63 protein-coding genes, 1 tRNA gene and 1 pseudogene (1 of these 65 running past the window's edge) are annotated in these 55,469 nt (G+C 54.1%); 33 read left to right on the forward strand and 32 right to left on the reverse strand.

Annotated elements, in window-relative coordinates; genetic code table 11:
• The 3 genes from PHF39_RS08675 to PHF39_RS08685 all read left to right on the forward strand — a co-directional run.
• On the forward strand, positions 1–1,056 hold a 1,056-nt coding region (locus tag PHF39_RS08675; RefSeq protein WP_300223035.1), incomplete at its 5' end, for a hypothetical protein.
• Between the two features lie 75 nt (positions 1,057–1,131).
• The gene (locus PHF39_RS08680; RefSeq protein WP_300223037.1) at positions 1,132–2,667 is read left to right on the forward strand and encodes a site-specific DNA-methyltransferase; all 1,536 of its coding nucleotides are present in this window, start codon (positions 1,132–1,134) and stop codon (positions 2,665–2,667) included.
• A 210-nt stretch (positions 2,668–2,877) separates the two neighbouring features.
• The gene (locus PHF39_RS08685; RefSeq protein WP_300223039.1) at positions 2,878–3,174 is read left to right on the forward strand and encodes a helix-turn-helix transcriptional regulator; all 297 of its coding nucleotides are present in this window, start codon (positions 2,878–2,880) and stop codon (positions 3,172–3,174) included.
• A 1,129-nt stretch (positions 3,175–4,303) separates the two neighbouring features.
• Here the strand turns inward: PHF39_RS08685 and PHF39_RS08690 are convergent.
• Positions 4,304–4,438 carry a hypothetical protein gene (locus PHF39_RS08690; RefSeq protein WP_300223041.1) on the reverse strand — a complete coding sequence of 45 codons (135 nt, stop codon included), beginning with the start codon at positions 4,436–4,438 and terminating at the stop codon, positions 4,304–4,306.
• A gap of 111 nt (positions 4,439–4,549) precedes the next feature.
• Here PHF39_RS08690 and PHF39_RS08695 point away from each other — a divergent pair, with 111 nt between their 5' ends.
• Positions 4,550–4,921, forward strand: a complete 372-nt coding sequence (locus tag PHF39_RS08695; RefSeq protein WP_300223043.1) for a hypothetical protein — start codon at positions 4,550–4,552, stop codon at positions 4,919–4,921.
• Positions 4,922–5,075: 154 nt separating this feature from the next.
• Here PHF39_RS08695 and PHF39_RS08700 read toward each other — a convergent pair whose 3' ends face one another.
• The 3 genes from PHF39_RS08700 to PHF39_RS08710 form a co-directional block, all read right to left on the reverse strand.
• Positions 5,076–5,330, reverse strand: coding sequence for a helix-turn-helix transcriptional regulator (locus PHF39_RS08700; protein ID WP_015286349.1), 255 nt, complete (start codon positions 5,328–5,330; stop codon positions 5,076–5,078).
• A 717-nt stretch (positions 5,331–6,047) separates the two neighbouring features.
• Complete coding sequence (locus PHF39_RS08705) at positions 6,048–6,389, reverse strand: hypothetical protein (RefSeq protein ID WP_300223046.1); 342 nt, start codon at positions 6,387–6,389, stop codon at positions 6,048–6,050.
• Positions 6,390–6,616: 227 nt separating this feature from the next.
• A complete protein-coding gene (locus PHF39_RS08710; protein ID WP_300223048.1) occupies positions 6,617–7,513 on the reverse strand; it encodes a hypothetical protein in 897 nt (298 codons plus the stop codon).
• A 441-nt stretch (positions 7,514–7,954) separates the two neighbouring features.
• Here PHF39_RS08710 and PHF39_RS08715 point away from each other — a divergent pair, with 441 nt between their 5' ends.
• The gene (locus PHF39_RS08715) at positions 7,955–8,353 is read left to right on the forward strand and encodes a hypothetical protein (RefSeq protein ID WP_300223050.1); all 399 of its coding nucleotides are present in this window, start codon (positions 7,955–7,957) and stop codon (positions 8,351–8,353) included.
• Between the two features lie 220 nt (positions 8,354–8,573).
• Positions 8,574–8,708 carry a hypothetical protein gene (locus PHF39_RS08720; RefSeq protein WP_300223052.1) on the forward strand — a complete coding sequence of 45 codons (135 nt, stop codon included), beginning with the start codon at positions 8,574–8,576 and terminating at the stop codon, positions 8,706–8,708.
• Positions 8,709–8,757: 49 nt separating this feature from the next.
• Here PHF39_RS08720 and PHF39_RS08725 read toward each other — a convergent pair whose 3' ends face one another.
• A complete protein-coding gene (locus PHF39_RS08725; protein ID WP_300223054.1) occupies positions 8,758–9,231 on the reverse strand; it encodes a PDDEXK nuclease domain-containing protein in 474 nt (157 codons plus the stop codon).
• A gap of 73 nt (positions 9,232–9,304) precedes the next feature.
• The gene (locus tag PHF39_RS08730; RefSeq protein WP_300223056.1) at positions 9,305–9,811 is read right to left on the reverse strand and encodes a DUF1016 N-terminal domain-containing protein; all 507 of its coding nucleotides are present in this window, start codon (positions 9,809–9,811) and stop codon (positions 9,305–9,307) included.
• Positions 9,812–10,379: 568 nt separating this feature from the next.
• Here PHF39_RS08730 and PHF39_RS08735 point away from each other — a divergent pair.
• From PHF39_RS08735 to PHF39_RS08745, 3 genes are all read left to right on the forward strand, one after another.
• Positions 10,380–11,531, forward strand: coding sequence for a Fic/DOC family N-terminal domain-containing protein (locus PHF39_RS08735; protein ID WP_300223058.1), 1,152 nt, complete (start codon positions 10,380–10,382; stop codon positions 11,529–11,531).
• A gap of 213 nt (positions 11,532–11,744) precedes the next feature.
• On the forward strand, positions 11,745–11,909 hold the full coding sequence (locus PHF39_RS08740; RefSeq protein ID WP_300223060.1) for a nucleotidyltransferase domain-containing protein: 165 nt from the start codon (positions 11,745–11,747) through the stop codon (positions 11,907–11,909).
• Positions 11,910–12,128: 219 nt separating this feature from the next.
• Positions 12,129–12,389 carry a HepT-like ribonuclease domain-containing protein gene (locus PHF39_RS08745; RefSeq protein WP_300223187.1) on the forward strand — a complete coding sequence of 87 codons (261 nt, stop codon included), beginning with the start codon at positions 12,129–12,131 and terminating at the stop codon, positions 12,387–12,389.
• 210 nt (positions 12,390–12,599) lie between these two features.
• Here the strand turns inward: PHF39_RS08745 and PHF39_RS08750 are convergent, their stop codons facing one another.
• Complete coding sequence (locus PHF39_RS08750; RefSeq protein WP_300223062.1) at positions 12,600–13,913, reverse strand: PAS domain S-box protein; 1,314 nt, start codon at positions 13,911–13,913, stop codon at positions 12,600–12,602.
• A gap of 189 nt (positions 13,914–14,102) precedes the next feature.
• Here PHF39_RS08750 and PHF39_RS08755 point away from each other — a divergent pair, with 189 nt between their 5' ends.
• Positions 14,103–15,038: a hypothetical protein gene (locus PHF39_RS08755; RefSeq protein ID WP_300223064.1), complete on the forward strand. Its 936-nt coding sequence runs from the start codon at positions 14,103–14,105 to the stop codon at positions 15,036–15,038.
• A 78-nt stretch (positions 15,039–15,116) separates the two neighbouring features.
• Here the strand turns inward: PHF39_RS08755 and PHF39_RS08760 are convergent, their stop codons facing one another.
• Positions 15,117–15,308, reverse strand: a complete 192-nt coding sequence (locus PHF39_RS08760; protein WP_300223066.1) for a hypothetical protein — start codon at positions 15,306–15,308, stop codon at positions 15,117–15,119.
• Positions 15,309–15,802: 494 nt separating this feature from the next.
• On the opposite strand from PHF39_RS08760, the gene PHF39_RS08765 reads away from it, so the two are divergent.
• On the forward strand, positions 15,803–16,354 hold the full coding sequence (locus tag PHF39_RS08765) for a DUF5698 domain-containing protein (protein WP_300223068.1): 552 nt from the start codon (positions 15,803–15,805) through the stop codon (positions 16,352–16,354).
• 143 nt (positions 16,355–16,497) lie between these two features.
• Here the strand turns inward: PHF39_RS08765 and PHF39_RS08770 are convergent, their stop codons facing one another.
• The 4 genes from PHF39_RS08770 to PHF39_RS08785 all read right to left on the reverse strand — a co-directional run bounded on the left by PHF39_RS08770 (position 16,498) and on the right by PHF39_RS08785 (position 19,977).
• Positions 16,498–17,226 (reverse strand): 50S ribosomal protein L16, encoded by a 729-nt coding sequence (locus PHF39_RS08770; protein ID WP_366144216.1) that lies wholly within the window; start codon positions 17,224–17,226, stop codon positions 16,498–16,500.
• 125 nt (positions 17,227–17,351) lie between these two features.
• The gene (locus tag PHF39_RS08775; RefSeq protein ID WP_300223070.1) at positions 17,352–18,113 is read right to left on the reverse strand and encodes an ABC transporter ATP-binding protein; all 762 of its coding nucleotides are present in this window, start codon (positions 18,111–18,113) and stop codon (positions 17,352–17,354) included.
• Between the two features lies 1 nt (position 18,114).
• On the reverse strand, positions 18,115–18,900 hold the full coding sequence (locus tag PHF39_RS08780; protein WP_300223072.1) for an ABC transporter permease: 786 nt from the start codon (positions 18,898–18,900) through the stop codon (positions 18,115–18,117).
• A gap of 69 nt (positions 18,901–18,969) precedes the next feature.
• Positions 18,970–19,977: an aliphatic sulfonate ABC transporter substrate-binding protein gene (locus tag PHF39_RS08785; RefSeq protein ID WP_300223074.1), complete on the reverse strand. Its 1,008-nt coding sequence runs from the start codon at positions 19,975–19,977 to the stop codon at positions 18,970–18,972.
• Between the two features lie 197 nt (positions 19,978–20,174).
• Between PHF39_RS08785 and PHF39_RS08790 the strand changes: the two genes are divergently transcribed.
• The 14 genes from PHF39_RS08790 (at position 20,175) to PHF39_RS08855 (ending at position 32,814) form a co-directional block, all read left to right on the forward strand.
• A complete protein-coding gene (locus PHF39_RS08790) occupies positions 20,175–20,708 on the forward strand; it encodes a helix-turn-helix domain-containing protein (protein WP_300223076.1) in 534 nt (177 codons plus the stop codon).
• Positions 20,709–20,751: 43 nt separating this feature from the next.
• Entirely contained in the window at positions 20,752–22,233 is a 1,482-nt protein-coding gene (gene argH / locus PHF39_RS08795) for an argininosuccinate lyase (protein ID WP_300223078.1), read from the forward strand.
• Positions 22,230–23,468, forward strand: a complete 1,239-nt coding sequence (gene gatD, locus PHF39_RS08800; protein WP_300223189.1) for a Glu-tRNA(Gln) amidotransferase subunit GatD — start codon at positions 22,230–22,232, stop codon at positions 23,466–23,468. The genes argH and gatD overlap by 4 nt, the downstream gene beginning before the upstream one ends.
• Positions 23,458–25,308, forward strand: coding sequence for a Glu-tRNA(Gln) amidotransferase subunit GatE (gene gatE, locus PHF39_RS08805; RefSeq protein WP_300223080.1), 1,851 nt, complete (start codon positions 23,458–23,460; stop codon positions 25,306–25,308). The genes gatD and gatE overlap by 11 nt, the downstream gene beginning before the upstream one ends.
• A gap of 48 nt (positions 25,309–25,356) precedes the next feature.
• On the forward strand, positions 25,357–25,680 hold the full coding sequence (locus PHF39_RS08810; RefSeq protein ID WP_300223082.1) for a DUF5350 domain-containing protein: 324 nt from the start codon (positions 25,357–25,359) through the stop codon (positions 25,678–25,680).
• 235 nt (positions 25,681–25,915) lie between these two features.
• Positions 25,916–26,281, forward strand: a complete 366-nt coding sequence (locus PHF39_RS08815; RefSeq protein ID WP_366144218.1) for a hypothetical protein — start codon at positions 25,916–25,918, stop codon at positions 26,279–26,281.
• On the forward strand, positions 26,268–26,795 hold the full coding sequence (locus PHF39_RS08820; RefSeq protein ID WP_300223087.1) for a nitroreductase family protein: 528 nt from the start codon (positions 26,268–26,270) through the stop codon (positions 26,793–26,795). The genes PHF39_RS08815 and PHF39_RS08820 overlap by 14 nt, the downstream gene beginning before the upstream one ends.
• A gap of 9 nt (positions 26,796–26,804) precedes the next feature.
• The gene (locus PHF39_RS08825) at positions 26,805–27,143 is read left to right on the forward strand and encodes a DUF555 domain-containing protein (RefSeq protein ID WP_300223089.1); all 339 of its coding nucleotides are present in this window, start codon (positions 26,805–26,807) and stop codon (positions 27,141–27,143) included.
• A complete protein-coding gene (locus tag PHF39_RS08830) occupies positions 27,140–28,030 on the forward strand; it encodes a carbohydrate kinase family protein (RefSeq protein WP_300223091.1) in 891 nt (296 codons plus the stop codon). Before PHF39_RS08825 ends, PHF39_RS08830 begins: the two co-directional genes overlap by 4 nt.
• Before the next feature lie 10 nt (positions 28,031–28,040).
• Complete coding sequence (locus PHF39_RS08835; RefSeq protein ID WP_300223093.1) at positions 28,041–28,697, forward strand: diphthine--ammonia ligase; 657 nt, start codon at positions 28,041–28,043, stop codon at positions 28,695–28,697.
• Between the two features lies 1 nt (position 28,698).
• A complete protein-coding gene (locus PHF39_RS08840; RefSeq protein ID WP_300223095.1) occupies positions 28,699–30,507 on the forward strand; it encodes a DUF2070 family protein in 1,809 nt (602 codons plus the stop codon).
• Positions 30,508–30,767: 260 nt separating this feature from the next.
• Positions 30,768–31,526, forward strand: coding sequence for a zinc ribbon domain-containing protein (locus tag PHF39_RS08845; protein WP_300223097.1), 759 nt, complete (start codon positions 30,768–30,770; stop codon positions 31,524–31,526).
• Positions 31,527–31,674: 148 nt separating this feature from the next.
• Positions 31,675–32,247, forward strand: a complete 573-nt coding sequence (locus tag PHF39_RS08850; RefSeq protein WP_366144219.1) for a YeeE/YedE thiosulfate transporter family protein — start codon at positions 31,675–31,677, stop codon at positions 32,245–32,247.
• Positions 32,248–32,256: 9 nt separating this feature from the next.
• Entirely contained in the window at positions 32,257–32,814 is a 558-nt protein-coding gene (locus PHF39_RS08855) for a YeeE/YedE thiosulfate transporter family protein (protein ID WP_300223101.1), read from the forward strand.
• Between the two features lie 229 nt (positions 32,815–33,043).
• Here the strand turns inward: PHF39_RS08855 and PHF39_RS08860 are convergent.
• The 3 genes and pseudogenes from PHF39_RS08860 to PHF39_RS08870 form a co-directional block, all read right to left on the reverse strand.
• Positions 33,044–33,607: pseudogene (locus tag PHF39_RS08860) on the reverse strand (Mrp/NBP35 family ATP-binding protein); the annotation flags it as partial.
• 138 nt (positions 33,608–33,745) lie between these two features.
• Positions 33,746–34,099, reverse strand: coding sequence for a NifB/NifX family molybdenum-iron cluster-binding protein (locus tag PHF39_RS08865; RefSeq protein WP_300223103.1), 354 nt, complete (start codon positions 34,097–34,099; stop codon positions 33,746–33,748).
• A gap of 347 nt (positions 34,100–34,446) precedes the next feature.
• Positions 34,447–34,893, reverse strand: coding sequence for a CGGC domain-containing protein (locus PHF39_RS08870; protein ID WP_300223105.1), 447 nt, complete (start codon positions 34,891–34,893; stop codon positions 34,447–34,449).
• A gap of 169 nt (positions 34,894–35,062) precedes the next feature.
• Here PHF39_RS08870 and PHF39_RS08875 point away from each other — a divergent pair, with 169 nt between their 5' ends.
• A complete protein-coding gene (locus PHF39_RS08875; RefSeq protein ID WP_300223107.1) occupies positions 35,063–35,332 on the forward strand; it encodes a DUF5320 domain-containing protein in 270 nt (89 codons plus the stop codon).
• Complete coding sequence (locus PHF39_RS08880) at positions 35,332–35,622, forward strand: DUF134 domain-containing protein (protein WP_300223109.1); 291 nt, start codon at positions 35,332–35,334, stop codon at positions 35,620–35,622. Before PHF39_RS08875 ends, PHF39_RS08880 begins: the two co-directional genes overlap by 1 nt.
• A 10-nt stretch (positions 35,623–35,632) precedes the next feature.
• Here PHF39_RS08880 and PHF39_RS08885 read toward each other — a convergent pair whose 3' ends face one another.
• From PHF39_RS08885 to PHF39_RS08905, 5 genes are read right to left on the reverse strand one after another with little or no spacing between them, the layout of a single operon-like run.
• On the reverse strand, positions 35,633–36,580 hold the full coding sequence (locus PHF39_RS08885) for a radical SAM protein (RefSeq protein ID WP_300223111.1): 948 nt from the start codon (positions 36,578–36,580) through the stop codon (positions 35,633–35,635).
• A gap of 27 nt (positions 36,581–36,607) precedes the next feature.
• Entirely contained in the window at positions 36,608–37,045 is a 438-nt protein-coding gene (locus PHF39_RS08890; RefSeq protein WP_300223112.1) for a DUF134 domain-containing protein, read from the reverse strand.
• Entirely contained in the window at positions 37,029–37,910 is an 882-nt protein-coding gene (locus tag PHF39_RS08895) for an ATP-binding protein (RefSeq protein ID WP_300223113.1), read from the reverse strand. Before PHF39_RS08895 ends, PHF39_RS08890 begins: the two co-directional genes overlap by 17 nt.
• Positions 37,907–38,758, reverse strand: a complete 852-nt coding sequence (locus PHF39_RS08900) for an ATP-binding protein (protein ID WP_300223114.1) — start codon at positions 38,756–38,758, stop codon at positions 37,907–37,909. The genes PHF39_RS08895 and PHF39_RS08900 overlap by 4 nt, the downstream gene beginning before the upstream one ends.
• A gap of 60 nt (positions 38,759–38,818) precedes the next feature.
• Complete coding sequence (locus PHF39_RS08905) at positions 38,819–39,178, reverse strand: NifB/NifX family molybdenum-iron cluster-binding protein (RefSeq protein ID WP_300223116.1); 360 nt, start codon at positions 39,176–39,178, stop codon at positions 38,819–38,821.
• 142 nt (positions 39,179–39,320) lie between these two features.
• On the opposite strand from PHF39_RS08905, the gene tsaA reads away from it, so the two are divergent.
• Complete coding sequence (gene tsaA / locus PHF39_RS08910) at positions 39,321–39,797, forward strand: tRNA (N6-threonylcarbamoyladenosine(37)-N6)-methyltransferase TrmO (protein ID WP_300223118.1); 477 nt, start codon at positions 39,321–39,323, stop codon at positions 39,795–39,797.
• Here tsaA and PHF39_RS08915 read toward each other — a convergent pair.
• On the reverse strand, positions 39,772–40,131 hold the full coding sequence (locus PHF39_RS08915) for a NifB/NifX family molybdenum-iron cluster-binding protein (RefSeq protein WP_300223120.1): 360 nt from the start codon (positions 40,129–40,131) through the stop codon (positions 39,772–39,774). The two genes, tsaA and PHF39_RS08915, sit on opposite strands and share 26 nt — an antisense overlap.
• 92 nt (positions 40,132–40,223) lie before the next feature.
• Positions 40,224–40,550, reverse strand: coding sequence for a J domain-containing protein (locus PHF39_RS08920; protein WP_300223122.1), 327 nt, complete (start codon positions 40,548–40,550; stop codon positions 40,224–40,226).
• Between the two features lie 92 nt (positions 40,551–40,642).
• Between PHF39_RS08920 and PHF39_RS08925 the strand changes: the two genes are divergently transcribed.
• Positions 40,643–41,494 carry an MBL fold metallo-hydrolase gene (locus PHF39_RS08925; RefSeq protein WP_300223124.1) on the forward strand — a complete coding sequence of 284 codons (852 nt, stop codon included), beginning with the start codon at positions 40,643–40,645 and terminating at the stop codon, positions 41,492–41,494.
• Between the two features lie 34 nt (positions 41,495–41,528).
• Here PHF39_RS08925 and PHF39_RS08930 read toward each other — a convergent pair whose 3' ends face one another.
• The 7 genes from PHF39_RS08930 to PHF39_RS08960 form a co-directional block, all read right to left on the reverse strand.
• On the reverse strand, positions 41,529–42,446 hold the full coding sequence (locus tag PHF39_RS08930; protein ID WP_300223126.1) for an AAA family ATPase: 918 nt from the start codon (positions 42,444–42,446) through the stop codon (positions 41,529–41,531).
• On the reverse strand, positions 42,412–43,254 hold the full coding sequence (locus PHF39_RS08935) for a 2Fe-2S iron-sulfur cluster-binding protein (protein WP_300223128.1): 843 nt from the start codon (positions 43,252–43,254) through the stop codon (positions 42,412–42,414). The genes PHF39_RS08930 and PHF39_RS08935 overlap by 35 nt, the downstream gene beginning before the upstream one ends.
• A complete protein-coding gene (locus PHF39_RS08940) occupies positions 43,251–44,945 on the reverse strand; it encodes an NADH-ubiquinone oxidoreductase-F iron-sulfur binding region domain-containing protein (protein ID WP_300223130.1) in 1,695 nt (564 codons plus the stop codon). Before PHF39_RS08940 ends, PHF39_RS08935 begins: the two co-directional genes overlap by 4 nt.
• The gene (locus PHF39_RS08945; protein ID WP_300223132.1) at positions 44,935–45,432 is read right to left on the reverse strand and encodes an NAD(P)H-dependent oxidoreductase subunit E; all 498 of its coding nucleotides are present in this window, start codon (positions 45,430–45,432) and stop codon (positions 44,935–44,937) included. Before PHF39_RS08945 ends, PHF39_RS08940 begins: the two co-directional genes overlap by 11 nt.
• 28 nt (positions 45,433–45,460) lie before the next feature.
• Entirely contained in the window at positions 45,461–47,350 is a 1,890-nt protein-coding gene (cooS, locus tag PHF39_RS08950; RefSeq protein ID WP_300223134.1) for an anaerobic carbon-monoxide dehydrogenase catalytic subunit, read from the reverse strand.
• 24 nt (positions 47,351–47,374) lie between these two features.
• Positions 47,375–47,977 carry a 4Fe-4S dicluster domain-containing protein gene (locus PHF39_RS08955; RefSeq protein ID WP_300223136.1) on the reverse strand — a complete coding sequence of 201 codons (603 nt, stop codon included), beginning with the start codon at positions 47,975–47,977 and terminating at the stop codon, positions 47,375–47,377.
• A 381-nt stretch (positions 47,978–48,358) separates the two neighbouring features.
• A complete protein-coding gene (locus PHF39_RS08960) occupies positions 48,359–48,820 on the reverse strand; it encodes a flavodoxin family protein (RefSeq protein ID WP_366144221.1) in 462 nt (153 codons plus the stop codon).
• On the opposite strand from PHF39_RS08960, the gene PHF39_RS08965 reads away from it, so the two are divergent.
• Positions 48,779–48,928, forward strand: a complete 150-nt coding sequence (locus PHF39_RS08965; protein ID WP_300223138.1) for a hypothetical protein — start codon at positions 48,779–48,781, stop codon at positions 48,926–48,928. The genes PHF39_RS08960 and PHF39_RS08965 overlap by 42 nt on opposite strands.
• A 222-nt stretch (positions 48,929–49,150) precedes the next feature.
• Positions 49,151–49,450 carry a hypothetical protein gene (locus tag PHF39_RS08970; RefSeq protein ID WP_300223140.1) on the forward strand — a complete coding sequence of 100 codons (300 nt, stop codon included), beginning with the start codon at positions 49,151–49,153 and terminating at the stop codon, positions 49,448–49,450.
• Between the two features lie 186 nt (positions 49,451–49,636).
• Here PHF39_RS08970 and PHF39_RS08975 read toward each other — a convergent pair.
• The 3 genes from PHF39_RS08975 to xerA form a co-directional block, all read right to left on the reverse strand.
• Positions 49,637–49,709: transfer RNA gene (locus PHF39_RS08975), tRNA-Gln, on the reverse strand.
• 98 nt (positions 49,710–49,807) lie between these two features.
• A complete protein-coding gene (locus PHF39_RS08980) occupies positions 49,808–50,272 on the reverse strand; it encodes a hypothetical protein (RefSeq protein ID WP_300223142.1) in 465 nt (154 codons plus the stop codon).
• A 1,088-nt stretch (positions 50,273–51,360) separates the two neighbouring features.
• Positions 51,361–52,275, reverse strand: a complete 915-nt coding sequence (gene xerA, locus PHF39_RS08985) for a site-specific tyrosine recombinase/integron integrase (RefSeq protein ID WP_300223144.1) — start codon at positions 52,273–52,275, stop codon at positions 51,361–51,363.
• 2,344 nt (positions 52,276–54,619) lie between these two features.
• On the opposite strand from xerA, the gene PHF39_RS08990 reads away from it, so the two are divergent.
• Both PHF39_RS08990 and PHF39_RS08995 read left to right on the forward strand, forming a co-directional pair.
• Positions 54,620–54,976: a helix-turn-helix domain-containing protein gene (locus tag PHF39_RS08990; protein WP_300223147.1), complete on the forward strand. Its 357-nt coding sequence runs from the start codon at positions 54,620–54,622 to the stop codon at positions 54,974–54,976.
• Between the two features lie 249 nt (positions 54,977–55,225).
• Positions 55,226–55,469 carry the 5' end (the start) of a DUF5806 family protein gene (locus tag PHF39_RS08995; protein WP_300223150.1) on the forward strand. 473 nt of this gene lie beyond the right edge of the window, so the window shows 244 of its 717 coding nt (coding positions 1–244); the start codon lies at positions 55,226–55,228; the stop codon falls past the right edge of the window.

Below are 55,469 nucleotides of genomic sequence, written 5' to 3' on the forward strand. Positions count from 1 at the left end.
CTCGCGGAGGATCCTATTCTTACTAGCTTTAAGAAAGATTTTGCAGATATCATTCGGAAACACGCGGGATTAAGAGAGATTCAGAATCGGAGACAACAGAAATTATTAAAAGAGAAAATTAGTGAGGAAGTATTCTCTCTGCCGACCATGCAAAAACTTGTCAGTATGTCCCCAGCATTAGCACAAATACTCATTGAAGGCGGTAGAATATCAAGCCCGTTTAAGCTGGGGGATGTTGGTGAAGGTAAAAAGTTCAATGGGGAGAGATTCCCAACATATTTCAAATTAATTAAAGAGTATCCGCAAACGAATCCAAAACATTGTCCGATAAACCAGGAGAAATTCCTCATTCAATTTGAAACAGACGTCGTTAACGATTATTTTGATAGGTCTCTTTATCCAGGATCATTTGAATTATCTTTGAACAATAAGGACTACCCAAAACGAAGCATTTCGCTGTACAATGGTATTGCTACATTAGCAATTGAAGTTCCAAAAGGTGTCCAAATCGGGGATATTAACGAATTAACATTTTCTGTGACTGATGAGCACAGATACGATGATCCATTCACTTCAAAATTTTATGTGTTAATCGATAAAGAAAAGAAAGAAAATAAACAACCAGGGAAGCCAACTCCCAGACCTAATCCGCCGGGTAATGATAACGGTGACAGAAAGGAACCGGAAAAATTTAGTATACCGGAACCGAGGCCGATATACAAGGATCAATGGCCGAGGTGGGAATTTGATGAAAATACAGCCATGCACGTATTGCAGCGTGAGGATAAAATTGACTACTTAATCAATATGGATAATAAAGTCTTATTGACGGAATTGAAAGCAAATAAAAAATTTGATGAAATGCTTTTGAAACAGATCTATGTCGATGGGATGATGATTTTCACATTATTGCTTGTAAAGGAAATTAACAAGAAGGAGAATAAAAATGGAATTTCTATCAGCAATATCAAGGATATCACAAAAATGATTGCTCCCGGATTGATTCCGATTGTTCTTGGGTTCAGCAAAGAATTATCAGAATTATATAATCTCTGAACCCACTTTTTCAATAAAGTACCAGCAACTTTAACCAGGAACATATTTCCAGGATGAGTGTAAATACACTTATTCATGGCAAGAATGGTTTCAAAGCTTATTTTGAAATCTAAAATTTCAGATATTCAAAAAGAAAAATTGCAAACGCTTTTTCCTGAAGCGTTCACAGAGGGTAAAATTGATTGGAATCAGCTTCGGTATTCTTTAGGAGATAGTCTGGAGGATGAGGATGAACATTTTAAGCTCCTCTGGAAAGGAAAAGATAAGTGTTTTCACTCCATCCATAGTCCAGTAAATGGCGTTTTAAAACCCGAAAAAAAGGAGTCTGTTGAGTGGCGGAAAACCGAGAATTACTTTTTTGAGGGCGATAATCTTGACATATTAAAAATAATGCAAGAGGAATATGCTGAAAAAATCAAGATGATCTACATTGATCCCCCATACAATACGGGAAAAAAGTTTGTATATAACGATTATTTTTCAGATTATCCCCAAAAAAATCCCTGGAAAACTAATAGGCTTGACAAGGAAACGAATTATTTTCCCTCTTCGAATGAATCGGCAAGTCGATATCATTCGAACTGGCTTAACATGATGTATCCGAGATTATTTTTAGCCCGAAATTTGTTACGGGATGATGGAGTAATTTTTATCTCCATTGATGATCACGAAGTGCACAATCTCCGAGTGATAATGGATGAAATTTTTGACGGAAGGAACTTTGTTGAACAGATTATTTGGAAGAAACGAAGTAGTCCGCCAAATGATAAGGTGATTGGTGCCGCCCACGAATACATTTTAGTCTATGCAAAGAATATTCGAAATCTGAAACTCTATCCCAAGGAAAGAACTTCAGAACAGTTGAAACGATATAAAAATCCAGATAATCACCCAAAAGGCCCCTGGACAGCGGGAGATTTAATGGCGAATGTGAAAGGTGGGCGATATGTTAAATCGCTTTATTTCCCGATCACAAATCCCAACACTGGAGAATTACATTATCCATCATCTAACGGAAATTGGAGATATAATCAAGAGCACATACAGAAATTGATTGAAAATAATGAGATTTATTTTGGTAAGAACGGCGAAGGGAGACCGAAACTTAAACGATTTTTGTCAGATGTAAAGGAAGGTACATCACATACAACAATTTGGGATAATGTTCCATTGAGTCATTGTGGATCAAAAGAGATGCAAAAAATATTGGGGAATTTAACAATATTTGATAATCCCAAGCCTTGCAGATTAATTATTGAGCTTTTAAAGTTAGGTTCATCCAAAAACGACATTATTCTAGACTTTTTTGCTGGGTCTTGCACAACTGCGCACGCGGTAATAACTCTGAATGAAGAAGAGGGAGGTAATCGGAAATTCATCATGGTTCAAATACCAGAGTTGACCAGTGAAGATTCTGAAGCCTTTAAATGTGGATATAAAACCGTCGCAGAAATTGGAAAAGAACGACTCAGACGAGTTATAAAACAGATTACTGATGAAAGGGCAGAAAAAAATCAAAAAGAAAATAATTTTATTGATAGTCCAGAGCCTTTCCCTAATGGCTATAATGGATTTAAAGTGTACAAATTTTTAAATACTGAAAATTGTTGATAGTGAATTGCTGAAGGACTAATGTATTTTTTACAGAGCGCGCCGCACTTGCGGAGCCTTCGCTGTTGGGTGAAACAGTTTTACAAGAGTGGCATTTTTTCGAGAGAACTATTACCCATACTAACAATGCGATGATTCAAATTCGAACCTCTCATTGTCGACTCTTGTCTGCGATAATCACAAGCCTCTTCTTTCGAAACATCTCCACCAGTGACATCCGTAAAAGAAGAGATCTTTGGCAAAATCCTCGAAGAAGAACGAAAAGCAAAAAACATATCTCAGGAAAAACTCGCCAAACTCACCGGCCTCGACCGGACCGCCATCAGCCTCATCGAGAACGGGAAGCGGAGCCCGACCTTCACGGGGCTAGCCCACGCGGCGAGGGGCGCCAGCCCCGATGAGCGTCAAACCCCCCTCACACTTTTGTCTTATAGACCCGCTCGTATTGTAAAACCAGATTTCCCTTTTCTTCCTTCACGATCAGTCGGAAAATATCCCCTGGATTAATCCCCTTGGAAGTAACGACATCAGAAGGAATCGTGAGGTCGAGAGAATTGGATCCATAATGGTACCGGGACTTGACCGTATTTTCCTTCTCTGCCATACAATCCAATGGGATTATGCACATTTAGGTATTAATGCATAATTAGTAAAAAATTTACAAAATGTGCATAGATTTATTGTCATAACCATCTTACACCTCCACCGGTGCACTGGTGACCAAATGTTCGTCACATCCCGGATCAAAAACTTCCACTCGGACGCCCCCGGCACCAATAGCCAGGTCTGAATACGGATGTTCCGGGAAAATCACCATGCACCAACACTTATCAAAAAAATATCCGCCGGAAAAAGCCCCGGTAAAAAAAATCTCCAACAAAAAAATTACGGGGAGACCCCCGGATATTGAATCCCTCCCCGTGCACCTCCCGGCTGGGGATCGCCACTTCGTCGGGATATTTCTGTTCAAAACCTTTAGTTCGTCTGGTTCAATGGTCTCAATGGTTGGGGTCCATGAAGGTAACTGATTGATGTGAACAACGATCCCGCTGATGATTCCGGTTCACTAGCTCAGGGCAGGATCGCAATTGTCCACACTATCGATAGGAAATTGCTCTGTAAACGATTTCTAACGCAAGCGTCTGCCGGTCGGAAAAAACAATGGGATTTACAGGATGATTTTAATAAACTCCGGGGCAAGCCCACGCAGCTGGGCCAGCCGAAGGCTGGGGAGAATCTTGAATGTCGTCAGACATGAGAGATGAGAGGAACGGAGTTCTTTGAAGATCTTCATCGGAAAATCTTCGACTGCGTCAGCCCCATTGAGCGTCATACTCCCCACATAAGAGATCAATAGCGATGATCTCCCCTTTTCCCGCTACACCCTGAAAGCCGTCCCACCCTCTTTTCCGCCATCCAAAGAGACATAAAGAGACACGTATCCGGGCCCGAAACGCAGGGAAATACACCAGTCCGGATCTGAATCTGCCGATTGCGGAAAAAAGAGACACGCATTTTCACGAATGAGACACGTAAAAACTCCCGCAACGACCAATCGGAGCCCTGTGAGGGGCCGGATGGGCATATGTCCAAAACTCCAATACAGGTTCCAAAAACCTGGGAGAGAAAAACTGGCTCACTCTTTCTTTGCATGTTCCCGGTAAAAATCGATCAACCGATTGAGGATCGTATCGTAGCTCTCTGATTTCTTCCCAAGATCTGCTATCTTGTCGCGTGTCTCTGTCTGGATCTTGATCGTTGTGAGAGCCATCGCATTCTTTTATGCCCGAATATGCCAAGTATGTAATTATCATACCTTTGGATAAATTTATCCAATGTGAGAACTAATATAATACGAGAATGTGACCCCCGAGATGCCCCCATGCCGCCCCACTCAGTACAACCCGGCTCACCGCCCGACCCCACGATCGACACCCCCCTCTTCCGCTCGCCGTGGTATTCCCCGTACGCGGCCGGCAGGATAACCTGCGGTACCGACATCTACGCAAAGATCACACCAGGCCAACCCCCCCAATTTTATCTCCTGCACTGGTCGGAGCAAAAACCGGATGCGTATGCACCCGTCAGCGAGGAGTGCACTCTCCAGCTCCTCCGCGGCCTCGTCCTCATGCCCTATACGGCCAGAGGAATACACTCTGTAAATATCCGGAATTGTCTGCCGGAATTTTTTTTAGGGAACTGGCACTCATGCGATGCAGGGTACGCTTTAAATAATGGCCCGTACCGTAAATAGTATAAGATGCTGAATCTTGTAAAAGATGAAACATCAGAATGCAGAAGATTATCAAACCCGACGCAGGAAAAGAACCCCTCAGGATTCTTCGAAAGTTGAGAATGAGAAGATTCCCAAAAAGGAATCATCGAATGCGCCAGCGAGCGTACAATCTCTATTGCTTCCCGCCTTTCCTTATCCGGTAATCCGGATCCTTCTTCTCGTAAATCGAGAACAGTTCCGATGGAGCAATATCAAGAGATGAACAGATCTTCAGAATAGTCGAAAATGTCGGGCTCCGTTTTCCATTCTCGATGAGACTGATAAACGTCCGGTCAAGGCCGGCGAGTTTTGCAAGCTTCTCCTGGGAAATATTTTTGGCTTTCCGCTCTTCCTGCAGCATTCTGCCAAAAATTTCTTCCTCGCGCATGTTCACTGAGTGAGATTCGGATGAAAAGAGGGTAATTTCTATCGCAGACAATAGTCGACATATTTTTCTCCCTGCCCGCAAATATCAATACCGGTGCACTGGTGACCAAATGTTCGTTTCGTTTCGTTCCGGATCAAAATCACTTCCGCTTGGACGCCCCCGGCACCAATAGCCATGTCCGAATACGGATATCCCGGGAAATGTCACCAGTCACCAACACTTATTTAAAAAAACATCCGCCGGAAAAAGTCCCGGTAAAAAAATCCCTAACAAAAATTACGGGGAAAACCCCGGATATTGAATCGCTCCCCGTGCACCAACCGGCCGGGAGTCGTCACTTCGTCGGGTTATTCTGTTCATACCCTTTCGTTCGTCTGGTTAATGGTCTCAATGGTTGGGGTCAATGAGGATAACTGATTGATGTGAACAACGATCCCCCCCGGTGATTCCGATTCACTGGCTCGGAGCAGGATCGCAATTGTTCATACTATCGATTGAAAATTGCAGTATAAACGATTTCTAACGCAACTGTCTACCGGTCGGAAAACCTGCGGGAATTACAGGATAAATGGTAAATACTCTAAGATCAGCCCCTAACGATTTCTTAGGGATATCTCCGGAGTCTTCCCGTCAATTATGGTTTGCCAACGATGGATAAAAATCGGAACAATACAGAAAAATTGCCTGTGCTTCGTTTCGCAACGCGCTCTAATCTTGTTATATTCGTAGTACGATTAACGATTGATCTTCATTCCCATACTTATCCTTTGCATACATGTATGGCGAATCAGATTTTATTCCTCTTGAAGTCAGGTGGAACTCATCGTAGTCTTTCATCTGGTCCTTCGGAGGAAAATCAACTTTATCCTTAGAACATTGGATAAGATTATCTCCCTGATAGGTTACCAGGCATCCAAGAACTGATTCCGGAGGAATTTGACCGGCGCTAGTCTGTAATTTTTTTCTCGTCAGGTGATTTGCAGTACCGTGGTTTGTTTCATTGTGAATCAACTGGAATACCTGATTCAGAATTTTTACGTCTAACCCTGGAGGAGGCATACAAAGTTCTACTACGCGCTCATTATAAAAATGTTTTTAATGTTTTTTTAAATCTCGTAGTTTTTTAAATAATTTTATCTGTTTCCTCCATTGGACGGATCATAAGAACAACGGAATACCAGTACCGGAAGTATCTGTTCTGGAAAAGATAATTCGTGAATTTTTATTCTAACCCGATATGCGCTTCAAATGCATAATGTAAAAATGGTAGGAAAATTTTTTAGAGATTAAATAAAGCGAATTGAGTTTGTAACCTGGTTAAAAATTTCACTCGTGACCATATAATCCTCGGTATCATCGACCGAGGCAAATTCATACAAACCCTGGAGTCGCTTATTGTAAATGAGAAGGCGTGTATTGCTCAGGGTAATTGTTTTATTTAAATCAGGAAAATTTGCTTCATCTTCTCCTTGGGCAACGAGTTCTTTTGCAATAATTGAGAACGTACTGTTGACTCTTAAACTGGGTATATCATCAATCCGTATACATTCATTATTACTGCTGATTAAAGTGAAACTCGGAAAATTTTTTTTCATTTTTTCGTTAAGAGACTCCAACACGCGTACTGATAATTTACTATAAAGATCCTTATAGGGGAGGTTCTGAAAATCGATTGTTTTATCGATGTTATAGGTTTCAACGAGGGTATTCAAATCCATGTAGTATATATGAAAACTGCCACGGGTCTTTCTGTTCTTTCTCTCATTTTCCGGAACATTCTCGGTGAAATAGTATAATACTCCTTGCTGAGGTTTCCACGTACTTGGATGCGCAAACAAAAATTTGCGCTTTTCATCCATTTCGATCTCAAAACCTTCAGGACAGGGAGCGCCTTTAATCAACTTTAACCGTAATTTGTCAATTATTTCCCGATATTCGGCAAGTTTATTCTGAGACGCTTTGTCATAGATTTGGGAATATACAGAAAAAAGAACAAGGAATGTCCCGATAAACCCGGCAATCGCACCGGAAAATGACATATCTTTGATAGTAACATTAGCCGATGACTGGAAACTACCAAATGTAATTACTGCAACAATCACACTCAGCATTACGATAACAATCAAGGGGATCAGGGGTTTGAGTTCCAGTGATACTGCGGGCTGATTTTCAGAGCTTGCCATAACTGCATCGCTTTTAACTTACCTGTTTACAATATAAAATTTTCTAATATTTTATCAAAATTACAATTGTTATTATCAATTGAAAGCAATAATTTTTGATTAGTTCAATCGAACTAAAGGAACAATATCAAGATTTGTTGGACAACCATCAGGTACTGGAATCTTAAAGATTTATTCGAGTCCTAGTAACCAGATCGGCGGCACACTCGTTGCCGGAGCAGGATCTCATTGTCCACACTATCGATGGGAAATTGCAGTATAAACGATTTCTAACGCAACTGTCTACCGGTTGAAAAACCGGTACGATCCACCAGAAGTACAGAATCGTTTGTGAAAATCCACGGGACCCGGTAAAAACCGGATTTTATATACGATAATCAATAGTTATATCGTCCGCCTGCCAACAGAATTACCGGATGTGATGCACGAGATGATCCAAAGATGCCCAAAAACACAACAACTCCCGTAATCAATCCCGCGACCGACATCCCCCTCTTCGTTGTTCCCCGGTTCTCGTATTACACCGGCAACACCGTAAGAAGCGGCACCGACATCTTCGTTTCGGCCATCAAAGACCGGCCGGCAGCCTTTTTTCTCCTCCACTGGACGGATATAAAGAACGACTGCATCCCACTACCGGAAGCGTGCGCCATCCGTCTCATAAAAATCCTGGCCGCGAAACTGGACACAGAGCGGGGCGTGCAGTATGCGAACCTGGCGAAGTACGTGCCGGCGTTTTACGAACGATCGGAAGAGCTAAAAGACACGATGTTTATGAGCGAGAACGACGTGTGCAGGGAGTACGTGAGCTATTTCCGGCAGGAGCCGGAGATTACGTGAATCAACGGGTGAGGGAAATCGTGTGAGATGCTGAATCTTGCCAGACATGAAGCATGAGAAAAGCCGAAGGCTCTTCGAACATTTCCGGCAGGAACCGGAGATTTCGGAACAGGCTCCTGCAGGAGAATCAAAAAAGGTCCGGCCGCCATGTCTTCTGCCCATACAGAAAACAATACCTTCAGGCATTCCATGATGAGTAGCAGAAACCGGAGATGAGATCATGGCAGAAGAAAAGATATCGAAAATTAAATCCGGAAAAGAGAACGCCGGCGGATTGACGCCGGCGGAACGGGTAATCCTGGAGAAGTCCATGGTCCGCCACGACAAAGCCTTGAAAATCCTGAGTAAACTCTAAAAAAAAGACCGGTTCATTCCATTTATTCTGCGTTATTCAGGCATCCGGTTCACAACCCAGCATCTCCCTCTGCTAATCGCTCCCGTGCAATCGCCACCGCACGTTTTAATTTCTGTTCCAGCAGTTTACGGGGGGGCAGCTCAGTAAAATATTCCGCAACCCGGATGCCACTTGATTCGAGCTGGAGGAGTTCAATATGCCCGGCCGATGAACCAGCACAGAGGATCAGGCCGAGGGGCTGCTCTTCGCCCGGCTGCCGGTCATACCGGTCCAGCCACCGCAGGTAAAGTTCCATCTGTCCCTTGTCGGCCGCCCGGAACTTCCCGAGCTTTAAGTCGATGACAACAAGCCGTCGTAGCTTCCGGTGATAAAAGAGCAGGTCGATATAGTAATCCTCATGATCGACAGTGATCCGTTTCTGTCGGGCAACAAATGAGAAGTCGGTACCAAGTTCAAGAATAAACCGCTCCAGCTCACGAAGGATTGAATTCTCCAGATCTTTCTCAGAATATGTATCAGACAATCCCAAAAAATCAAGGAAATACGGGTTCCTGAAAACAAGATCCGGCGTCATTATGTCATCGTCACGCAACGCTTCAAGCTCTTTTTGGGCGAGTTCTTCCGGCTTCCTTGAGAGAGCAGTCCGAACAAAAGAGCATTCCCCGTATCTTTTCCTGGAGCACCCGGACACTCCACCGTTCAAGCCGGCACATCTCGGTATAGAATTCACGGGCAAGGGAATCTTCGATATAGATAAGATTACGGAGATGGGTCCAGCTCAATTGTCCACTCAGTGAGTGGACTATTGAACGGTCCGGAAAAACCTCTGCAAAACGGATCATGTTGAAGAGATTGGTTCTCGCAAACCCGCGGCCATAGTGAGCCGATAACTGGTCCGATAACAGATCAACCACCTGTTTACCGTACGCAGCCCGCTCATCGCCAAGAATCTCTTTTCGGATCCGCTCACCGATATCCCAGTAGAGCAGCACCATCTCAGCATTTACTCCGGCGGCGACACGGAAACGTGTTGACTCTACAAGGGACCGGATATCGCCAAGAAGAGCCGCTGCTGATTCAGGATTATCATGGACCGGAAACATTATTTTTCCAGCCGTTTTCCTTGGAGGTTTCTTTGAATGTTCCATAATGATTCCCACGAGATCTCTAAAAATAATTTATTTTTCTCCCACGATAAAAGCTGAAGTGCGGAGGGTGAAAGTTCTCATGAACAGTTTTCACAGATGATACTCGCGGCATCAAAAGAAGTCTCACGTGAAGGCCTTGCCAATGCCCGGTGATCATCCTTCCAATCCCACCAGAGTATGCCATTCCAGCAATCCATGCTGCAATCGATGATACATGGAAAACGATCTGGAGCACAGGACCGGGTTTTTGCGCTGTACGACAGGAGTTCTCCGGGACAAAATCACCTGAAGAGGTATGTTCTGTTGTCCGCAGCATATGCGGTGTATCCGGGGTATAGGGAAGGGGCAGAAAGCATCGTCATTTTCACACCCCGCTCCTTTTCTTTTATTATTATATCTGCAGGGACACCGGTGCCAAAACCTTATTCTGGTAAAACAGACTTAAACACCCTGAGCACACTGTAACTCTGGCTGGCCAGAATTACACGCGGGATCGTAACGATAATTCTGGTGAGGAAGACATATGCAGGAAAGCAGGATGGGAATCACGGTTCGCCAGAACGGAGGATACCAAGCATATATCCCAAAACCGCTGCCCCCGGATCCCCCGGTGCATTTCGATGACGAACTTCATCACCTCCTTTCAGAAGCGGACCGGGCCCTCGCACGCCTGGATGGTATGACCGCAATCCTCCCCAATGCCGATCTCTTCGTTGCAATGTACGTGAAAAAAGAGGCGCTGCTCAGCTCCCAGATCGAAGGAACCCAGGCATCGCTCCAGGGCGTACTTGAGTTCGAAGCAGACATGGTCCCAAGCGATGACATTAACGAGGTCAAAGAAGTTATCAATTACATCCGGGCAATGGATGAGGGCCTCAGGCGAACAAGCCATGAACTTTTTTCCATCGCGATCCTGCAGGAAATCCACCGGACTCTCCTTGAGGAAACACGGGGCGGCAAGAAAGAACCGGGAAAGATCCGCACAGTCCAGAACTGGATTGGCCCGCCGGGATCGGGCGTGCACTCAGCAACATTCGTGCCCCCACCCCCAAAAAAAGTGCCGGAACTGTTAAAGGATCTCGAATCGTTCATCGTCACCGATGACCGGATTCCCCCGCTCATCAAGATTGGCCTGGTACATGCCCAGTTCGAGACGATCCACCCATTTATTGACGGGAATGGCCGTATGGGGCGGTTGTTCATCACCTTTTATCTTTGCCAGAAAGGCATTCTTGCCCGCCCCCTCCTCTGCCTGAGCATCTACTTAAAACAGCACCGGGAGGAATACTACAACAATCTCCAGAAAATCAGGATCGAAGGTGACTGGGAATCGTGGCTGAAATTTTTCCTTCGCGGCATCATCGAAGTATCAAAAGAAGCGCTTGCCAATGCAAAGGAGATCATTGCACTCAAAGAACGGCTCATCGATACCCTTGTTAAAAATAATGTCGGAGGCTTAAGCGCAGTCCGGCTCATCGACCTCCTGTTTACAAAACCTGTCGTCACGGTTACCGATATCAGTTCAGCGCTTGGCATCAGTCACCAGCCTGCCTATGACCTGGTGAACCAGTTCGAGAGACTGGAGATTCTCCGGGAGATCACCGGGAAAAAACGGTACAAAAAATACCTCTTTACTGATTACCTCAGGATCATTGAGCGGGGAACCGGGCAGTAATTATTGTATGGAATCCCGGGCCCAATCCCCGCAAGCCGGAACCGGGATATTTTTCAAATCCGAAATGCTCATCCAAAGATCGTGAAGCAGATCTGCAGGGACACCGGCATCAGTCCTGAAGAACCGGGACAAGAGGGAGAGAGCCGGAACCGGTCGCCCGGTCAATGCATTAATAATCATGACGGCACACCTGTCTGGTAACAGGAACCGGCTATGGACCACTACAGGATTATCACAACAAAACGAGATGATATCCTCGTACTTGCAGGCCGGTTCGGCATTAAAAACATCCGTATTTTCGGATCGGTCGCCCGCCATGAAGCACGGGAGGGAAGCGATATCGATTTTCTTGTCGGGTTTCCTTTCGGCACATCGTGAGCATGCGGCATTGCAGCGGGAGCTTTCAGAACTTCTTGGATGCAGCGTGGATGTGGCATCGGTCAATGGTCTCAAGGAACAGATCCGCAATTCCGTGATGCAGGAAGCGGTTCCACTATGAAATCGAACCTCGCAGAGGTGAGATTGGAGAAGATTTGAAAAATCTTGGACTGAAGTGACCGGGACCGGCTTCTCGATATACGGGAAGCAATCAAACGCATTTATGAAAAACTCCCGCAAGCAAACGAGGAATTTTTCCAGTCAGATCTTCTCCAGGTCTGGGTTCTCTACCATATCCAGATCATCGGAGAAGCCGCAAACGGGATCTCGCCGGAATTCCAGGCTCAACACCAGAAAATCCCGTGGAAGGATATCATTTCCACGCGGCACCTTCTCGTCCACCAGTACTTTGGTATTGATCTTGACGAAGTCTGGAATACCGCGAAAAAAGGATCTTCCTCTCCTGAAAGAGGAGATTGACCAGGTACTCTCACCCGGATAGTCAATCCCACCTCAGTCCGTTCCTCACACTCAGATATTGAGAGCAAATTCACAAAAATATTGATATTACGTATTCTCTCCGCTATTCTGTTCCGGAAAATCTCATCCGGAGTGCAGGCAGCACAAAGATCTGTTGAAGAGTACAGCCCCGTCATAATTCCCGGCATCGGCAAGTGGATCCGGTCCCGGCTACCCCTCCCCCTTCTCCCCCGGCCCGTCCCCCGCAAGTTCGCGGCACCGGCGCTCGCTCTCCCGGAGGGCGTCCATTACCTTCCGCCGTTCCGTGATGTCCCGGCCCGTTCCCCGGAACCCGATAGTTTTCCCGTCGGGACCGGTAACCCGTGCCACGCGGATCTCAAAAAAAATCGGGTGCCCGTCACGGTGAACGCCCGGGAACTCAATGGGCGCGATGGGCCCGGTGGATGCAGTAAACTCCTGCATTAACCGGGCAAAACGGGGGCATGCCTGTTCCGGGATGAAATCCCCGACAGATTTCCCGATAAGGAGTTCCGGCGCATACCCCATGATGTCTTTCACCTTCGGGCTGGCGTACAATACCGTACCTTCCAGGTCAACCTCCCAGATCATATCCGGGGAGGTCTCCACAAGCGACCGGAACTTCTCCTCGCTCTTCCTGAGCCGGTCCTCGGCTTTGCGCCGCTCCGTGATGTCGTGGGCGGTCCCCCGGAACCCGATCAGCTGGTGCTTTGCATCGTACTGGGGAATGGACCGGATCTCAAACAGCTTCACACGCCCGTCCCGGCACAGGAACGGCAGCTCGAGCTCCCGGGTCACCTTCGTGCTCCGGTCAAGGGTCGCAAACTCATGGAAGAACGCCTGCCGGACGGGTTCCGCGACAAGGGAGAAGACCGTCTTTCCCCGGACCTCCTCCGGCGAATACCCGAGGACTTCAAGACAGGCCAGGCTCATGTACGTGAAGGTCCCATTCATGTCCATCTCCCAGATCGGGTCAAGCGAGGTCTCGACAAGGTCCCGGAACTTCTCCTCGCTCTTGATGAGAGCTTCCTGCTTTTCGATAATGAGGTCGAGCTGGCTGCGGAGTTGTTCTTCGGACGCCGAGAGCTGCTCGTAGGCTGCCTGGAGCTCTCCCTGTGTCCGGTAGCGGGAGACGGCCTGCCGGATCTTGTGGGAGAGCTCGGCAAAGAGCGCCATGGTGTCTCCCCCCTTCTGGAGATAGAAGTCGACACCGTTGTTGATGGCCTCGATCACCACCTCCTCGCGGCCGCGCCCGGTAAAGAGGATGAACGGGATCGTCCTGCCGCTCCCCCGCACCCGTTTCAAAAACTCGATGCCATTGACCTCGGGCATCTGGTAATCCGAGACGATCGCATCGCAGGGCGTAGTATTCAGGCGGGCAAGCGCAAGGGTTGCCGATTCTGCCGTATCGACAACGATATCCCCATCCTTTTCAAGGAAGCTCTTCCCCAACTCCAAAAGACCGGGCTCATCGTCAACATAGAGAACCCGTATCTGTTCCGGCATACTGGCTCACGATCTTTTATCTTTTGTTATTGTTTTAATGTTACTACTGAGGTAACTCCCCGTCTGCAGGACAGCAGGAGGACCAAAGACTCTCGAGAATCGCCAGGGCACGAGAACCGGTCCTTCCGGCCCCGCCCCTCTGAAAGGGTTCATCTGATCGCACGTCTACGAAATAACCAGAGAACAGCTATGGATTTTTTGGAAGAGAACTGGCTTGACCTTGACTGGTCCCCGTGGGTGCCCTTCAATGCCCCGCGCGAATTCTGGTATATCCAGAAAGCGCCGGGGGTCTATCGCATCCGCCCGGATGACAAAGACCTCCTGATGTACATCGGCGAGACCGGCCAGTCGCTCCACAAGAAGCTGGCCGGGCTCCGGCAGACCCTCCGGAGAGGAGACATCATGCCGTGGAGCGACCCGTATTCCGAAGCACCGGCACTCTGGTGCTGGTGGGTCGAGTGGATAGCTGACCGCGAGAACGATTCTTGCAAGGATCCATCTTCCCCCAGTGCCGGAGAACCCGGTGATCTCGAACCGGTCATGCTCGAAGTCTCCTCCGCCCCGCTCGATGCCTCGGTGAGCGGGCGGAAAGGAATGGAGAACTTCCTGCTCTCTGCCTACCGGCAGGAGACCGGCGAATCCCCGCTCTGCAACTTCGGCCGGTTCCACCCGCGGTACCGGAAGTCCACGACCCGGGCAGAGAGCCGGCGGGGCGGGAAGCTTACCAATACCCAGAAGGATAACCCGGCCGGGTTCCCGAGCATCAGCCCGCTGGAACCCGCGGGAGAACCGGGCGACAGCGACTGGATGGGGCTTGAATGGACAGTGAAGGCACCGCTGTGCCTGGAACACGCCCGTACTGTTGGCGAAGGGGCCGGTCTCTACCTGCTCGCGGATGCCGGGTCACGGGAGATCCTGCTTATCGGCCAGTCAGCGGATATCGCAGGACGCCTGCTCGGCCTGTGCGGGAAAGACTATGGCGGGCGCGAGGTGCTGTTCTCATACCAGATCATCGGGCAGAACGTCCTTCCGCATAACCTGAAGGAACTGGAGGCCGATCTTGTGGGCAATTATTACGGGAAGTTCCGGAGAGTGCCAGAGTTCCAGTTCAGGGGAATCAGATAAGGAAGCACAATTTTTTACCGGTGTGACAGTCCCGGAATGTAAAACCAGCGAAAAAAGGAAAATTTTCGTTGGGCCAGGTCACCGTGCTGTCGCAACCGGCGCCGTACCTGCGGCAAACACCCCGGTGCCTGCCACCTGTTCCTCTTCAAACGGTACTTCCGCCTCTTCAAAAGCGGCCATCACTTCGATCCACGCTTCATGGATTTCTGCAAATTCACCAGCATTCATCTTCTCCACACTCCTCCAGTCTCTTACTGGATATACCAGCATACCAGAAGTGAGATAATAGTAATTTGCCAAAGCATTCTGCATGGCAGAACCGTCAGGCAGGACTGCATGCACCTGCCGGAGATCGACGGAGGGGGGGGCGAACGGGGGGGGGAAAGCTGGGGGATCGACGCGGTTTTCGCGGACCAGTCGAAGCTCGAAGAATCCTTCGGATTCTTCTCGTCCTCCTGGTTCTTCGAACCAGTCGGAAAAAAAAAGACTTACCGGGTCCGTATGGCCGGGCCCGGCCGGGTTTCTCCTTGTATGCTCAAAGGTGAGTTTTGTTTGAAGGCAAGTGAACACTGTTCCTGCAGACGAGGGATGTAGGTACAGAGTATCGGCGGGGGACAATATTCACAGAAACAATATCATATCTTTTATAATAAAATCTTTCTTGTTTGCATCTCCGCCTGTTCCCAAAAGGCATACATACTCCCAAACGGATATGCCTAGATTGCCGTACATGTGGTGCGGACACAGGTCATGGTTGCGAAATTATGGATCTTGCCTTACCGCTTATCATCCTCCTTGCACGAATCATCGAGACTGCAATGGAGACAATCCGGCTTGTCTACGTGACAAAGGGCCACAAGTATCTCGCTTCCGGCATCGGGACGCTGAAGATTGGAATCTGGGTGCTCTCCACCGGTCTCGTGCTGACGAACCTCGACAACATCCCCGGCATCATCGCCTACATGCTGGGGTACGGGATCGGGACACTCATCGGCATGACCATCGAATCCTGGATTGGCCTTGGCACCGTCATCGTCAGGATCTTCTGTACAAAAGACCCCGAACCGCTCATCCGGCGCCTCGGGGAACTCGGGTACGGGACCACGCGGATCAACGGCTCGGGCCAGTTCGTGCCCGCGGTTGCCATCCTCATCAGCATGGTGCCAAGAAAAGAGGCGCGCCACCTGCTTGAGGTGCTGAAGACCGACTATCCCGACGTGCATTTCACCATCGAGGACGTCTCCACCATGAGCGAGCGGGAGATCTACTTCGGGAACCGGAAGCGGGGGATTGCCGGGTTCATCGGGTACAGTTGACGTGCAGGAGGGTGGCGGGCACCGGAAGAGAGGCCCGTCATCCCTCACGTGCCGGCCCGCGACCGTGAAAACAGCAGCCGCTCCCCTGGAAAGGAAACACTTTTTGTAACAATTGAAAAAAACGGGGAAGAGAAAAGAAAATATTACTTCTTGCCGCCCTTTGCCGGGGCTGCACCCTTCTTGTCGTCGGCCTTGACCGGGGCACCGCCCTTGGCATCCTTGGCCGGTGCGGCTTCCTTGCCGCCCTTTGCAGGTGCTGCACCCTTCGCGTCCTTTGCCGGCTCGGCTGCCGCCTCTTCGGTGACAACCGGTGCTGCAACAACCTTCTCGCCAACGATCTTCGGTGCTGCAACGATCCTGCCGCTGACCTTGATCTCTTTGACCTTCAGGTGTGCCGGGCTCGGGAGCTTGTGGGCGCCGTGGCGCATCGCGTCCTTGATCTTCTCGAGGTACTGGGGAGTGGAGAAGACCGTCAGGATTGCCTGGCCGGGAGTGACGCGGGCTGCGGTTCCGACTGCCTTGCCAAAAGCGAGGCGCATCCCTTCCGAGACACGGTCGGCACCGGCGCCGGTTGCCTGCTTGTTCTCGCGCAGGACATGGTGGGGGAAGACGCGGACCTTGAAGTGGAAGTTGGAACGGCCGACGTCCTTCATGAGCCGGCGGTTGATGGTGATACGGGCAGCCTCTAAGGAACTGTGCCGGATCTGGCAGGCCTCTTCAACAATCAGGTCAACTTCGGTCGGGAATTCCTGCGAGAGGTTGCCCATCTCGAACTGCACGATCTTGTTCCCGGGGACACCGCCCATGTATTCGCGTCGTGTGTAGGCCTTCTTGGCAACGTCCCTGTACATCTTTGCCGGTTTTCTAACCATCGCGTCCAACTCCAAATGAGTACTTTTGAAAAAGCGGTCCGGAATATCAGGTTATTGAGACAGATATCGGTACCGGTACGCTCCTCAAACTGCTTGTATAAAATGGATATGTGTCGTATTAAACCTTACTGGATACTACAGTGCTGGTTTATAAGGTCAAGGACTTCGCGCCGGATCTCCGCAAACGCCGGGCTCGTGCGGTCGCGGGGACGCGGGAGCTGGATCTCGGTAACCTGGCAGATCCGGCCCGGCCGGGGCGTCAGCACAACGATCCGGTCCGAGAGGAAGACGGCCTCGTCCACGCTGTGCGTAATGAAGATGACCGTCTTTTTTGTCTTCTCCCAAATCTCCAGGAGTTCGATCTGGAGCTTGTTCCGTGTCTGGGCGTCGAGCGCCCCGAAGGGCTCGTCCATCAAAAGCACGACCGGGTCGAGGGCGAGCGCCCGGGCAACGGCCACCCGCTGCCGCATCCCGCCCGAGAGCTCCGAGGGGAAACTGTCCCGGAACTGGCTGAGGTTGACCAGCTCCAGGTACTCTTCTGCAACCCGGTACCGCTCCTCTTTTGGTATTCCCCGCATCTCGAGGCCGAACGCGATGTTGTCGATGACCGTCCGCCACGGGAAGAGGGAATATTCCTGGAAGACCATGCCGACCTTCGGATTCGGGCCCGTGATCGCCTCCCCGTCGAGCACGATCGAGCCGGACTCCGCGTGGTCGAGGCCTGCGATCATTCGCAAAAGCGTTGTCTTGCCGCAGCCGGAGGCGCCGAGGATGCAGACAAACTCCTTGTCCTTCACCGTGAGGCTCAGGTTGTCCAGCACAACCAGCCGCGACCCGTCGTCCCGGGGGAATGACTGGTGAAGGTCGGTAATCACGAGATCGCCCATCTCACGCCACCTCCCCGGTCCGCCACTTCAGGAACTTCTTGTCTACATAGTACCGGAAGATCATGTCGAACGCAAGGCCGATAAGGCCAAGCAGGATCATGTACACGACAACGCTGTCCATCTGGTGGAGGGAGTAGTAGAACCAGAGTTTCTGGCCAAGGCCGAAGTTCGAGACACCGAAGAGTTCGGCGGCGACAAGACACATCCATCCAACACCGGTCGCGATCCGGATCCCGGCTGCCACGGACGGCAGGGCCGCCGGGAAGGCGATATACCGGACAAGGTCGCGGTCCTTTGTGCACCCGAGCATCTTGCCGGCCTCCACGAAGACCCGGGGCACGCCCCGGAAGCCGCTGTAGGTGTTGATGATGATGGGGAAGACCGCCCCGATGAAGATGATGAAGCCCGCGGAGAACGAGGTCAGCCCGAACCAGATGATGGCAAACGGGATCCAGGCAAGCGGGGGGATGGGGCGGAGGAGCTCGATCACGGGGTCGGCAAGCGCCTCGATCCGGCGGTTCCAGCCTATGATGATCCCGAGCGGGATCCCCACGATGAGCGCAAGGCCAAGGCCGATGGCGAAGTGGACGAGACTGGTCCCGAGGTCGATGAAGATGTCGCCTTTCTGGATAAGGGAGATGAACGCCGAGAAGACATCGGTCGGCGCGGGAAGGATGAACGGGTACCGGATGATGACGGTTGCAATGAACTGCCAGATAATCAGCGTACAAACGATGGCGAGCGCGCCAAGCCGCCAGTCCCTGCCATTCGTCGAATACTTTCCCATGGGGCCCTCAGTAACCGCGGATAATCCTGTATAGTAAAGGAGTTCAAGGGAAAAAAAGGGTTGGTCTCTTCAGCTCTTCTGGTAGAACGAAAGGTCGAAGACATCGTCCTTTGTCAGCGGTTTCTTGATGTACCTGAGCTCGTACTGGATCTTCGCGTAATCGAGGACCGGTTCCACGATGATGTTCGGGTCGGACGCCCAGTTGCCGTCCCACTCGGCAAGGGATGCCTTGACATCGTCGAGCCTGGCACTCGTCTTGTTGGCATAGATCACCGCGGCTTCATCCTTGTTTGCGAGGTTCCAGGCAACCGCCTTGTCGTTTGTTGCAATGATCTGCTTCACGATCTCCGGGTGCTCGCGGATCAGCTTGCCGCTAACCACGAGGACACAGCAGGTGTGGTTGGGGTACATCTCACCGGAGTGGACAACGATCTTGCCCTTGCCCTGGTTGACGATGGTGCTCGGGGACGGGGTCGGGAGGAAGACGGCATCGACCTTGCCGGCCAGGATGGCTGTTACCGCATCGCCCGGGGACATGGGGGCGATCATCAGGTCCTTGTCGGGGTCGACGTTGTTCTTCTTGAGCCAGTCGCGGAGGATGGTGTCCTGGATGCTGCCGATGGCAAACGTCCCGATGGTCTTTCCTTTCAGGCTCTCAGGTCCCGTGTATTCGATACCCTCGCGGACAACCAGGTCGGAGCCCTGCGTGTTGACACCGGCAACGATCTTGGCGTCAAGGCCGGTGCTGACCGCGGTCAGGAACGGGGCAGCGCCCACATACGCGACATCGAGATCGCCGGCCTGCATTGCCTGCATCTCGGAGGGTCCGCTCGGGAAGATCTTGTCAGAGACTTTCTTTACGCCGACCGGGGCGAGGTCCTGCTGCCACCAGCCTTTCTCCATGGCGGTGATGAAGGCCATCTGGTGAGTGCTGGGCTGGTAGCCGATGACGAGTGAGTCGACGGGTGCTTTGCTGGTCTTGGTGTCGGTGGTGCCCGACGGCTGGGTACAGCCGGCCGTGACCAGGAGGAGGACAACCGCAATGATGGCGATTGCCATGAGTGCAGAAGATTTCATACGGGAGTGTTGTTTGGGCATTATTAAAAACTACCCGATTCGGCCATTATTTCTCTCTTTTTGTAAAATAATGAGAAGAAAAATCTACAATCAGATGATATAATTGGCAGTTTGTCCAAAACGGTCCGGTTTTCCAGGGAAAAAAGTAGGACAAAAAGAAAATATTTTTCTTGGGTTGGCCCATTTGTATCTGTTATATGGCACAGGTGGACCCGATTGACCGGATCATGCGCGCTGCGCTTGTCTCGGACGAGGAGTTCGTTGCAGTATTGAACGACCTCCTCCGGCACGACCTGCGGATCAGCGTTCGCGAGCTCTCGGAGAAGAGCGGGATCGCCCAGAGCTCGCTCTACAAGATCCTGCACGGGAAGAGATCGCCCAACCTCTCGACCCTCCGGGCGATCATCCGCGCTTTGCGGCAGCTGTACCACGTGGGGGATGAGGACTTCATCGGCCTCATTGCCGCCCGCCCGGTGCTGGAGAGTGTGGAGGAGCGGATGGCGGAGATCGACGGGCACCGCATGCGGGTGCGGGAGTATCCCGTCCACACGATGGAGGACGCGATCGTTGCTGCGGTACGCGCCGAGCGGGAAGGGGCGATCGCGATCGTCTGCGCCCCGATCGTATCAAGCATCATCGAGCAGCTCGTGCACGTCCCGGTCGCGACCATCATTCCCCGGGAGTCGGTGCAGCAGGCCATCGAGCTTGCGGCACGCAAGGCGTGGCTTTAATCAGTATATGACCAATAATACCGGTACGAAAACGGGTGAACGGATGCGAACCGATGTTGTGCGGCGGGGGCGCCTTTCAGGAGAGCGGGACTTCGACATGCAGGAATTCCTCTCCTCGATGGACGCGGACCGGTATATCGCGGAGGCCGATCTGCTCGTGGACATTGCCCACGTGCTGATGCTCGACCGGCAGAAGATCAATGAGCGGAAGACGACACGGAAGATCCTTAAAGTCCTGCTGGATCTCAGCAACGAGGGTCTGCCGGAGGATGTCTTCGACAATTCCTTCGAGGACGTGCACGCGGGGATCGAGGCGCTGGTCATCGAGGCGGCGGGAGCAGAGGCCGGGGGGCGGATGCACATGGCCCGGTCACGGAATGACGAGGTCGCAACCTGCATCCGGATCGCCCTGCGGGAAAAACTGCTCTTCCAGATGATCCTCATTACGGGCCTGCGGGAGATCCTCCTTGAGCTTGCAGGGAAGCACACGGAGAGCATCATGCCGGGGTTCACCCATCTCCAGCATGCCCAGCCAACCACCCTTGCCCACCACCTCCTCGCCTACGAGCAGGCGTTTGGCCGTGACTTCGACCGGCTGAAGGATGCATACGCCCGCGTCAACCTGTGCCCCCTCGGCGCTGCCGCGTTCGCGTCCACCGGCTACCCCATTGACCGGGAATACACGGCATCCCTCCTCGGGTTTGACGGGCTTGTCGGGAACAGCATGGACGCCGTCGCCACCCGGGACTTTGCGCTCGAAACGCTGGCCGATCTCTCCATCCTTATGGCGAACACGAGCCGGCTCTGCGAGGAGCTCGTTATCTGGAGCACCTCGTTCATGAAATTCGTGGAGATGGACGACACCTACTGCTCCACCTCGTCCATCATGCCCCAGAAGAAGAACCCGGACACCGCGGAGATCATGCGGGCAAAGGCCGGCACGGTCTTTGGGTCCCTTGCCGCCGCGTTCACCATCACCAAGGGTTTGCCGATGAGCTACAACCGCGACCTCCAGGAGCTGACGCCGAACCTCTGGCGCGGGGTGCACAGCACGGGGATCAGCACGTGGATCCTCCTTGGCATGCTCGAGACCGCGAAGTTCGACACAAAGCGGATGCGGGAGGAGGCAGCAAAGGGCTTCTCCACCGCAACGGAACTCGCCGACACGCTCGTCCGCTCGTACGACATCCCGTTCCGGACAGCGCACTCGATTGTCGGGCGTGCGGTGCAGAAAGGCAGCCTGACACTCGCCACTCTCGAAAAAGCAGCCTCAGAGGTTGCAAAGGGGACATCGCTGAAGAAGATGGGGCTCACCCAGAAAGAGATTAACGAAGTGCTGGAAGCAGGCTACTCGGTAGCCATCCGCGATGTCACGGGAGGTCCGGCGCCGAAAGCAACGAAGAAGGCAATTACTGCACGCAAAAAGCAGGCAGCAAAGGACAGTGAACTCATACGGCAGAAATTCACGAACCTCAGGTCGACAACAGCAAAACTCACAGAAACGGCACGGAGGCTGGTAGCATAACAACAGAGTTTGTATCCGGAGATATCGTACAGTGCGCATGGGCGGGCAAGCAGCTGAAGGGGATTTACATCACTGAACGCGACGGGATGGCCGTCATCAAGCTCGGCTCGGGCTACAATATCGGCGTCCCGCCGCAGGCCTGCACCTTCATGGAGCGGCCGGCGCAGGCGCTGGCAAAAGTCCATGAAGTGTCCCAGGACAAAAACCTCCCCACGCTCTCCATCGTCTCCACGGGCGGCACGATCGCAAGCAGGAACGATTACCGGACCGGGTCCGTCACGAGCCAGTTCAATGCAGGCGACATCCTTGTCGCGATCCCTGAACTTGCTGCGATCGCCAATTACCGGGCCATTCCGCTGGCCACCATCCTGTCGGAGAACATGACGCCCGCCATCTGGCAGCAGCTGGCCCGGGCTGTCCATGCCGAGATCAGGAACGGGGCAAAGGGCATCATCGTCACGCACGGCACCGACACCATGGCCTACAGCGCTGCGGCGCTCAGCTTCATGCTCGACACGCCTGTCCCCATCGTCTTCGTGGGATCGCAGCGCTCGGCCGACCGGCCCTCGAGCGACACTGCGATGAACGCGATCTGCGCAGCCGCGGCGGCGACAAGCGATCTCGGTGAGGTTACAGTCGTGATGCACGCGACAACGAATGACGACACCTGCGCCATCCACCGGGGCACCCGGGTCCGGAAGATGCACACCTCCCGGCGTGACGCGTTCCAGAGCATCGGCGCTGAACCGGTCGGGAGTGTCGACTATATCTCGCGGAAGGTGACGCTCACAAACGATGCCGTAAAGCGCGGGACGCACACCCTGGCGCTCCATGACCAGCTCGACCCGCACTGTGCCCTGATCCAGTTCTTCCCGGGGATGTTCCCGGACATCCTGAAGGCGTACGAGGGATACCACGGGCTCGTCATCGCCGGCACCGGCCTCGGGCATACCAGCACGGCACTGATTCCCGGACTGAAACGTCTCGTGGAGAACGGGACGCTCATTGTCATGACCTCGCAGTGCATGGATGGCAGGGTCTGCGACCGGGTGTACGACACGGGCCGCGACCTGATGGCCGCAGGCGTTATTGAGGGCGGCGACATGCTGCCCGAGGTGGCGCTCGTCAAGCTGATGTGGGTGCTTGGCAACGAGAAGGACAAAGCGAAGGCAGCCGCCCTGATGCAGGAGAATCTCAAGGGTGAGTGCACGCGGAGGAGCAGCCATGGATTATAAGAAGATCGGGCTCGTTGCCGGGATCGAGATCCACCAGCAGCTCGACACCGCGGAGAGACTCTTCTGCCACTGCCCAACAACGCTCCGCGAGATCGCGGAACACAATGGCGAGTTCTCCCGTTACCTCAGGGCAACCGTCTCCGAGATGGGCGAGATCGACCGGGCGGCAAAGGAGGAGATGAAGAGCAACCGGAAGTTCCTCTATTACGCGTACGACACCACCTGTCTCGTGGAGAACGACGAGGAGCCACCTACGCCGATGAATGACGAGGCGCTCTCGGTCTGTCTCACCATTGCAAAGATGTTTGGAATGACACCCATCCCGCAGGTGCACACGATGCGAAAGCTCGTCATCGACGGCTCCAATACCAGCGGCTTCCAGCGGACGGCCCTTGTTGCCCTGAACGGGAAGCTCCCGAACGGCGGGGAGATCGAGACAATCTGCCTTGAAGAGGAAGCCTGCCAGCGGGTGAAAGACGAGGTCTTCTCCCTGGACCGGCTCGGCATCCCGCTCGTTGAGATCACGACCTCCCCCTGCATGCACACCCCGGAAGAGGTGCAGAAGATGGCGGAGTTTATCGGCATGGTGCTCCGTTCAACGGGCAAGGTCAAGCGGGGGATCGGCACGATCCGGCAGGACGTCAACATCTCGATCGCCGCCGGTGCCCGCGTGGAGATCAAGGGTGTGCAGGAGCTTGACCTGATCGCCGAAGTGGTCCGGCGCGAGGTGCAGCGGCAGATAAACCTGATCGCGATCCGCGACGAACTCAAAGGCCGCGGTGCGCATATCGGCGCAACAACCGGCACGGACGTAACCGTACAGTTCAAAGAGACAAAATCTGCTGTGCTCAAGAAAGCAAAGAAGATCCACGCCATAGTTCTGCCGGGTTTCGCCGGATTCGTGGGCCGCGAGGTCCAGCCGGAGCGCCGGCTGGGGAGCGAGTTTTCTGACTACGCCAAGAAGTGCGGCGTAGGCGGGATCTTCCACACCGACGAACTCCCGGCCTATGGTGTGACCGCAGAAGAAGTTGCAATGATCCGTTCGCACCTGAAGGCAGGAGAAAAGGACTGCGTCATCATCGCCTCCGGGGCAAGCGAGAAGCAGGCAGCGTGCGCCATTGCACAGGTCGTGACAAGGGCACAGATCGCCCTCTCCGACAAACCCGTTCCCGAAGAGACACGAAAGCTGCTCGAGTCCGGGAGCACCGCGTACATGCGACCGCTGCCGGGCGCTGCGAGGATGTATCCGGAAACGGATGTTTTCCCGGTCACCATCGACGAGGCGAGGTGGAACGCTGTCACGGTCCCCGAGCTCCTCACGGTCCGGGCAGAGCGGTATGCAAAAGAGTACGGGATCGAGCTCCCGTACGCCCTCCAGCTGGCGGGCTCGGACAAGCTCCCGCTTTTCGAGCAGGCAGTGCGGGAAGGGATCAAGGCCAAGCTCGCCGCGTTCACGATCCTTTCCACGGCAACCGAGCTCCGTAGGGACGGGGTGGACATCGCAAAGGTCCCCGACCAGGCATATCTCGACTGCTGGCATGCGGTTGAGGACGGAAGGGCAGCCCGTGAGGCAATCCCCGAGATCTTCCGGAGCATTGCAGCCGGCAGCACGTTTGGGGAATCTTTACAGAAACTGGCGCCTGCGGTCTCGCGCGAAGAGCTCGAAGCGATTGTCCGGAAGATTATTACCGAACGCTCGGACTTTGTTGCGCAGAAAGGCAAAGGTGCGCTCGGGCCCCTGATGGGTGTTGTGATGGCAGAGGTGCGGGGCTCCGTTGACGGGAAACTGGTCAGCGAAGTGCTGAGAAAGGAGATCGACCGGGCAACAGGGAACCGGTAATGGTAAACATTTATCACGGGCACGGACGAATAAAGTAAGGAGTTTATTATGGGCAAGACAGGCACAACCCTCTGGGCTCAGGTAAAAGGCGTCAAGGGCCAGATCCGGCTCGTCCCCAAGAAGGAAGGCGAGGCAAAATCCCCGGGTCCGAACCAGCGCTTCAAGGCAGGAGCCAAAGTACAGCAGCTTGACATGATCGCAGAGGCACAGGGTGGCCGCGGCGGTTCACGTGGCGGACGCGGCAGGCGCGGCCGCGGCGACCGCTCGGGCGGATCGGGCATGAACGAGTCCACCGCAAACCCCATGATCCGCCGGCGCATGAAGCGGTCAAAGACCTCTGCGCTTGGTTCCAAGGCAAAGTCTTCCCGGTAATCCTTTTCAATAACAGCCCATCATGGGTTGAGGTCCCCAAAACCTCATTTTCATTTTTTCGAGGGTCATCAGACCCGAGAAACGAGAAGAACGCATCTGCGTTCTTCGAATTGCTGAAGGTTCGAAGAACCAGGAGGACAAGAAGAACGCGTCAGTGTTCTTCGAACAAACCCCCCCAACGCAAGGGCCCCCCGCTTCATTCCGTCAAGGATAACTATCTTTTATCCCAATGACTATGGTGACTATGGATCTTCCAACTGCTGTTAAGAATTACCAGTTCGGCGAACGGGCAAAGTCCGAGCTGATCGTGGTGTCACAGCTCTCTGTGGCACTCACCGGGTTCAAGGACCCGGAGAAGGCCGGCGCCCGCCGCATGCTCATCATGATGATGGAGGCTGTCAGGGCCGAACTCCAGTTCGCGGTCCACAGCACCGGCCATTCGTCGTTCCAGAAGGCAATCAATTCTTTAAGCGAGGCGATCTCCCTTGTCGAGAGCGACCAGCCGGACCAGGCATCGCTGAAGATCGGCATGGCTGTCAGCGCTGCAACAACGCCAGCGCAGGAAGCATGGCAGGTACTCTCGGAACATGGACTCCTCTGATTTCCACGTGTTCCTTGCCGGCCGGTCATCGGTCCGGGACTTCACGGGCGAGCCCGTGGCAGAAGAGGACCTCGATTACATCCTGAAATGTGCAAGCACCGCCCCGAGCGCCGGGAACCTGGAGGCGTGGGACGTGGTCGTGGTGACAGACGAGGAGACAAGAGAGGCACTTTCTGAGGTGGCGTTCAACCAGGAGCATATCCGGCAGGCGCCGCTCATCCTTTGTGTCTGTTCCAACTATGTCCGGGCCATGTCACGGTACGGGGAGCGGGGGATCCTCTATGCACTGGAGGACGCAACGATCGCCTGCACGTACATGATGCTTGCCGCACAGGCGAGGGGTTTCTCCAGCTGCTGGACGGGGGCGTTCGATGACGAGGGCGTGCGCGAGGTTTTGGACCTGCCGCAGCACCTCCGGCCCGTTGCCCTTTTGGCCGTAGGGAAAGGAAAAGAGCCTGCACAGTCGCCGCCACGGATGGCTGTCGGAGAACATGTGCACCGCGAGAGCTGGTGAAGGATTATTATGGCAGATTTTTTGGTTACCATGGAAGCGGCATGGCTCGTCCGCGATGTCGAGACACTGGACGACGCTATCGGGATCGCGATCAGCGAGGCAGGCAAGCGCCTGAACCCGGCCGCAAAGTTCGTTGAGGTCGAGGAAGGGTTCCTGACCTGCCCGTACTGTGAGGAAACACTCTCGAGCGCGATCGTTGTCGCGGATACGGCGCTCGTCGGGCTCGTTTTGGAGATGAAGGTCTTCCGGGCCGAGAGTAAGGAGCATGCCGAGCGGATTGCCAAGTCGACAATCGGAAAAGCACTGCGCGACGTACCCTTAAAACTCGCGGATGTAGAGGAACTATGATCCATATCGTCGGCCACACGGCCATTGACCATATCTCGAAGGTGGCCCACCTGCCGGAGAAGAACTGTTCGACCCATATCACCGACCGGCAGGTTTACTATGGCGGCGGGGCGGCAAACATCGCGGCCGGCATTGCTGTACTCGGCGAGAAGGTGACACTCCACTCCTGCGTGGGAAGCGACTTTGCCGGCAGCGACTATGACCGGTGGATGGCCCGGATCGGGGTCGGGCAGCAGTTCTTCGTTATCCCGGACGCCCACACGCCGACAGCATTCATGTTTACCGATGAGGCCGGCGACCAGATGACCTTCTTTGAGTGGGGGGCTTCCCGGGCTTTCCGTACAGCGGAAGCGCCGGCCCTCCCACTCGTCCACATGGCAACCGCAGACCCGGAGTTCAACTGCCGGGTTGCCGACAGGAGCGAGTTCGTCTCGTTCGACCCGGGGCAGGACGTTTTCTGGTACAATAAGGAACAGCTGGACTCTATCATCTCGAACGCAGACATCCTCTTTGCCAACCAGCACGAGGTAAGGCAGATGTGCGAGACGCTCGGGATCACGAGGGATGCGCTCATTGCCCGGGTCGGGATGGCCATCTTTACGATGAGCGGTGACGGGAGCACGCTCTATACGAAAGGCAGCGAGCATTTCATTCCGGTCGTGCCAGTATCCCTTGAGGACCCCACGGGCGCAGGGGACTCGTACCGCGCCGGGTTCCTCTCCGCGTTTGTGCGGGGCTACGACCCGCTCACCTGCTGTAAGATCGGGACCGTAACCGCATCGCATGTCGTCGAGCACGTGGGCTGCCAGACCCACCTTCCCACGTGGGAGGCCATGCAGGAACGCTACCGCAGAAACTTCGGGGACCTTGCGGCCCCGGAACATTAGGAGAAGAGACATGAGCTGGGCAGCGCTGACATCCGGGGGAAAAGACTCGATCCTCTCGTGCCAGAAAGCTATTGACAGCGGGAAAGATGTCCGGTACCTTCTCACAGCCCGGCCGAAGAACCGCAACTCCTACATGTTCCACTCGGCAAATCTCGATGTGGTGCCGGTCATCGCAAGGGTCGCGGGCATTGAGTACGTGGAGGTTGCAACCGAGGGGAACAAGGAGGAGGAGCTGCAAGACCTGGAGGCGGGCCTTTCCGCACTGGACATCGAGGGCGTTGTAGCCGGGCCGGTGGCTTCGGAGTACCAGGCTTCCCGGGTAAAGACAATCACGGACAAACTGGGCCTTTCCCTCTTTACCCCGCTCTGGCACATGGACCTGGACCTCCTCCTTCGCGAGGTGGCAGAGCGGCTGGATGCACGGATCATCGTCACGGCAGCCGAAGGCCTCGACGCAAGCTTCCTCGGAGCACGGTTCGATGAAACCCTCATCAGCCGGCTCAGGCGCGTTGCCGAGACGCGGCGGATCAATATCGCGGGAGAGGGGGGGGAGTACGAGAGCATAACACTGGATGCCCCGTTCTTTTCCCGCCCGGTCACCTACGCGACAGCACAGGTCCGGTCATCAAACGATCGCCACGAACTGGTCCTCGGGGGATTTTCTTAAAATGGCGGAGGGTCACGATGTCCGGCTCGGGCAGCTCACGAAGTATATCTTCACCGCACCCACATGGCAGCGGTCGCTCATCTTAATCATCCTTCTCGGGCTGGTTATTGACGGGGCGAACGCCCGGGCATGGCTGAGCCTGCCCTCATCGGGGGTCATCGCGTTTCCCGTGCCATCAGTGCTCTCCGATCTCCTCTCCCTGCCGGAGACGTTCCTCTTCTCGGGCACCATCGCGTTCACGATCCCCGCCATCGCGGCACTCATCCTGACAAAACCGATCATCGAGTTCAGCGGCAAGACCATGACCTGGAACCGCTCCGGCCTGCTCGCGCTCGCCTGCACGGTCTTTGGCGTCATCATCACGCTTGCTTCGATGGCCGTCTCCATCACGCTCCTCCCGCTCTTTTATGCCATCTCGCTCGGGTTCGTTTTCGGCCTCCGGCTCTTCGTGCTGGTCGCGATCGCGGACTATCGCGTGCCGCGGATGATCATTCCGGCCATCACGCAGAGCGGAGTTGGGATCCTCGCCGGGATGTTCCTCTTCTCGCCCTCGTTTGCTATCTTTGCGCTTGTCCTCCACATCGTCTTCGGGCTGGGCTTTGCCATCCTCATCTGGATGATCGAGCGCCCGCTCAAAAAAGCATTTCAGATCCGGGGGCTGGCATTCATCAACGCGTTCATCGCCCATATGACGGACGGTTCAAGGGGCATGGAGGACTTCTTCCGCGAGATCGGCGAGGAGATCTTTGTCCCGCAGGTGAGTTTCTTCTTCCGACGCGAAAAGAGGAAGCCGGTCCTGTTCACGGTCCCGAACCTCCACCCGGGCCCGATGGGCGAGATCGGCGGGGGGAACCTCCCCAAGATCCTGCACGAGGGCATGGAGGAAGAGACGCTGGTGGCACACGGGTGCGCCACGCACGACTTCAACCTTGTCTCCGAGTCCGAGAGCAACAAGGTGATCGCGGCCCTGAAACAGTCGCGGACAGCCCTTGCATATTCGGCCGTAGCGGGTAAATCTTCCCTTGTTACTGTCGGGACGGTCAGTATCCTCTGCCAGAAGTTCGGGGACTCGGTGCTTCTTGTCACCACCCGCTCGCCGCACCGGACCGAGGACGTGGACTTCTCGATTGGGTCCACCATCATGGCAGAGGGGCACCGCTGGTTCCCGCACGTCGCGGTCGTGGATGCTCACAACTGCATGACCGACCTCTCGTCCCCGGTCCTCCTTGCCACGCTGACAGCGCAGGAGTACCAGAAGGCAGCCATGGACGCGATGGAATCCTGCCGCGCTGCTCCTTCCCACCCGTTCCGTCTCGGTGTCTCCCATGTCACCGTCCCGTATACCCGCGAACAGGGCTTCGGGGACCTCGGCATCCAGGTGATGCTTGTTGAGGTGGACAGCCAGAAGACCGCGTACATCCTGATCGACGGGAACAATATGGCAGCCGGTGTCCGCGAGGTTATCCAAAAGGAAGTCCGTACCCTGGCCGACAACGCAGAGGTGATGACCACGGACTCGCATGTGGTAAACACTATCACCGGCAAGAACCCGGTGGGCCTCAATGTTCCGGTGGAAGAGTTCCTGCCCTTAATCATGCAGGCGGTCCGGGCAGCGATCGATGATATGACCCCTGCCGAGAGCGCTGCTGCAACAGCGCACTGCGAGCATATCGTGGTCTTCGGTTCCAACCGGATCTCGCAGCTCGCAAGTACGGTCAACGCGATGCTCGTCTTCGTTGCACCGCTCTCGCTTGCAATGCTGCTCCTTGCCTTCCTCCTCTCGCTTGTCGCGTACGCGGTGATGGTCTGAGGTAAGGGGAACCCTGTTTTTTTTCGTTCTCTACGACCCGCGAACAGTGCAGAAAAAGATCGGGTTAATCTGCAGCCGTTGTGAAAATCCTGCACGGATCATCACCCTTTTTTAAATCCGGGGCCCTGCACGACCACAACGTATATTCGTGTGCAGGAAGGTATTCTCCTGTAAGAGAGGAGGATGAGAAAGACACAGGTGTGTTCCTGATTTTCATGTTGTTTTGTACTGCGGTTGAACTCCAGACATGGGTATAACAGGTGATCAGATTTCATTCGTCCACATCCCTGACAACCCGCTGGATCGGCGTTGATCTCAACACCACCGGCCACGTGGCTGTTGCCGCCGACCCGAAGAGTGGGAAAGTGATGAAACTTGGAAAAAATATTCACTATGTTCATTCACACCCCATAAAAAACTGCACAAAACTCTACAAAGAAGGAAAACTCTGGAAACTCAAGAAAGCCAAGACCCGCGAGCGGAAAAAATTCAAGTCGGCACTCCATGCCATCTGCCGGCAGATCGTTTCCTTTGCCGAAGCACTCGGCACCGGCATCAAGTTCGAGAGACTCTTTTCTCCACGGTATTCGCATCGAAAGGACCGTTGTGGCCCGTTCGTCTTCTCCTTTGAGAACGACTCGTTCTTCTCCCTGCAGCGCCAGGTGGAGCGGCGGGCACTCGAGCGCGGGATACCCGTCATTTACGTGAACCCTGAATACACGTCCAAGCGGTGCAGCCGCTGCGGGCATTTCGGGCGGCGGACGCGCAAACACTTCGAGTGCCCGCACTGCGGATTTGTCGCACATGCCGATGTGAACGCTGCGTTCAACATCGCCAGGACCTCGCTGCGGCATGCCGCACCTGATGTACGGTCGGCGGTTGCTGCTGATGAGGCGCGGCGGTCCAAAAAGGAACTCCTGAAGACCGCACAGTGTAAAAACGGACCGATCCCGGGCTGCCCGTTACCGGTGCTTGCCGGGCAGACGGGCTGCGAGAACCTGCTTGCCGTTCTCCAGTAACCTTTTTTCGGGCGGTTTCCCTCAGCGGATGAGCACCGATGCCATCTCGTCAAAGGGGTTCTGCCACATGGCAGGCGGGAAGAGGTACGGGTAGTTGTCCCGGCCGGGTAAGAACTGTCCGGTGCGGATAGGGGAACCTGATGTCTGCGTGAAAGGGTATAAATGCGGAGAGCACCCCGTTCCATCCAGGGATAGTATGATCGAATGGTTCACCATGGCTAGCTGGTCGCCATACCTTGCCGGTGCGGGGATCGGGGTCCTGATCTGGACGGTGTTTGTGCTCTCGGACCACCCGCTCGGGTGTTCGACGGGATTTTTGAAGACAGCCGGGATGGTCGAGGCAGGGCTCTCGGGCGGGAAGGCAAAGGAGATGTCGTATTACCGGAAGTTCGTTCCCGGTATCGACTGGTACTGGTTGCTTATCATCGGGATTGTGATTGGGGCGTTCCTCTCGTCGTACCTGTCCGGGATATTTGCGGTCGTGGCGGTCCCGTCGTTTTTTGCCGCGGTGGTGGGACCGGACGCAGTGTTCCGGTTCGCTGTCGCTCTCGTTGGGGGAATTCTTGTCGGCCTCGGCGCACGCTGGGCCGGGGGATGCACGTCAGGGCACGGTATCTCGGGCACGCTCCAGCTTTCCTTTGCAAGCTGGGTTGCTGCGGCCTGCTTCTTTATCAGCGGGATCCTGGTCGCGGGGCTGCTCTTTGGATTCCGGTTCCTGTGAGGTGGAGACATGACTCTTGAGACCATCAGGAAAAACGGGATTGTACAGGCGGCTCTCGGTCTCCTGACCGGCATCGCGTTCGGCTTCCTGCTCCAGAAGGCCGGGGTGACAGACTATGACGTGATCATCGGCCAGCTCCTCCTCACGGACTTCACGGTAGTGAAGGTAATGCTCGCTGCCGTGCTGGTCGGGATGATCGGGGTCTTTGCCCTCAAGTCTGCGGGAATTGCCCGCCTCCACTGCCGGAGCGGATCGATTGGTTCAACAGTAGTCGGGGGTCTTATCTTCGGGGCCGGCTTTGCCCTGCTCGGGTACTGTCCCGGAACGGCTGCAGGGGCAGTCGGAACAGGGGCGCTTGATGCGCTCGCGGGCGTTGTCGGGATCGCAATCGGCGCCGGGATCTTCGCCCGGCTCTACCCGGTCCTCAACAGCACCATCATGCACCGCGGCGCTTTCCCGGCTGATACGGTGCCGGAACTGCTGGGGGTCCGGCCGGTTTATGTGGCAACGTGCGTTGCTGTCATGATTCTCACACTGTTCTGGCTGTTCCAGGTATGGGGAATATAACGGAGAGTTGAATTGGCCGGGAAGGGGTCCAAAAATCCTTTTTTATAAAACGCAATCCCGCATCGGGGAGGATGAAAAGAGTACCCCCGACCAGATTCCTGACAAAAGGTTTGAATCTCTTTGCGTTCCGGGCATGTAGCGCGGATTTTTACCACTTGGATCTTTGGACCCCAGGGACCCTGCCGCACTACGAAAAAACAGATTCGCGCATTAACCGGAACAGGTTTGTCCCGATGACCGGCAGTTCCAGTTTCTCAATGAACTTCACTGCCTTGACTGCATCGAGCACTGCCACATCCTGCGGCGTGGTGACGATGACGGCGCCCTGTACGTTCGGGGCGAGCTGGGCAATCGTGAGCGCTTCGTCACCGGTGCCGGGCGGGAGATCGACGATCAGGTAATCAAGCGAACCCCAGTTCACTTCCTCCAGGAACTGCCGGATCACCGCCATCTTCATCGGCCCCCGCCAGATGACCGGCGAACTGGTATCCGGGAGCAGGAACGCCATCGACATGACCGCGAGGTTTCCGGTTACGCGGACCGGCTCCATAGATTTTTCGAGAACCGCAGGACGCTGGTCCTCGATGCCCAGCATCTTGGGGATGTTGGGGCCGTGGATGTCGAGATCGAGCAGCCCAACATTCCTCCCATGGGCCGCGAGGGCCGAGGCAAGGTTTGTGGACACCGTTGATTTGCCCACACCTCCCTTGCCACTCAGGACAAGGATGACATGCCTGACGTTCATCGTTACTTTCGGGGGCAATCCCTTAGGAGCAGGACTTGTCCCTTTCATTTCAGGTTTTTCTTTTCCTTTCGCTTTCATGATCTTCACTCCATTTTTGATTATACCTGCACAACCTGCGACGCTTTCTCCTGCCGCGGGAATGATGGATCGATTCTTCAGGAGGATCTACCGGATATCTTTGGGAGGTTAATGCAAACAGACATGATCAGGTCCATGCGTGCAGCTGCTCTGCCCGGAGGTGATCTTCCCTGCAAGAAAATCCCGGATCACCTGATCAATCGGTCCGGAAATACCCAGGAATACCTCGATATTGTTCGCACAGAACAGTTCCACGGCATGAGGTCCCATACCGCCCGCGAGCACATGGGATACCTTATGCTCTTTAAGAAAGACCGGCAGTCTTCCCGGTTCATGCCCCGGGCTGGGCAGAATTGCGTTGCCGGCAATCTTCCCGTTCTCAATCGTATAGACCGCATATTCGGTACAGTGCCCGAAATGTTCAGACACATTATTCCCTTCTTTTGCAATAGCGACTTTCATGATAGTTCTCCAAAGATCCGGAATCCTGCCGGACTATTATTTACTCATATGCGCATAAATAGTTAAAACCTTTTGATGTTACCCATTCACTGCAAAACGAAAAAGATGATGATGAAAAATGATTGCTGGTAGCGTGAGCAGATAGAGTCCTGTCGGAATATTATCCTGCAGCGCCCGGATTTTCTATCACCGGAGGGAATCATTGCCGAAATGATTTATTCTGAATCTGCGGGAACCGTTGCCGGAACCCGACCGGGTACTTCAAGCCTGAAGGAGATCTGATTGTTCGCGCAGTACTCTACGAGAGTTTCATGGCAAACCCTGTTGAAACAAATGTCGTACCCTGATTAATCATAGGCAAGCCGGGTCTTCTCATCGGTGAGCGTGGGGGCAATGAGTTCTTTCCATGCAGCCCCTTCCCACGAGCCCAGTTTCGTATGGGTCGTGGAATATTTCTGGGGGATGGGATGGGTGCCGACAACGACCTCCATACCGTACTTCTCCCTGATGAACCGGGAGAAGTACGGTATCCGGGGGCAGGGGGGATACCCAACCACGAGGCCGGTGGCGAGATGAATAATTTCCGCGCCGTTGTTCTTCATCTCCTGCGGCACGTACTCGACATTCCCGCCGGGGCAACCGTTGCATGTGGCAAACCCGACAAGTTCCACATCTTTGCCTTTGTACCGTTCAAAGGCTCCCTCGCGGTTACGCAGTGCCCGCAGGCACTTGCCCCCGGCGCAGGTCCGGTACCGGTCGCAGATGATGATTCCGATTTTTATCGCGTCACTCATAGCAGATATTCCTCAGATATGACCGGATTAGCGTATGCCTATAACACAGAAAATACATTTTGATCTGCACAGGAAATCTTTGACGGCGGGTTCGACACCAACTCTGGTCTGCCCGATCCAATGCACATAAAAAGATGTGAATATATATTCATTTGACGAGGCACGAAATATGCCAGGATTAGATCAAACAGGCCCGGCCGGCGTTGGTGCCGGCACGGGGAGGGGCATGGGCCCCTGTGGAAGAGGTATGGCCTTCGGGAGAGGATACGGGCAGGGCGCCGGCAGGCGCTTTGGCCGGGGCCGGGGATTCTGCCGGTCATTTTTCCCGGAACCGGAACCATTGAGCAAAGATGCACAGAAGCAGCTTCTCGAAGCCGAACTCAAACGCATCGAAGCAGAAAAGACTGAAATCGAAAAACGGCTTACTTCTCTTGAGTAATGCCGGGAAGACACCGCTGCAGGAGGGTTGGCTGCCAGCCTTCCTTCACATCATTCGGGCCTGCGACAGCAGGAAGTTCTGAGCCTGAAGAGACAATTCTCACGGTCGATGAGTTTGAAGCACTCCGGCTCAAGGATCTTGAAGGGCTCGGGCAGAACGAATGCGCTGCGATGATGGAAATTTCGCAGCCGACATTTCACCGTCTCGTGATCTCTGCCCGGAGGAAGGTTGCCGGTGCGCTGACACATGGCAGGACGATCAAGATCGAAGGCGGGCATTACCGGCTCTGAACCGGCCTTTTCACAGGTCTCCCTGATTTATGGAATAAAAAACGCCCCGCTCCATCCGCCGCGAGGTGATCTCACCGGCACGTTCGAGCGCCCCGAGAATCTTCGCAACCTCGGCGCCGCTCATACCGGTGGTGCGGACAAGGTCTTCCACGATAGAGGGCCGCCGATGGAGTGTTGCTCGGACCAGGTCTGCTGATCGGGTTTTTGCCTGGAGTGCAGGGTTTACCGTAAGCCGCTGGCCAGCAATCTCAATGCCCGGCCTTCCGAGTGACCTGCGGATCTGCTCCAGTTCTGCTTCGGATGCTGCCTCCACCCAACCCTCCGCAGGTGGACGGTCAAGCGTGTTGAGCTGGACGAGGTCCGGGTCAATTCTCCCGATTGCGGATCTCAGCCCGGCCAGTTCCTCGTCTGTTGTGTTCAGCCCGGGAACAACAAACACTTCGAGCCAGAGGGCACCGCGGTACCGGGAACGGAATTCTTCCATACCCCTGATGATCGTATCGATCGTCAGGGACGGGTGGGGGTTGTGGATCCGTTCGAACGTTTTCTGGCAGGTCGTGGTCAGCGTCGGGATGACGCGATCGGCAGGAAGAAGTTCATTCCGGACACCGGGGTCTGTCAAGAGGCTGCCGTTGGTGAGAACACTCAGCGGATATTCCGGGAACTCGCGTTTTACAATGGCAATAACCGGTCCAAGGGACCGGGCGAGCGTCGGTTCACCGGATCCGGCAAGCGTGATCGAATCAAGATGAGGGCGAGTGGCGAGCGCCGTACGGAGTTCTGCCATAACATCTTCTGCGGGAAAAAAGTCCTGCCGGGTAACGGTCTTTGAGGTAGTATGACCGCACTCGCAATATGCACAGTCATACGAGCAGGTCTTGAACGGGACAAGGTCGATACCAAGCGAGAGCCCGAGCCTGCGCGAGAGGACCGGCCCGAAGATGTGCTTTGGTGTCATGGCAATCCTCGAAGTTGTGCTGCAACATTATGCCTGTCCGGCAGGATCCCCTTCTTCCATTTCTGTCGTCTGAGGACAGCGGCCGCCCCCGCGTTTCGGGCAGTCGTGGGTCTCGTCCCGTTTCGGGCAATGTCCGTTGAGCCTCCGAGTACAAGCTTCCATCTGGATTGCTTTTCCATTGATGATGGCATCTGCAATCTTATGTCGTGCCCCATGGATATCCCGCCAGATGGTCTTCCGGGAAACGCCGAGAACGTGAGCGGCTTCTTCCTGTTCCAGATCCTGAAAATCGATCAGGTCCAGTGCAGCGATCTCTTCCGGCAGGAGCCGGACGACCTCGTTCTTTTCATTCGAGTCGCATTGCGGTGCATAACATCGTCCGGATGAGCCACCTTCGAGCGACCGGTGCATCCGGGGCCGGCCCCTCCGCCGACAGCATTCTTTGTTCTCACCACTGGGTTCCAAGGTCCGTCAACTCCTGTTCAAGATTTGATGCCAGTGTTTGAATGGCTTGCGCTGCCGGGGATGTACCGGTAAGGGTAACTGCCCTGCCATTCCTGACTGCCTCAATCACGGCCGGATCAAAGGGGATCAGGCCGATGACGGGAATATTTTCTTCACGGCACCAGGTCCGTATCGTTTCAGTAAGGACCTGCTCCAGATCAAACCGATTGATGGCAACAAGGATCCGGGGCCGGAACTGCCGGCAGACCGCAACCACCCGTTTCAGATCATGAAGTCCCGAAATGCTCGGTTCGCTGACCACCAGCACGGCATCCACGCCGCTGATGGTTGAGATGAGCGGGCAGCCGGTCCCGGGCGGGCCGTCGATGAGGAAGAGATCGCAGTCCCTGTCCTGTTCCATGGCCATTTTCTTTACAGCATGGACAAGCAGCCCGGAATTCCCTGCGCCCGGCACGAGCCGGGCATGCACGAGATGCCCCCGCTCGGTCTCCGAATAGAAGATCTCCCCGGTCTGTCTCGGCTGCATCGTGATGGCAACGGGACAGACATGGACGCACACGGCACACCCCTCGCAGCGGAGCGGAATGACCCGGTAGGTATCCCCGTTGCGCTCAATCGCACCAAACCGGCAGTGTTCCACGCATTTATCACATTGAGTACAGAGTGCGGTATCAATGACTGCAGTTTTCATCCCCATGAATGGTTCTGTCCGAAGGAGTTTTTGGTTCAGGAGAAGCTCAAGGTTCGCGGCGTCCACATCGCAGTCCGCAAGCACACGGTTTTCTTTGAGCAGGTGGGCAAGTGCTGCGGTGATCATCGTCTTTCCCGTGCCCCCCTTGCCGCTGATGACTGCGATACGGATCATCGCTCCACCCCGGCAAGCGCCCTGCATTTTAAGAAGAGCGAGTAGAAATCCTTCTGCCACTCGGGCCGCACGCGGCAGAGAAGATCGCCCCGGTTCTGGATTGCTGCGATATCGCGGCTGAAGGGGATGGTTATCAGGATGTCGAGGTCATTATCAGTACAGAACCGGAGGGTCTCATCGTCCTTCCCATCACTCCGGTTAATGACCACGCCCGCAGGGACACCCAGCCGGGCGGCAACATCCACGGCAAGCTGCAGATCATGCAGCCCGAACGGGGTGGACTCCGTGACAAGGACACAGGCATCACATCCGTCCAGTGCCTCGACAACCGGGCATGATGTGCCCGGCGCTGTATCGATGATAACGAGAGGATCCTTTTCAGCCTGTTTCTTAGCCTCCCGGATAACCGGGACCGCATGGGGACTGCCCGTGTCCAGCGTTCCTGATATCAGTTTCAGGCCGGGCTGCGGGTTCGATACGGAAAGCATGCCGATCCGCTTCGGCTCTTCATGGATAGCATCGTTCGGGCAGACCAGCATGCATCCTCCGCAGGAATGGCAGAGCTCGGAAAAGAAGAGGATACGGTCTGGCAGGACAGTCAGGGCACCATACTGGCAGAACTCCCCGCACTTCCCGCAGTGCTGGCACACAATTTCGTCGATAACCGGCACCGGCATGGTGATTTCCCGCGCTGAGGCGGGTGCCGGAAAGAAGAGGTGGAGGTTGGGCTCCTCAACATCGCAGTCAACAAGAGTGACCTGCCCGGTCCACGCAAGCGTATAGGCAAGGTTTGCCGCCACCATGCTCTTGCCGGTCCCGCCTTTCCCGCTCGCTATTGCAAGTTTCATGTTTTCCTCAAGGGAGCATCCCGGATAATTCCGTGAACGGTTCCCGTGCCGGTCCTCGCTTTATGCAGATTGTTCAAGGGTCTTTTTCGAAAACTGATCGAATGCATCCCTGACCGTTCCACCATCCCGATAAGTGTACATTACGATCCCCGCGGCTGCAAGCACTTCCCGTGCATTCCCGCCAACCTGCCCGCTGACCAGTGCTCTGACATGGTTCGCGATGAGAACCTGGGCGGCCTTCGGGCCAACACCGCCCCCGCCATCCGCGAACGGGTTCTGGATTGCTTCAAAGGAGCCGGTCTCACTCTCGACAAGGATAAAATACGGTGCGCGCCCGAAACGCTCTTCTGTCTGGGCGTCCAGGGTGGTTCCTTTTGCAGTAAAACAGATCTTCATGGTTGTTCCCTTATTTTTACTCATATGCGCATAAATGATTTAAACTATCACATCCTACACAGAATTCTCAAACCGCGCAGGTCACATTTTCCTATCCCCACTGGTTTGAATAAAAAATGCATTGGAGTGAATACCCGCTATACCAGATTCCGCAGCAACCCCAGAATTGTTCACCTTTGTCCCGATTGGAACCGTTCATTCCCCGTTTTCCGATATCGCTGGTATGCCGATCCAGCCCAACGGGGCACGCGGCATACAAGGGAGCATTGAAATCCGACAGGAGTTCGTTGCAGGCCTGAGGGACCTGGAAGAATTCACCCACGTTATTCTTATCTATGCACTCCACCGGTGCACCGGGTATTCCCTGGAGGTAAAACCCTTCCTGGACCCGGAACCCCACGGGATATTTGCAACAAGGGCACCCCGGCGGCCGAATGCCATCGGCCTATCAGTAGTCCGGCTCGCCGGTATTCAGGGAAACCGGCTTGAGATTGAGGATGTGGACATCCTTGACGGGACGCCGCTCTTGGACATCAAGCCCTACGTACCCGCGTTCGACTCGTACTGCGAAGCAAAGGCCGGCTGGTTCGATACGGTCTCCCATAACGCGACTACAATCAGGTCGGACGGGCGGTTCCGCTAGCTCCTTTTTCTTCCTGACTCCCGAGATACTCGTCGATAGCCTGCCGGACCGTTCCCGGTCCGTTGTAAAGATACAGTGAGATGTCCGAACCGCTCAGGAGGGCACGGGCATTTTCTCCGATCTCACCAGTGATGACCGCATCCAGCCCGTTGTTCTTCAGGAGCCGGACCGCGTTCTGGCCGATCCGTGTGTCGCTGATGACAAACCCGTTCCGGATCGCCTCCGACTTACCGGTCAGGGAATTATAGAATAGAAAATACGGTGCCCGTGCAAAGTGGCGTTCGAACGCACTCTCCAGCATCTTGCCCCGTGCCGTGATACAGATTTTCATCATCTGCCTCTCGTATTATTACTCATATGCGCGAAATACCTTAAATCTTGGTATACGGGCATGGGGGTACGACAAAACACGATGTCTGCCCGTCATTAGCCGGGCTTGTTGCAGCCCCAGATGGGGTCGTCCCCGAACCGGCTCATCCAGAATTCCCGGGAATCATACGAAGTGCCGGTCCGGATCTCCCCTGGCCCAAAGGAGATTTCATAATTCATGCAATAATCCATGAGAATTTCATACGCTTGCCTGATGCGGATGAAGGTTTCATGAGCGATTTCCGGATCGTGATCAGCTACATCCGGGTGCCACTCTTTTGCCAGTTCCCGGAACCGGGCATGGATCCCGTTCAGGCTCGCTTTGCCAGGGATTCCAAGGACCTTTGCAGTTTCCGGAACGGTCAGGGTCTGCCGGTGTGCCATGAGGAGACCGTTGGCAGAAACCTGAACTAATACCTCACGGTGTCATGGGCTAGGGCGAAAGAACTATTCCCCGGACAACCCGATCGTTCTGCATGACATCCCGGCTCGCCCTCACAATCCTTGTCGATAATACCACCCTCACAGATCGCGATTTCGCAGGAGAGCCCGGGCTCTCGTTCTTCATCGAGACTGCCAGAAAAAGGATCCTGTTCGATACCGGCCTCTCCGATCTCTTCCTTGCAAACACCACAAAGATGGGCATCTGTCTCGAGGATCTGGATTTCCTTGTCTTGTCGCATGGCCATATCGATCACACCGGGGGTCTCGCTCCGCTGATCCGTCACCTTGATGATGCAACAATAGACGGGAGGCAGCCCCGGGTGCCGGAACTTGTTGCCCATCCCCACTGCTTCTGGCCAAAGGAGAAAAACCAGAAGAGCAACGGTTCCGTGGTGAGCGAGGAGGAGGCCCGGCTGAATTTCCCGCTCCATCTCTCCGATGTGCCGGTGTGGCTAACGGAAGATCTGGTATTCCTCGGAGAGATTCCCCGGAACCTTGCATTTGAACAAGGCGAGGCAGAAGCACGTATGGTCCACTGTCCGGACAAAACGATCGTGCCGGATACCCTTCCTGACGACACGGCCTTTGCATTCCGTTCAGCCAAAGGACTCGTCATCATCACGGGCTGTTCGCATGCCGGGATCTGCAACATCACGGAGCAGGCCCGGGAAGTCTGCGGTGACAACCGGGTTGCAGCCATTATCGGGGGGCTGCATCTCCTCAACCCACGGCCGCAGCGATTGAAGATGACCGGGGAGTATCTCCGCAAGATCCAGCCGGACACCCTGTATGCCTGCCACTGCACATCACTTGCCGCAAAGATCGCCCTTGTAAAATACTGCACGGTGCAGGAAGCCGGCGTGGGGACGCGGCTGGAGTGGTGAGGGGAAATCCCCCGGGACCCCCGCTCTTGACAAATCACCGTGTCCCGTACTTCTCCAGAGTATCACGGATACGGGCGAGTTCCTCAAGAATCGGCGGGGGCGGGGTGCAGGAGAGGAGCGGCAGGACGCCGGGATCGCATTCATTCATGCCCTCTTCGTAGGGCAGCCAGAACTGTTCTGAGAAGAGGCCGATATCATCGCACAGGATTTTCAGCACCTTCTCCCTGTCCCTGCCGGACCGCACCCGGTTGACAACCAGGTGGAGGTGGGGGATCCCCAGTTCCCGGGCGAGCACGGCCGCGTGTTTCACAACGGTCACCGCGTTGAAACTCGGGTCCGTCACGAGCAGGGCCTGGCCGAACCCCTTTGCCAGGGAGCGGCCGAAGTGCTCTACGCCGGCCTGGGTGTCCATGAGGATGACCTCGCCCTTCCGGAGGTTGATGTACCGTATGACCGCTTCGAGCAGGGTGTTCTCCGGGCAGAGGCAGCCGGTGGCGGCCTGCACCACCGTCCCCATGACGAGGATCTTCACGCCGCCCGGTCCGGTCACCCCGAAGCGGTCCACCACGTCCGAGACATCCGGGTTCAGCGTCAGCATGAGCCCCCAGCCGGCCCCAGGGCGGGCGCCGGTCTTCTCCTCGATGTAGTCGAGGTTTTTTGTCAGCGGCACGATCCCGCCGCCTCCATCCTGCGGCATGCCGAGTGCAAAGGGGAGGTTCATCTGCGGGTCCTCGTCGACAGCAAGCGCAGTGTACCCGCTCCGTGCGAAGAGATGGGTGAGGAGGGCGGTAACCGTGGTCTTCCCGACCCCTCCTTTTCCCGTGACAACGACCCGGAACCCCTGATCGTTTCCCGGGCGGGCGTTCCGGTTGAGCGCATGCGCAGCGGCGAGGACCTTCTCCCGCTGCCTGCCGGCATCAGGCATGGTTGCCGGCACCGCCCTGTCGTGCAAGGATCTCCCGTTCTGCGATCTGTTTTCCCCGGCATGACGGGCAGAGGCCGGCCAGTTCACGTTCCAGCTGCGGGTCGAGGGCGGAAAGGGTCCGGGCCGCCAGTTCCTTCGGCGCATAATACCTCCCGCAGCAGTCACACTGCGCCAGCGGGACGCGGGTGCCGCTCCATGACTTCATGACACGTTCGCTGCCGCTGTCCTCCATGACGATGGCGTGCGTCGGGCAGACCTTCACGCAGGCGCCGCAACCATAACAGTCGGCCGAGGGTTCGAGGAACGGCGTGTTGACTTCCGTGTAGGGCCCGCGGTTGATGAACCCGATCGCACCTGCGCCCATGATCTCCGTGCAGGCCCGGACGCAGAGGCCGCAGAGCACGCATTTCCCGCCAAGCGGGTCGTCCGTCTCCATCTTTTTGAGGAAACGAGTCTTCATTACTCCGTACCGGGCTGCCATCTCTTTAATGACCTCCGATTTCGGGGCTTCTGCAAGGTAGAGCTCTAAAAGGATGGCACGGTGCTTTGTGACCGTGGGCGTGTCCGTTGTGACCTCGAGCCCTTCGGCCACCCGCAGCGTGCAGGCCGTGACCATCTCTCTCTTCCCGTGCTTTCCCGCCTCAACAAAGCAGAGCCGGCACGCCCCGTACGGGTCGAGCGACTCCTCATGGCAGAGATGGGGAATGGGAATGCCTTCCCGAATTGCAACGGAGAGTACGGTCTCGCCCTCTTCCGCACGGTACTGCCTGCCGTTGATGGTCACCCTTACCGGTTTTCCCGGAACGTGATCTTTTCCGGCACTCCCGTATATCATGGTCTCACCTTTGCCTCATACTCCTCCCTGAAGTACGCAAGCGTTGTCAGCACGGGATTGGGGGCAGTCTGCCCCAGGCCGCAGAGCGATGTGGCCGCGATGGTCTCGCAAACTTCCTGGAGGGTAGCGAGATCTTTTTTGGACGCCTTTCCTGCCTGGATCCGGTTGATGAGGAGGAGCGTGTGCTTGAGCCCCTCGCGGCAGGGCACGCACTTGCCGCAGGATTCCCCGGTGGCAAAGCCGGTGAAGTACCTGGCGATATCCACCATGTCCGTGTCTTCATCCATGACCACGATGCCACCGGAGCCCATGATACTCCCTGCCTTGTTGAGGGACTCGTAGTCCACCGGCATGTCAAAGAGCCGCAGCGGGATGCAGCCTCCCGACGGCCCTCCGGTCTGTACGGCCTTCACCTTCTTTCCGTTCGCCCCGCCATTGCCGGCATCGAACACAATCGTCCTGATGGGCGTGCCGAGCGAGACTTCCACGAGTCCTACCCGGTCCACCTTGCCCACGAGCGAAAAGACCTTGGTGCCGGTATTTCCCTTTGCGCCGATCCCGGCGTACCAGCCGCTGCCATTGGCTACGATGGCCGGAACATTGCACCAGGTCTCGACATTATTGAGATCCGTGGGCTTGCCGAAGAGCCCGCCTTCCGGGTCGGTCAGCCGCGGGGGCCGGGGGTGTGGCCGGCCGGTTCTGCCCTCGATAGAAGCAACGAGCGCCGTCGATTCCCCGCAGACAAACGCTCCCGCTCCCCGTGCGATCCGTATGTCGAACGAGAGACCGGTTCCCATGATATTCTCTCCGAGAATCCCGTACTCCCGGGCCTGCCCGATGGCCCTGCCGAGCCGTTCGATGGCGAGCGGGTACTCCGACCGGATGTAGATGAGACCGTGTCGTAAGCCCATGGCAAACGCCCCGATGATCATGCCCTCAATGAGCATGTGGGGGTCGCTCTCCATCTCATTCCGGTTCATGTACGCGCCGGGGTCTCCCTCATCGGCATTGCAGACCAGGTACTTCTCTGCCCCGCCGGGTGCGTCCCGCGTTATCCGCCACTTCAGCCCCGTGGGGAACCCCGCTCCGCCTCTTCCGCGGAGCCCGGACTTCTCCACTTCTGCAATGATTGCCTCCGGTTCCATTCCGTGGAGGGCCTTCCACGCCGCGGCATATCCCCCGACCGCGAAATACTCGCCGATATCCTCCGGGTCGATGAAGCCGGCGTTGCGCAGGATCACCTTCCGCTGGGGGGCAAAGAAGGGAACGTCCTGGTAGAGCGGGATGGCATCGAATCCCTTCCCGTACTCCATGACAAAGCCAGTTACATGGTCCCATGCGGGGACCCGGCAGAGTGCCTTATCTTCAGGCACCTTCCCGTTCAGGACTGCACGGACTATTGCGTCCGCATCCGCTTCTGTTACCTTGCGAAGGATTACCAAGGATTTACCGGGCAGCGTTATGTTGACGAGCGGTTCCTCCCTGCAGTACCCGATGCAGCCGGTCTGGACGAGGTCGATCTCCGCCCCCTCCCGTGCAATGGCTTCCCTGAGGCGGTCATACACTTTCCGGCCACCAACGGCCGCCCCGCAGGTGGCAAGGCCCACGGCGATCCGGGGCTTGTCCGGTTTCAGCTTCTTTAGGCCGGTCGCCTGCAGCGCCTTCAGGTCTGCCTCCGCCTCAACTCTCATGCTCCCTCCACCCGAATTCGGCAAGGATGGCCGGCAGATTCTCCGGAGTTGCGTACCCGTAGAGATTCCCGTCCACCGAGAGGACTGGTGCCATGCTACAGGCGCCGAAGCAGCGGGCGATCGTGACCGTGAATTTGTTGTCCTCCGTGGTGACGGCAAACTTCCCGTCCTGCGCCATGCCCGTTTCGATCCCCAGGTGTTTCCCGAGAGCCGACAGCACCATTTCTGCGCCTTTGACGTGACAAGCCGTACCCATGCAGACTGTGATCATATGCTCTCCGACCGGCTGGAGGGAGAAGAACGAGTAGAATGTCACGAGGCTGTAGAGCCGCGAGAGCCGGACGCCCAGCTTCTCTGACAGCATCACAAGGACATCGTGCGGGATGTACCCTTCCTGCTCCTGGACCTCTGAGAGGATTCCCAGTAGTCTCCCATCCGGCACATCGTAGCGTGCGATAATTGCGTCTAATGCGTGTGAGTCCATCATGTCCTCCGAAAAATGACAGATGGGGAGATTAGATCTTGAGTGCCGCACGCTTCCGGTTGATCTCGGCTTCCAACAGGTCGGCGGCTTTCAGCGGGTCCGGCTCCACGGCGAAACAGGCGTTCGTGATGCCCTGGAGCTGGGCGGCCAGCAGGGTCGTCACGTTCGCGCTGCCGAAGATCTTGGGCGGGATCCCGAGCACCACGTAGACTCCGGATGAGACGAAGTACGTGCCGATAGAGATGGCCTTCTGGGAGTACCATTCGGGAGCGGCCCCGCAGACCGGCAGGTCGCCGATGCCCACGCCAAGCTCGTTTGCCACATGGGCGGCAAGGACCAGAATGCGGGAGTTGTCCACGCAGGATCCCATGTGGAGGACCGGCGGGATCCCGAGCGCCTTGCAGACCGCCTTCAGCCCGTCTCCGGCCAGGTCCGCCGCCTCCGGCACGAGGAGGCCGTTCTTGCCGCTCGCGATGGCGGCGCAGCCGGTCTCGACCACGAGGATATTGCGTTTGATGAGGGCCCGGGCAAGCGTGATGTGCCCGTAGTCCTGCTTGATCTTCGGGTTGTTGCAGCCAACGATGCCGACAACCCCCCTGATCTTACCGGCAACGATGGCGTCGATGAGCGGTTTGTACGTGCCTCCGAGGGCTTTTCTGATAGTCTCCTCGGAGAAACCGGCCATCATGTCGATGGGTTTTGCCGGGATCCGGACCCGGGCCGGGTTCCGGTTCGGGAAGTTGTCGATGGCGAGGGTGACGATCTCCTTTGCGGTGTCGTAGGCATTCTCCGGCCGGAACTCCTTGAAGACCGCGCCGGGGATCTTAGTCTTGACGCTCGTTGTCACGACTTTCGTGTGGTAACAGGAGGCCGTCTGCGGGAGCGAGGGGAAGATGCACTGGTAATCGACCACCATCGCTTCGAGGGCTCCCGTTGCGATCGCGAGCTCCTGGTCAAGGAACGTTCCGGCGACCGGAACCCCGCGGCGCATCAGCAGCTCGTTGCCCGTGCAGCACATCCCGACCAGGTTGATGCCCTTTGCCCCTTTCTCTGTTGCCCGCTTCACGAGCGCAGGGTCGGCGGCCGCCTTGACGATCATCTCCGAGAGGATCGGGTTATGCCCGTGCATAGCGATGTTGACTTTGTCTTTACTCAGGACGCCGAGGTTGGCCCGGGTCTTAATCGGCTTTGGGGTGCCAAAGAGGATGTCGGAGCACTCGGTCGCGATCATCGAGCCGCCCCAGCCGTCGGCAAGCGAGACCCGCATCGCATGCAGGAGGATGTTGGTGTACTCAGCGTCCACACCCATGTGGACGCGGTGCATGCCTTCCACGATTTCGCGATCCACGCCCCGCGGGACGATGCCGAGTTTCTTCCAGACCTCCTGCGTCTTTGCCGGGGCCCTTCCAGCCATCTGGAGTTTTCCTTTTGCAGTGCCGAACTCCTCCAGGAACGCGTGGGCGAGCTCCTTTGCGATCTCCTCCTTCTTGCGCTTGCCGGTCTTGATGCCATACTCGGCAGCTACGGCTGCAAGCTTGGCTTCGTCAGTGATCTGGTAGCCCTGCGACCGTCCCTCCGCGGTCTCGAGCATCACCTCCACGACCTCGCGGCCATGGTCCGAGTGGGCCGCTGCGCCCGTGGCAAGGTCGTCGAGCAGGTTCCGCGCCACGATGGTGTCGGCATCGGCCCCGCAGACACCCCGTGTCGGTTTCTTGCCAAACGGCTCGATCCGGCACGGCCCCATGGCGCAACGGTTGCAACAGACCCCAAGCGCCCCAAAGCCGCACTGCGGCTGCTGGTCCGCGAGCCGGTCCCACGCGGTGGTGAGCCCGTCGTCAATTGCCTTTTCGATGATCTCCTGGTCGGTCGCGTCGAGCGCTCGTGCTGCTGCAATTTTTTTCCTTTCAGATGAATCGTACATGGTTTTTCCCTCCTTTCCCTCGTTTTACAGTCCTGCCAGTTCTTCCATGATCGCCCGGAACGCCCGGATATTCGGCGGCAGAGCGGTGACCTCGGCGCCTTTTCCCTCGGCAAGCACGAGCCGGGTCGTGAAGTCCTTCCGGCTCGTGCGGACGAGGTCGTTTGCATCCCCGAACTCCAGCGCCCCGGTCTTGCAGGCCCAGGCACAGGCAGGAATCAGCCCCTCCTTCTGCCGCTCAAGGCAATTGTCGCACTTGGCGTTCACCTCGCGGTCCGTGTCCAGCTGGCGCACGGGACCAAAGCGGATGATCCCGAAGGGGCATGCCATGGCGCAGACGGCGCACCCGATGCACCGTGCGTACGCCATCCCGACTGAACCCGAGGCGTTGTCCCGCACCAGCGCTCCTGTAGGGCAAACCTGCATGCAGGGCGCCGGGTCACAGTGCCGGCACCGGTTGGGGAAGGTCTTATAGCCCGGCCCAGTCTCAACGAAGATGCGGGGCTGCGACTTCTTCTTCTCGGTGACAGCGCCAAGGATGTTCTTGTTCTCCGCGTGCTCGACCGCACACGCAACCTCACAGTGCCTGCACCCTATGCAGAGTTCAGGCCGCACAAATACCGTTTTCATCCACCATGCCTCCAGTCATTGCTCGTAACAAAAGGGGCAGGTCCCCTGCCCGTAGTGTGATCAAACGACCATTTACGGACTGGGAATATATATGTCTTATTATGTGGGCTCCCGGTCGAAAAAGGGCCGGACCTGGGCAAGATGACATCCCGAAAAAACAACTGAAGATAACCAGATACCGAGAGAATAGTTCTATTGGTTTCTCCATCGATAACCAGCGCGTGCTCTCAGCGGGCCGCTGGAACAGATTACTGCCCGCAAACCTCCGGCAAGATACATTAGAGTGCCCGTCCCTAGAAAGATAAGGGAGATAAACAAATCAGGGTCTTCAATGGCAACATAGACGCTGAGTACGATTCCATGAACGAACTGAAGGCTCTGTCATACCTTGCACGATTTTACCAGGCTGCCGATCTTGTTCCCAACCTTTTTTGCTTTCTCCAGCGCTTCCTTATCGGAAAGCACATCCCCGGCATGATACCCGTTCCCCTTGACGGACCCTAGCGATGAAAATTCGTGCGTACTCAGGATCCCTTCAAGCGTCTGGATCGTCCGTGTCGCACCCTTCTGTGCCTGTACAGCGACTGTAACACCCTGCCTCCCCGCCAGTTTCCGGTCATGGTAGAGGGAGTATGTTCGGTCAATGAAATTCTTGATCTGGCCGCAGACATCGTAATAGTAGGTCGGCGATCCGATGACGAGCACATCGCAGGCCAGCACTTTATTGATGATCTTCTCCCAGTCATCGTTTTTGATTACGCACCACTTCATCTCCTTACATTTCTCACAGCCGAGACAGGGATGGATCTTCTTTCCTGCAAGCGAGATGAACTCTGTCTTGATCGCGTCGCCTTTGCATTGTTCGAGAAAGCCGGGTGGCTTCCGGTCGTATCATTCGACTGCCTGATCGATGCGAATATCGATCCGGTTGAGGTGACGATAAACAAGTGATTTTTTTAAATCTGCGGCAGGATTGATCCTGTTCTTGATTATTACCATAAATTCAATGTCTTGTATTCGGATAATCATAGGTATGGACGTACATTTTTGTGCACATTACCGGGAAATGCAATGCCCCCCACGAACCGGTTCTGCCGGGAATGTGACAAAGCAGGGATCGCGTGTGATGCACTGTAGGCGCGAGTCGTGGCATTATCAGAATCCCGACAGGGAATGGCAGTCCCGTTACTTGGAACACGGGCCGTGCTTTACCCCAACCCGAAAAACCCTGATATCGTTCATCTGAAGATCAACGCACGATGGGGGCTCCCCAAGGAAGATTTCCTCCATTTCATAGCAACGGATTCAGCACAGATGGGCCGGAAAGATGAGCGACTGAAAAGAAGTGCTTCGCCCAGTATGACACGACAGGAACCGTATGTGCAGGCAATTGTTGCAGCTATTGAGTGTGAGATCATTCCTGAGATCGCGGCCGTGCGGCGGGTTCAGCAGGATACTTCGGAATACTTATAATGATCCGGCCCGGGCCCTGGGAAAAACCGACCTTCAAATTCGCATTCAGGCTGCCTTTTCTGGGCCCATATGGAGTAAAACAGGTGGCTAAAGTTGTTTTGGAAAAAGTCAATAGAAATCCTAAAATCGACTAATTTGGAGCTATTTTGGAGAAAATAGCACAATTTGGCCGTTTTACGCTCGGCATACCCCCGACCAGATTCGAACTGGTGTCGCCGGATCCAAAGTCCTGCATGATTGACCGCTACACTACGGGGGTGGGTGTCAGGCAAATTTCCCGTCAGGAAAATTTGTGCTAATGATGTTGGCGCCGGAGATATTAAAGTCAGCACGGCATGCGGAAAAAGAAGGGGCCGGTCAGGACCCGATCATGATATCGGCACGAGGTTTTTCATGGGGCTTCTTTGCAGGCTCCTTGTGTTCTGCTGCAGGAGCTGCCTCGGCCGGCTTGTGCGGGGAGTGAGCGGGTTCTTCGGCTTTGGTCTGCTTAGGCAGCCGGGCCAGGATCTCCCTGCTCACCTTGATCTGCTCTTTCATGAGGGAACTGAGCTCGGCAAGAATGGTGTTCTGTGCCTGGAGTGCTGCGGCAAGCTCATGACCTGAGGGGCTGTCGGTCACCGGCTCCGGGTTGAGAGCCTGTTGTTTCTTGATGAACTCCCCGCGCCGTTTCCAGATCTTGCTGATGCTGTCAATGCCTTTCTTCCGGGTGGGGAAGGCCTCACGGTAGCGCTCGTAAAATTCGTGGCTGTCACTGCACTGGATGACAAGATCGATCTCGGCATCATCGATCTTCTCGTATTTTCGCTTCTGGACACGGGGCATGGTACTCTCGTAGTATGTCGTCAGGCATGCTAAAAAAGAATTGTGGTTGAAATCCAATTCATTTCAGTACCCTGACAGATTAAATACCAGAATTAGAGTTGAATAAAAAAACAAAGGCTGAAAATTGTGTTTTCAGACAATTCTGATACAATATCTAATCATAAAAGATGAAATAATGGAAAGTTTTTCGAAGATAATTGAATTTCCGATTTTTCTAATTTATTGTTATAATGAGAGAATATGGAAATATTCGATTTATTCAGAAATTTTCTGTTTCATCCAGAAAGGAAAGAGATCTGGAAAATTTCAGAAATCCGCCTCGATTGCAGATTCGATACCATGAATATCATTAATGGATTAGTGAAACCGCCAAAAATATCCAATATTTCCATTTTATGAGATGAAATTATATGATTGGAAAAGAATAGTTTTCTATTTTTCGATGGGAAAGAAGAGGATTAGCCAACAATCATTTCGAAATGCAGCGCGGTGAATGAGGAGGACGTACTGCCGCAACAAGCAGGATCCATGAATTATCCAATGGATTGGAATATTTTAAAAAGTCGATTTTTTAAAGACACAGATTATTATTCGAATTAATTTCTGATTTCAAATTTTCATCGAAAATACAGATAATTGGAAAAAAAATGGAAATTCAAACTTGTCACGACTGTAATTGGATATCTGAAAAAATCGACAATTACTCTGATGACAAAATCAGGAACAGCATAAAAACTTGATTTGGGCTGCTGTAATTTTCTCCAATTTTTCCAAAAAGAGGTTGGCAGGGACACCATAACCCGGGCTGGTATGCTGCACAGTGGCCAGGCAAAAGAGATACCCAATGGGTACAGTACTGCACTCCAATAAGGCTGGATGGATTCGTACTATTCCCCATGTGCCAGCATCCCCATGAGGGAGCTTACCAATGAATCCCCTCAGCGGTAACCTGAAATCCCGTATATGCTGCCCGATATTCCCCACAGGGTCATTTTTGCCGCAGAATGGTATACCAACAGACCCGTTTTATGTATAGCAATATATGGTTTATAAGAAGAATGAAATCAAAAAAGGAGCCCGAATCAGGCTTATTCGTTGGAGCCGGAGAGAGGGAAGTATTGCTGGTAGACCTGCCGGCGCTCGTCGATATCGGTGTGCAGGTAGATCTCCGTTGTCTTGATGGACGTGTGACCGAGGTTCTCCTGGACCACCCGGAGGTTCTTGGAGCGTTTATATAGCTCGCTGGCATAACTGTGACGGATCTTGTGCGGCGTAATCCCTGATGGGGCATAATGCTTGAAGATGTGCTGGATAGCACGGGAGGAGATATGCTTGCCCTGCTGCCCGATAAAAAGGGGGCCGCTGGTGCGGGTGCCGATAAATACCAGGATCTCGGCAAGCGTATCCTCGTCAACGAAGACAAGACGCATTTTGTCTCCTTTTCCCCTTATCCGGATCGTATGCTCGTCGAAATCAATATCCTCGATGTTCATATTGCAGAGCTCAGAGACACGGACACCGGTGGCGTAGATGGTCCGGACAATGAGCTTGTCTCGGAGATCATCAATGGAGTCGATGAGACGGAGGACCTGGTTGTGTTTCAGATATTTTATCTCCTGCTGCTTGATCCGGGGACGATCGATTCCAGTCAGCGGGTTGGTACTGACCACGCCCTGTGTTGAGAGATACCGGTAAAATGAGCTCAGGGTCGAGATGATCCGGTGAAAAGTCTTGGGCTTGTAGGTCTGCATCGATGAGACAAAAGCAAGAAAATCATTGACCATAACAGGTGTGACATCAACGGATGTATCCAGGCGGGCATTCTCGAAGTCTTTCCAGTGGAAGACGAGCTTTGTCACATCCATATTCCTCCGGAGCCAGACATAGTAGCCAAAATGCCGGATTACCTGTTCGTAACTTTCAAGAGTCCGCGGGGAGTAGTTCCGCATCCGCAGGTAATTCCGGTAGCTCCTGAGCCATTCCGAAAAATACCCGTTTTCCATGCTCTATTCTATTTTTTCTCAAATAAATAAAGGTTTGCGCAGAATAACTGTTCTCCGAAACTCGGAAATCGCGATATCTCCGCAGTTTTTCGAGCGATTGCTTTGGGTCAGGGTAATGTAACTGTCAGACACCGGGCACACAATTGGATGATTTCTACGGTAATACCTGGCATTGATTTTTATAAATTCTGAAAAACAATTGCGTATAACACGGTTTTTTTCATTTTTACCCTTCCCGGATACCTATGGGAGTGGAGAAACGCCCACAGAATCGCGATATGACGTTTTCAGGGATGGCGGGAGGAGGAGGGACGCTACAGGAATAGCAAAAAGATAAAGGATCCTGACCGTAATCAAGAGAAACGTGGCAGATCAAGCGCAATGGATAACTGAATACTGATTATGGAGGATTATTCAGAAATAAAGAATGGAATGAGAAAGCGCGGATATTTTCGGAGCTTATGCAAATCCCCCGGGATTTTCATTAACTATCTCTGCAACAAGGGCTCATTACGCTCTCTGTAGAAACGTGGTGAGCCACAGTGAAGACCTTCGCGATAATAATCAACCAAGGATGCGATTCGTGTTAGATGCCGTGTTAATTGGATCTGGTAAATACTTGGGAGAAAACATTCTCACAATGTACTCAATTGCAATAGAAGAGTTACGTTCTCTCCCCTGAAGAGAGAGTCCGCCCATAGGTGTAAGCCCCCCTGACCTCTCTTTTCAATTTGAGGGCCCTGATACGGCCAGGTTTCATGATCCAATTGGTAAACTGACCATGAGGAGGAGAGGAATTCAGCTTTTTCGCGGGGCGAGAGTCAGTGGGCCTGAGCACCCGTTGCTCCAGATATTTCGCAAGGTTTTTCGTGGATTTTCCATCGTAGAAGATCACCACGGGTAGCGGGGCAGTGGGAAGTAATTACGCTGATTCTCGTATGTGAACAGCCGGAATGGGCCATTTTTTCAGGAGGCCGTAATAATTTCACCAGGCTCCTGTCATGTAAAGGTCACTGGCAGGAAGAAACCAGGCAATTCAAATGAAGATTAGCTGGATTGCTAATTCAGAATGTCGCCGGCAAACGGGTACAGTTACACCAGCATCCAATCCATTCTAATTTGTACGCTCCCTCACATAAACAGAATAAAAAATCTGTTCTGCAGGAAATCGCGAATGTTTTTCATACCATTTTAGGAGAGAATTTGTGAGATTGGAAAAATTTCCAAAAAAATCGTTTTTAATTAATAATTAAAGAGAAAAGAGGCCCAAATTGTTTCTATTATTCAATTTTCCCCGATGAGTATAAACAGGAAAATTCGCATAACAAACGAATGAAATAATAAAAAATAATTCCCATTCTTCACTATTGTAGAGAGAGAATGTCACTCTTTGGAAAGTTATTATTTCATTATTGCATTTGTAAAAAATGCGATTCTGTCGTCATAAAATGCGTTACTTTGGAAAAAATTTGATTGGAAATTTGACGAATCCGTCGACCATACAAAAGAAATCTTCATCCAAGGGGCCCCATCTCCGCAAAAAAGAGGATGCGTTAACATTGAGACAAAACAGCGAAGGTGTGAAAGTCCGAACATTCAAAAAATTTTGTTTTTTTCAGGATTATCATCAGTAATTGAAATGTAAAATAATTGGTGATTTCATTTTACGAAGTAATATTTACAAATTAGAAATATCATGAAAAATTTGTTTTTATGCCGTAAATTGGATTTCCACATATTGCTATTTTTGATCGTAATGGGATAACCAGGGATCCATCCTAGCCTGATACTCCCCCAAGCATTCTTTCATTAGACTCGAATGCTTCTGCCGTGAAAGCCCGCCTGTCCAACATCCCAATGATAGGAAACTGCCACGGGAAACTACAGCATTATGGCACCCAATCCACTCTGAAAATACGGATCATGATGGCCTGTTCGGACCGATTTCAAGAGCGATCCTAATTGGTTTGCCCAAAACTATCAAGGATCAGGGCAACAATAAAAATCGCTAATTCAGACCCCAATTCCTAAAAGGGAGACAGATTTTCAATATCACCATTCTGTTGGGAAAAAGTTACATCCTTATTATAAACCAAATGATGCTATACATAAGAGCTGATATTTGAGGAGAAATGACAGGTTGATCCGTGGAAAACAGTGCATACGAGAAACAATAGTCAGGGCATCGAACCTGAAGACATCCCGACACAGAGGAGGATGAAACACCTGTTGATGAGCACGTGATCCCATCACATCCTCATCAATCAGATTCGGGTAAGGCAATCGCTGCAGGATTTGCGTATGAACAATTATATCCATTGGGAACCATTGGTAATGTTTGAGTATGAAAGAAGAAACCCAGATGCTGAATCCCCGCCAGGTTGCAGAGGTTCTTGGCGTCCACCAGAAAACCGTTCATCTCTGGCTCCGATCCGGAAAGCTCCAGGGAATCAAGATTTCCTACCGTGCTTGGAGAATACCACAATCGGCACTCGACTCCTTTCTTGCAACTCACAGCAATATCCGGGCACGGCAGCAGAAAGGCTCCATAGGAAACACCCCTCATGTGCAAGAAGCAGTTCCGGCCGGGAAACAAAGTAATCTCATCACCGATCACCAGGAAAATACCGATACCTCGCCGCGATCCCGGATGAAACACTATATCCGGGATATCATGGGTGAGCAGGCACCAGAAGAATAATCACGTAAATACCGGATTCACCTAAAGAACACTGCTCTGGTACATGTATCTCGTGCCCCGCCACCATCTTTTTTCAGATGGTAACGGTTTTCCCTTTTTTCGTTTTTTATATTTTTTTACGTCGAAGAAATCAGGTATTCGCCCCCATAATATTTTTTAGAATAAACCACATACTGCTATACAGAAAAACAAGAATTGCTTCACTTCTTACAGGTTTAAATTTTCAACCACAGGAACAGGTGTTTGATCGTGGACGATAATGGCGAACAACAGGAGATCAACAAGTATAAAAAATTCAAAAAGGTTGATGGTGCAACCTACCGGAAAGTAAACCAGTTCCTGCGGAAGAGGACCTATATCACTGCAAGAGAGTGGGCGCTAGCGAGGTTGTGCACGGACTTCCGTACTTCCGGTGGTGCCGAGATGACATTCATAGGAAGACACCTCCCCGAGCTTGTCCCTTTCATGGAGGACACCTATACGCCGCAGGCGG

It is taken from the genome of Methanoregula sp. (genome assembly GCF_028712425.1).
In the GTDB taxonomy this organism is placed as follows: Archaea; Halobacteriota; Methanomicrobia; order Methanomicrobiales; family Methanospirillaceae; genus Methanoregula.

Bases quoted from the DNA above. Each gene is read 5' to 3' on its own strand.
- PHF39_RS08680 (WP_300223037.1), top strand. From the start codon at position 1,132: ATGGCAAGAATGGTTTCAAAGCTTATTTTGAAATCTAAAATTTCAGAT.
- PHF39_RS08690 (WP_300223041.1), bottom strand. From the start codon at position 4,438: ATGGCTCTCACAACGATCAAGATCCAGACAGAGACACGCGACAAGATA.
- PHF39_RS08695 (WP_300223043.1), top strand. From the start codon at position 4,550: ATGCCGCCCCACTCAGTACAACCCGGCTCACCGCCCGACCCCACGATC.
- PHF39_RS08700 (WP_015286349.1), bottom strand. From the start codon at position 5,330: ATGCGCGAGGAAGAAATTTTTGGCAGAATGCTGCAGGAAGAGCGGAAA.
- PHF39_RS08705 (WP_300223046.1), bottom strand. From the start codon at position 6,389: ATGCCTCCTCCAGGGTTAGACGTAAAAATTCTGAATCAGGTATTCCAG.
- PHF39_RS08710 (WP_300223048.1), bottom strand. From the start codon at position 7,513: ATGGCAAGCTCTGAAAATCAGCCCGCAGTATCACTGGAACTCAAACCC.
- PHF39_RS08715 (WP_300223050.1), top strand. From the start codon at position 7,955: ATGCCCAAAAACACAACAACTCCCGTAATCAATCCCGCGACCGACATC.
- PHF39_RS08720 (WP_300223052.1), top strand. From the start codon at position 8,574: ATGGCAGAAGAAAAGATATCGAAAATTAAATCCGGAAAAGAGAACGCC.
- PHF39_RS08730 (WP_300223056.1), bottom strand. From the start codon at position 9,811: ATGTTTCCGGTCCATGATAATCCTGAATCAGCAGCGGCTCTTCTTGGC.
- PHF39_RS08735 (WP_300223058.1), top strand. From the start codon at position 10,380: ATGCAGGAAAGCAGGATGGGAATCACGGTTCGCCAGAACGGAGGATAC.
- PHF39_RS08740 (WP_300223060.1), top strand. From the start codon at position 11,745: ATGGACCACTACAGGATTATCACAACAAAACGAGATGATATCCTCGTA.
- PHF39_RS08750 (WP_300223062.1), bottom strand. From the start codon at position 13,913: ATGCCGGAACAGATACGGGTTCTCTATGTTGACGATGAGCCCGGTCTT.
- PHF39_RS08755 (WP_300223064.1), top strand. From the start codon at position 14,103: ATGGATTTTTTGGAAGAGAACTGGCTTGACCTTGACTGGTCCCCGTGG.
- PHF39_RS08760 (WP_300223066.1), bottom strand. From the start codon at position 15,308: ATGCTGGTATATCCAGTAAGAGACTGGAGGAGTGTGGAGAAGATGAAT.
- PHF39_RS08765 (WP_300223068.1), top strand. From the start codon at position 15,803: ATGGATCTTGCCTTACCGCTTATCATCCTCCTTGCACGAATCATCGAG.
- PHF39_RS08770 (WP_366144216.1), bottom strand. From the start codon at position 17,226: ATGGTTAGAAAACCGGCAAAGATGTACAGGGACGTTGCCAAGAAGGCC.
- PHF39_RS08775 (WP_300223070.1), bottom strand. From the start codon at position 18,113: ATGGGCGATCTCGTGATTACCGACCTTCACCAGTCATTCCCCCGGGAC.
- PHF39_RS08780 (WP_300223072.1), bottom strand. From the start codon at position 18,900: ATGGGAAAGTATTCGACGAATGGCAGGGACTGGCGGCTTGGCGCGCTC.
- PHF39_RS08785 (WP_300223074.1), bottom strand. From the start codon at position 19,977: ATGAAATCTTCTGCACTCATGGCAATCGCCATCATTGCGGTTGTCCTC.
- PHF39_RS08790 (WP_300223076.1), top strand. From the start codon at position 20,175: ATGGCACAGGTGGACCCGATTGACCGGATCATGCGCGCTGCGCTTGTC.
- argH (WP_300223078.1), top strand. From the start codon at position 20,752: ATGCGAACCGATGTTGTGCGGCGGGGGCGCCTTTCAGGAGAGCGGGAC.
- gatE (WP_300223080.1), top strand. From the start codon at position 23,458: ATGGATTATAAGAAGATCGGGCTCGTTGCCGGGATCGAGATCCACCAG.
- PHF39_RS08810 (WP_300223082.1), top strand. From the start codon at position 25,357: ATGGGCAAGACAGGCACAACCCTCTGGGCTCAGGTAAAAGGCGTCAAG.
- PHF39_RS08815 (WP_366144218.1), top strand. From the start codon at position 25,916: ATGGTGACTATGGATCTTCCAACTGCTGTTAAGAATTACCAGTTCGGC.
- PHF39_RS08820 (WP_300223087.1), top strand. From the start codon at position 26,268: ATGGACTCCTCTGATTTCCACGTGTTCCTTGCCGGCCGGTCATCGGTC.
- PHF39_RS08825 (WP_300223089.1), top strand. From the start codon at position 26,805: ATGGCAGATTTTTTGGTTACCATGGAAGCGGCATGGCTCGTCCGCGAT.
- PHF39_RS08830 (WP_300223091.1), top strand. From the start codon at position 27,140: ATGATCCATATCGTCGGCCACACGGCCATTGACCATATCTCGAAGGTG.
- PHF39_RS08835 (WP_300223093.1), top strand. From the start codon at position 28,041: ATGAGCTGGGCAGCGCTGACATCCGGGGGAAAAGACTCGATCCTCTCG.
- PHF39_RS08840 (WP_300223095.1), top strand. From the start codon at position 28,699: ATGGCGGAGGGTCACGATGTCCGGCTCGGGCAGCTCACGAAGTATATC.
- PHF39_RS08855 (WP_300223101.1), top strand. From the start codon at position 32,257: ATGACTCTTGAGACCATCAGGAAAAACGGGATTGTACAGGCGGCTCTC.
- PHF39_RS08865 (WP_300223103.1), bottom strand. From the start codon at position 34,099: ATGAAAGTCGCTATTGCAAAAGAAGGGAATAATGTGTCTGAACATTTC.
- PHF39_RS08870 (WP_300223105.1), bottom strand. From the start codon at position 34,893: ATGAGTGACGCGATAAAAATCGGAATCATCATCTGCGACCGGTACCGG.
- PHF39_RS08875 (WP_300223107.1), top strand. From the start codon at position 35,063: ATGCCAGGATTAGATCAAACAGGCCCGGCCGGCGTTGGTGCCGGCACG.
- PHF39_RS08880 (WP_300223109.1), top strand. From the start codon at position 35,332: ATGCCGGGAAGACACCGCTGCAGGAGGGTTGGCTGCCAGCCTTCCTTC.
- PHF39_RS08885 (WP_300223111.1), bottom strand. From the start codon at position 36,580: ATGACACCAAAGCACATCTTCGGGCCGGTCCTCTCGCGCAGGCTCGGG.
- PHF39_RS08895 (WP_300223113.1), bottom strand. From the start codon at position 37,910: ATGATCCGTATCGCAGTCATCAGCGGCAAGGGGGGCACGGGAAAGACG.
- PHF39_RS08900 (WP_300223114.1), bottom strand. From the start codon at position 38,758: ATGAAACTTGCAATAGCGAGCGGGAAAGGCGGGACCGGCAAGAGCATG.
- PHF39_RS08905 (WP_300223116.1), bottom strand. From the start codon at position 39,178: ATGAGTAAAAATAAGGGAACAACCATGAAGATCTGTTTTACTGCAAAA.
- PHF39_RS08915 (WP_300223120.1), bottom strand. From the start codon at position 40,131: ATGATGAAAATCTGTATCACGGCACGGGGCAAGATGCTGGAGAGTGCG.
- PHF39_RS08920 (WP_300223122.1), bottom strand. From the start codon at position 40,550: ATGGCACACCGGCAGACCCTGACCGTTCCGGAAACTGCAAAGGTCCTT.
- PHF39_RS08925 (WP_300223124.1), top strand. From the start codon at position 40,643: ATGACATCCCGGCTCGCCCTCACAATCCTTGTCGATAATACCACCCTC.
- PHF39_RS08935 (WP_300223128.1), bottom strand. From the start codon at position 43,254: ATGATATACGGGAGTGCCGGAAAAGATCACGTTCCGGGAAAACCGGTA.
- PHF39_RS08940 (WP_300223130.1), bottom strand. From the start codon at position 44,945: ATGAGAGTTGAGGCGGAGGCAGACCTGAAGGCGCTGCAGGCGACCGGC.
- PHF39_RS08945 (WP_300223132.1), bottom strand. From the start codon at position 45,432: ATGATGGACTCACACGCATTAGACGCAATTATCGCACGCTACGATGTG.
- cooS (WP_300223134.1), bottom strand. From the start codon at position 47,350: ATGTACGATTCATCTGAAAGGAAAAAAATTGCAGCAGCACGAGCGCTC.
- PHF39_RS08955 (WP_300223136.1), bottom strand. From the start codon at position 47,977: ATGAAAACGGTATTTGTGCGGCCTGAACTCTGCATAGGGTGCAGGCAC.
- PHF39_RS08965 (WP_300223138.1), top strand. From the start codon at position 48,779: ATGGATCTTCTTTCCTGCAAGCGAGATGAACTCTGTCTTGATCGCGTC.
- PHF39_RS08970 (WP_300223140.1), top strand. From the start codon at position 49,151: ATGGCAGTCCCGTTACTTGGAACACGGGCCGTGCTTTACCCCAACCCG.
- PHF39_RS08980 (WP_300223142.1), bottom strand. From the start codon at position 50,272: ATGCCCCGTGTCCAGAAGCGAAAATACGAGAAGATCGATGATGCCGAG.
- xerA (WP_300223144.1), bottom strand. From the start codon at position 52,275: ATGGAAAACGGGTATTTTTCGGAATGGCTCAGGAGCTACCGGAATTAC.
- PHF39_RS08990 (WP_300223147.1), top strand. From the start codon at position 54,620: ATGAAAGAAGAAACCCAGATGCTGAATCCCCGCCAGGTTGCAGAGGTT.